This window comes from Mesorhizobium sp. M5C.F.Cr.IN.023.01.1.1, from assembly GCF_003997585.1.
Taxonomy (GTDB): Bacteria; Pseudomonadota; Alphaproteobacteria; order Rhizobiales; family Rhizobiaceae; genus Mesorhizobium; species Mesorhizobium wenxiniae.
In genome coordinates this window covers 1-57671 of the sequence record NZ_RZSU01000032.1, presented here as the reverse complement: position 1 = coordinate 57671, position 57671 = coordinate 1, and the positions used below count along the sequence as shown (strand labels likewise).

Here is a 57671-nt window from a genome sequence, read left to right as displayed (position 1 = left end):
AATAGATGCCAAGGGAGGCGACAAAGCCGATCTGGTTCTTGGAGCTGAATGCGCCGACGAAATTATACGTCCCGTCGAGGCCATCATAGGAATAACCCCCGACCATAAGCGAGTAGAGCAGGACGAGAAAGATCCCGATCAGTGAGCCTATTGTCAACGTCCGAACGCTGACGGTGCGCGCGGCGATGTAGGCGCAGGCGATATGGGAGCAATACTGGATTGCCGTCCTCAACGTGAGGCCGGGAGCATCCGACCAGAACACCGAGAGGCAGACGTAGATGGCAAACCCCAGCGGGAGCCACGCACTGGAGACATGTCGCAACAGCCGCCGGTAATCTACCATGATCAGGGGAAGCCAGACCGCATAATAGGCCAGGATCAGGATCTGGCCGAAAACGGCGGAATAGGAGAACGCCCAGATGGAGATGGCAACTGCAAAGCTACCGTAGACCGTGTTCTTCTCCGGGTCGATCAACAGAGATTTTGGAATCTTCATCGGTAGCGGATTCCGTCCATACAGCTCAAGGCCGATTTGCCGCCGCGCCAAGCGCTGGCGCTGCCGTTGTGCAGTGCAATATAACCCATCCCCTGCAGCCTGTCACCCAAATGAGGCAAAAACACCCACAAGGACGCCCCGGGAAGGCGGTAAAAGGCCGCGACAGGCCGTGTGGCAAGAACCGAGCATCCAGGCCGGCTTCCGGCTCCAGACATTGTGAGCGCCTCGGCATCACGGTCAAGAGCCATGCCGGATTCATGAGAAGCTCGGCATCACCACCGCGCGGAATTGTTTTCGCAGTTCTTTCAGCACCGGACCGAAAAATAGCAGCCGGCATTCCTTGCTTCCGTTGCAACGAATGAGCCCCTCCGCGTACGCTATGGCGGGGACACCAGACGATGGCCGCAAGGATAATTGGCAGACGCTGGTGGTCCCGATCTGCTGGGCTGGAGCAAACGGATGGACAAACCTCGAATCTTCCTGGGCTCGTCGGGGAAGCAGAAAAAATTGCTGCAGGCGCTGACACGCGGTCTTGAAGACATCGCGTATGTGGAACCCTGGACGACATCCTTCAATCCCGGGACAACCACACTGGAGCGCCTCCTTGAGCTTACGCGTGAAGTCGACTTCGCTGCTTTTGTGTTCGCCCAGGACGACTGGACGAGTGCAAGCCTGCCGGCATCACCTGCTCCTGTATCCGCTCAAGCTTCTCCGCGAGACAATGTGGTCTTCGAAGCCGGCCTTTTCGGCGGTGTCCTCGGAATGCGCCGAACGTTTATCCTCCATGCCAACGGCTCCAAGCTTCCAAGCGATCTCCTCGGCCTGACGTCCGTGAGGTACGGCGAAGCGACAACCGCCGCCGAGATGAGAGCGGTCAACCAAAAGCTGCGAAAAGCGATCGAAAATGAGGGCCGCGCCGCCCGAATAGAAGGTCTTTGGTGGCAGTTTTCCCTGTCGGAGCGGACCGTCAAGGAGCCTTCCGCCGTGAGCCTCCTGCGGATCTCGCGAGACCGCGATGGTGCGCTGGAGCTAGCCGGCCGCTCATGGCAAGAGAATGGCAGTCTGTCCGCGAGATACTGGAGCGAAGCGGTAAAGGAGAGAAAGGAGCCTGCCGGCATCTTCTACTTTTGGAATGGAGAACGGCCCTTGGACGCGAACGCGTCGCAGTTGTACGGGACAGGAGAGATCCGGCTGGAGTCCGCCGATCGCGCGTCCGGGTACTTCACCACGCGAGCCGACACACAGCCAAAACTGAACGCCCGCACCTCCGGTGTCTATCTGCGCGCCGAGCCGGAGGACTTGAGCATCCTGGACGGGCGCGACAACCAGCGACGAGTGGAGCTGATCGCGGAGCGGCTGAACCATTGGAAATCGATCAAGAACGTCTGAACCCGGTGCGCGCGGCGTAACTCCAGCTAGCCCGACGCTCTAGCCCTGCCGGATCTTTTCCTACCGCCTCGGGCCAAGCATGAACCTGTTCGGAGGCGCCAATCCCGACTTGAACTTCTCTGCGGTTGACTCCACATTCGCCGCCCATTGGAGGAAGACACATGCCGATGAGTTTCGCGGGACGGTTTGCCGGGCGTTCGGCCGTGATCACCGGCGGCGCCTCGGGCATCGGTCTGGCTGTTGCGCAAAGAATAGTCGAGGAAGGCGGGCGCGTTTGCGTCTGGGATCGCGACCTCACCCACATCGAGCAGGCCAAGGCTGTTATTCCCGATTTGCATGGCGTGACTGTCGACGTCGCCGATCCCGTGGCGGTCGAACAGGCCGGCCGGCAGACGATCGATGCCCTTGGCGCGGTCGATATCCTGGTCACCAGTGCGGCCATCACCGGACCGAACATGACGACCTGGGCCTATTCGGTGGAGGATTGGCGCCGGGTTATCGACATCAACATCAACGGCGTCTTCTTCTGCAACAAGGCGCTTGTTCCGCACATGCTCGAGCGCAATTACGGCAGGATCGTCAACATCGCTTCGATCGCCGGCAAGGAGGGAAACCCGAATGCCTCTGCCTACAGCACCTCCAAGGCGGCGGTGATCGGCCTGACCAAGTCTCTGGGCAAGGAACTGGCCAAGACCAAGGTGACGGTGAACTGCGTCACGCCGGCGGCGGTGCGCACCGCGATTTTCCAGCAAATGAGCCAGCAGCACATCGATTTCATGCTGTCGAAGATACCGATGGCGCGGTTTGGCGAGGTCGAGGAGGTTGCGGCGCTGATCTCGTGGATCGCTTCCGAGGAATGCTCCTTCACGACGGCCGCCGTTTTCGACGTTTCCGGCGGCCGGGCCACCTATTGAAGCAAGTCGGGCGATCTACCGCCAAGGCAGCCAGACTGGAGTTCCCGTCGCTTGCTTAGGGTCGAACCGCGACTGTCCGACGAAGACCTGCTCGACCGCTTCCAGTGCGCGGCCTTCGGCTATTTTCTGGAAACCGTGAATCCGGAGAACGGGCTGGTTGCCGACACCTCGCGGCCAAATTGGCCGGCAAGCATAGCGGTCGTCGGCTTCGCCCTGTCCTGCTATCCGGTCGGGGTCGAGCGTGGCTGGATGACTCGAGATGCAGCCGTAAAGCTGACGCTTGCCACACTGCGCTTCTTCTGGAACAGCCGGCAAGGCAATGGCGACGAGGTCACCGGCCACAAGGGTTTCTATTACCATTTCCTCGACATCCGGACCGGCCTGCGCACCTGGCGATGCGAATTGTCGATGGTCGACACTGCGCTTTTGATGGCTGGCGTGCTCGCGGCTGGCGCCTATTTCACGGGCGACAATGACGAAGAAACCGAAATCCGCGAACTGGCGGAAGTCCTCTACCGGCGCGTCGACTGGCGATGGGCGCAAGGCAGCAAGTCGACCTTGCGGCAGGGCTGGAAGCCGAAGAGCGGCTTTTTGCGTTATGGCTGGGAAGGCTACAACGAAGCGACCATGCTCTACGTTCTGGCAATGGCCTCCCCGGACAAGCCAGCCTCGGACGACAGTTATGCCGGCTGGACGGCGACATATCGATGGGAAAACATCTACGGCTACGACGTGCTCTATGGCGGTCCGCTGTTCATGCACCAGTTCTCGCATGCCTGGATCGACTTCGACGGCATCCGGGATGCGTTCATGCGGGAGAAGAACTCGGACTATTTCGAAAACAGCCGCCGCGCGACCTACCTTCATCGGGATTATGCGCGGCACAACCCCTCAGGCTACCACGGCTACGGCGAAGGACTCTGGGGCCTTTCGGCGGGTGACGGACCCGGCAACTTCCGCGCGAAGATCGAGCGGCGACCGCGCAAATTTTCCGGCTACGCGGCGCGCGGCGCACCGTTCGGCCCCGACGACGGAACGATAGCGCCGTGGTCGTATCTCGCATCGCTGCCCTTCGCGCCGGAAATCTGCCTGCCGGCGCTGCGCCACCTCAGAGAACGCCACCCTGAGGTGGTCGACAGTTTCAGGGTGCCGAGCGGTTTCAACCCGACGCTGGCGAACCGGCGGAAGTTCGGGCCGAGCGGCTGGATATCGGATGCGCATTACGGACTGGACCAGGGTATCGTCGTGCTGATGATCGAAAACCACCGCTCGCGCCTGATCTGGGACCTGATGCGGTCGAGCCCGCATATCCGTCGCGGCCTGTGCAAGGCCGGGTTCAGCGGCGGCTGGCTGTCGCAGCCGGCGAGCCCTAAGGACCGTGCTGAATGACGGCTATCGCCAGCTGTCGCTGTCGTGTCGGGCGCGAAGACGTTCGCCCTTCCCAGCAACTCGCGTTTGCTGGGAAGGAAATCATTGGCCTGCTCGCATGTTCGATTTCATTTGGCCCGGCAAGTACCGATATGATTAGCCGGCGAACGTGTAGGCGGTCTTCACCGTAGTGTAGAACTCCGCCGCGTAGCGGCCCTGCTCGCGCGGGCCGTAGCTCGATCCCTTGCGGCCGCCGAAAGGCACATGGAAATCGACGCCCGCCGTCGGCAGATTGACCATCACCATGCCGGCCTCCGAGTTGCGCTTGAAATGCGTGGCGTGCTTGAGGCTCGACGTGCAAATGCCCGACGTCAGCCCGAACGGCGTGTCGTTAGCCACCGCCAGCGCCTCGTCATAGTCCTTGACGCGGATGACGTTGGCCACAGGCCCGAAGATCTCCTCGCGCGAGATGCGCATGGCGTTGGTGGCTTGCGTAAACAGCGCCGGTTGCAGGTAGAAGCCGCGGGTTTCGCGATCGAGCCGCTCGCCACCGAAGGCCAGATCGGCGCCTTCCTGGCGGCCGATGGCGATATAGTCTTCGTCCTGTTTCAACTGGCTCTGGTCGACCACCGGTCCGATCTGGGTTTTGGCATCGAGAGCGTCGCCGACGGCCAGCTTGCCCAGGCGATCTTTCATCGCGTCGACGAAGCGGTCATGGATGCCGTCCGTCACCACCAGGCGGGACGATGCCGTGCAGCGCTGGCCGGTCGAGAAGTATGCGCCATTGATCGCGCAGTCGACGGCGACCGCAAGATCTGCATCGTCGAGCACGACAAGCGGGTTCTTGCCGCCCATTTCGAGCTGGAACTTGCGCATGTGCTCTACGCTGGCGGCAGCTACGCGCTTGCCAGTGCCGACCGAGCCGGTGAAGGTGATGGCATTGAGGTCCGGGCTGTCGAGCATGGCCTGACCGACCACCGAACCCTTGCCCATGACGAGATTGAGCACGCCCTTCGGCAGGCCGGCGCGGTGCAGGATGTCGACAATGGTCCAGGCGCTCTCCGGAACTAACTCGGCCGGTTTGAAGACGATGGTGTTGCCGTAGGCCAGGGCAGGAGCGATTTTCCACGCCGGAATGGCGATCGGGAAATTCCACGGCGTGATGATGCCGACGACGCCGACCGCCTCCCGCGTGATTTCGACACCGACGCCGGGCCGCACGCTTGGAACCAGCTCGCCAGACAGGCGCAGCGTCTCACCAGCAAAGAAATCGAAGATCTGGGCGGCCCGCACGGTCTCGCCAATGCCCTCGACCAGCGTCTTGCCTTCTTCGCGCGCCAACGCCCGGCCGATTTCATCTTTACGCGCGGTGATCTCGTCCGACGCCTTCCTCAGTACCGCATGGCGTGCCAGCAGGCCCGATCGGGACCAAGCCGGAAATGCCGCTTTCGCCGCCGCGATGGCCTGCCGGGCCTGCTCGGCGTCCCCCGACGCATATTCGCCGACCACGTCGTCGAGATTGGACGGGTTGATGTTGCGGGAGCCGGCATCGCCCACCCACTCGCCACCGATGAGGTTCTTTCGAAACGGGATCATGTCGCTGTCTTCCTTGTCGTCCTTCGATTGCCGTCTATCTGGACCACCGGCCGCCACACCGCAAGGCCGCCGGCGGCAAAGTTCTCTTGCTCGACAGGCATGTGCTAGGTGTCGAGGCGGTAAAAGTTGATTCTAGTGTTGTGCGACGCGGATCGCACCGGGAGGAACCGCCATGTCCGACAGCGTGTTGCCGCTGGTGATCAGCGCGCCCGAGCCGCGCACGCTCGACCTGATTTTCACGTCCGAGGCACTGGCGAGATTCAGCGCCAAATATCGTATCGTCGAATCGTCGCCAGAAGGCGTCGCGGCCCTGCCGGCCGACGTGCTCGCCGAGGCGCGCTACATCGTCGGCCAGCCGCCGATCGCGCCGGAGACGCTCGACAAGATGCGAACACTGCGCTGCGTCTTCAATGTCGAGAGCAACCTCATCAACAACATGCCGTATGAGACGCTTTTTTCGCGCGGCATCCATGTTGTTACCACCGGCCTGGTCTTTGCCGAGCCGGTGGCCGAGCTCGGCCTCGCCATGGCGCTCAACCTCGCCCGGGACATCGTCGACGCTGACCTCGCGTTTCGTGAGGGCAAGGAGCTGTGGGGCGGCGACGGCAACCGGAAGGCGCGGCTTCTGTCCGGTGCTGATGTCGGTATCATCGGCTTTGGCGATCTCGGCCGTGCGCTCAACCGGCTGCTGTTAGGCTTTCGCACGCGGACCAGGGTCTTCGATCCGTGGCTGCCGCCGTCGATCCTCATCGAGAACGGCGTCGAGCCGGCTACGCTCGACACGGTTCTGTCGACCAGCGATTTCGTCTTCGTCGTCGCTTCGGTGACCAGCGAAAACCAAGGGTTTCTCGGCGCTGACGCCTTTGCCAGAATGCGCACTGGAGCCGCGTTCATCCTCCTCAGCCGTGCCGGTGTGGTCGATTTTCCGGCGCTGATGGAGGCCGTTCGCAGCGGCCACATCGTCGCCGCCAGCGACGTGTTTCCGGAAGAGCCGCTGGCGCAGGATCATCCCGTGCGCACGCTGCCCGGCTTCCTGCGTTCCGCCCACCGGGCCGGCGCGCTCGACATCGCTTTCAAGCGCATGGGCGACATGGTGCTGGAGGACATGGACCTGATCGACCGCGGCCTGCCGCCGATGCGTTCGAAGCGGGCCGAACGCGAGACCGTTTCGCGGATGCGTTCGAAGCCAGTCGACAAGAACTGAGCCGCAAGCCAGCGCCTGCATCGGTTTCTCAGATGGCGAACGACCAGAACAGGCAGGCCAGTGTCGCAGCGGCGAAGACGACGAAGAACAGGCTTCTCAGCAGGATATTGCGGCGCAACTCGTTCATGAAAAGATGGCATCCGACGACTGCTGCGACAAACAGGAAGCGCCAGTTCAGCAGCGCCGGCAAGATGTTGCCCCGATCGAAAGCCCACCTGGCAGCGAGACAGCCAATGATGGCCGCGAACAACACGATGACTGTCCAGAAGATCGCATCCGCGGCGTTCGTCAGGACGACGCTGGCGGCTCTGATCGGCAGGATCATCATGAGCAGCGCGCTGAAGAAGTAGACTGATGCAAGCGGGATAAACGTTCCGGCATCGGCGACGTCGTCCAGGCGTTTTGCGCCGATCGCACCATAGGGATAGCCATGCCTGGCCACTGCCAGGCTGAGCGCCATCAGCAAAGCCGTCAATATGGCGACCAATGCGAATGAAGTGAGGGCTTTGCTCATAAGGGTCCTGTTCGGAACGAATCGAATAGGGACGTTGGTAGCCCATGGTTTGTAAATTGCTGGTAAGCGTCGAGGCCCGGCGTGACAGAGTTTCTCGACGCCCTCACTCCGCCGCTTGAAGGCGTCGCGCCTCAATGATGGTCCTGATCTCGGCACGGCAGGAGCCGCAGTTGGTGCCGGCATGCAGGGTGGCGCCGATCGCCTCGACGCTGGTGCAGCCGCCGCGTACCGCCTCCGCGATCTGATTGGCGCCGACCCCGAAACAGGAGCAGACGACGGCGCCACGATCGACGGAATTGCCGCCCGGCCGCCCGGCTACGATCGCCAGCCGCCCGCGCCGATCAGCATGGTCCGCACTCAACTGCTCCACCGCCCAGCTGCGCGACACCGCGACCGGCGTGGGCGCAAGATAGAGCGCGCCAGCCAGCCGGCTGCCGGCGAAGCGGGCAAAGCGATAGTGCCCGCCGGCGACATCATGATAGGCGAGCGTCTCGCCTTGCACGTCCGCGCCAAAAAGCGAAGCTGCGAAACCCGGCCAATCCCGGCCAGCTTCCAGTGCAAGCTCGAGGCGCCAGCCGGCGGCGCAACGGGCGAGGCTCCAATAGTCGGCGTCGATCGAGCCCGGCCGTTCGGCAAGCACGGCGAAGCCGAAGGCGGCGGCAGCAAAGCGTTCCACGCGGGCGGCAATATTCTTCGAGGCCGGCTGGCCTGAAATCGCATCGGTGATGGGTGCCACCAGCGCATCGACGCGAGCACGCGCTGAGAACTGGTCCGTCCAGTGCATCGGCACGAAGACTGATCCCGGGCGCTGCCGCGCTGTCACCAGCGCGCGAACCAGCACCTCGCCGTGCACAGTGGAGACGCGCACGATGTTGGCATCACCGATGGCGAAGTGCTGCGCATCCAGCGGATGGATTTCGGCGAAGGGCTCGGCCATGTGCTGCGACAGCCGCTGGCTCTTGCCGGTCCGCGTCATGGTGTGCCAATGGTCGCGAACCCGCCCGGTGTTGAGGATCAGCGGGAATTTTTCGTTCGTGCGGGTTTGCGGAACTGGACGGATCGGGATGAAGCGCGCTTTGCCATCGGGTGTGTAGAAGTTGCCGTTGGCGAAGAAGCGGGTGCTGGGTGAAGCACGTCTTGCCTGAACGGCCAAGTCTTTCTCACTTTCAGCCTGAGCACCCCCCTCTGGCCTGCCGGCCATCTCCCCCGCAAGGGGGGAGATTGGCAGCTTTGGCGCCGGCTCTCCCCTTGCAGCGTTGGAGATTAGCGAAGGCCGTGGTGATAGCCGATCTCCACCCTTGCGGGGGAGATGGCCGGCAGGCCAGAGGGGGGTGTCTGGGCTCGGCGCTGGCCACTGGAAAGGCGCCAAATGCTCATAGTCCTCAGCGTCAATGTCGCCACACGCGCCTATATCAAAATCCCGCGCGCCGTCATTCTCGAAGGCCGACAGCGCTGCATGTTCAGCGAAAATCGCGGCCGGCGACGCATACGAAAACGCCTCGGCAATCCCCATCCGCTTGGCCACTTCGGCGATGATCCACCAATCGGCTCTTGCCTCGCCGGGCACTGGCAAAAAGGCGCGTTGGCGCGAGATGCGGCGCTCCGAATTGGTTACGCTGCCGTCCTTCTCGCCCCATGCGGCGGCGGGCAGCCGGACATGGGCGTGGCGGACCGTGTCGGTCAAGGCCAGCACGTCCGACACCACGACAAAGGGGCAGGCCTTGATCGCCGCCTCGACGGCATCGGCATCCGGCATCGAATCGACCGGGTTGGTCGCCATGATCCACAGCGCCCGGATACGCCCGTCGGCCACCGCCTGGAACATCTCGACCGCCTTCAAGCCGGGTTTTTCGGCGATGGCCGGCGCGCTCCAGAAGCGCTGCACGCGGCCGCGGTGTTCGGGGTTTTCGATCTCCATATGGGCCGCCAGCATGTTGGCCAAGCCGCCGACCTCACGGCCGCCCATGGCATTGGGCTGGCCGGTCACCGAAAACGGCCCGGTGCCGGGCTTGCCGATGCGGCCGGTGGCGAGATGGCAATTGATGATGGCGTTGACCTTGTCGGTGCCCCAGGACGACTGGTTCACGCCCTGGCTATAGACGGTCACCGTTTTCGCCGTCGCGGCAAACAGGCTGTAGAAGCGGACAAGCTCGTCCTCGCCGAGGCCCGTGGCAGCGGCGATGCCGGCAAGGTCGAGCGAGGAAGCGGCAATCGCGCCTTCGAAGCCCGTGGTATGTGCAGCGATATAGGCGCGGTCCAGAGCGTCATTTTTGCCAAGATAGGCGAGCAGGCCGGTGAACAGCGCGACGTCGCCATCGGCCGCGATCGCCAGATGCATGTCGGCGATATCGGCGGTCATCGTGCGGCGCGGATCGATCAGCACCACCTTCATCTCGGGCCGTTTTTCCCGGGCCGCGGCAACGCGCTGGTAGAGCACCGGGTGGCACCAGCCGAGATTGGAGCCGACCAGCACGATCAGATCGGCAAGCTCCAGATCCTCATAACTGCCCGGCACCGTGTCGGAGCCGAAGGCGCGGCGATGGCCGGCAACCGACGAAGCCATGCACAGGCGCGAATTGGTGTCGATATTAGCCGAGCCGATGAAGCCTTTCATCAGCTTGTTGGCGACATAATAGTCCTCGGTCAGCAACTGGCCGGAAACGTAGAAGGCGACCGCGTCGGGGCCGTGCTCGGCAATGGTTTGCGAGAAAGTCGAGGCGACGAGGTCGAGCGCCTCGTCCCAGCCGGTGCGGCGACCGTGGATCTCCGGATAGAGCAGCCGGCCATCGAGATCGATCGTCTCCGCCAGCGCCGAGCCCTTGGAACAGAGCCGGCCGAAATTTGCCGGATGGTCTGGGTCGCCGCGAACGGTTATTTCGCCATCCGCGGCGACCTTCGCCAGCACGCCGCAACCCACCCCGCAATAGGGGCAGGTGGTCCTCACCTCGCGCGCTTCGTCGATCTTCATGCTCAGGCCGCGCGGCTGGCCAGCGCTTCCAGCGCAATGAACAGACGCTCGCCCTCGATCCGCACCGGAACGGTGCGCACCGCACCTTGATCGGCGCCGAGCGCCTTGCCGGTCTCCAGCGAGATCACCCAATTGTGCAGGGGACAGGTCACCGCCGCGCCGTGGACGATGCCCTGCGAGAGCGGCCCGCCCTTGTGCGGACAATGGTCCTCGATGGCGAAGACTTGGTCCTCCGCGGTGCGGAAGACGGCGATCTTGCCTTGCGGCGTGGCGACGCAGCGCGCGCCGCGGCGCGGAATGTCCGATATCGAGCCGATTGATACCCAGTTCATCACGGTCACTCCGCCGCCTGCGCGAAACCGACCGAAGCCATCGGCCGGAATTCGTGCTTGTCCTTGCCGGCAACGCGTTCCGACCACGGGTCGACCTGCGCGAATTTCTGCGAAAACACGAAGCGATCGAAATAGGCCCTGCGCTTCTCGCCATCGTCCAGGATCTGGCGCTTGATCTCGGCGATGCCGATGCGCTTGGCCCATTTGTAGATGCGCTCGAGATAGCGGCCCTGCTCGCGATACATTTGCGTCAGCGCCACGATATGCTCGAGCGCTTCGTCCTCAGTCTTGACCAAGCCGAGCACCTCTGTGCCCTTGATGTCGAGGCCGGCAGCACCGGCGAAATGGATCTCGTAACCAGAATCGACGCAGATCACGCCGACATCCTTGCAGGTTGCTTCCGCACAGTTCCTAGGACAGCCCGAGACCGCCATCTTGACTTTGGCGGGCGTCCACGAACCCCACATGAATTTCTCGATGCGGACGCCGAACCCCGTAGAATCCTGGGTGCCGAAGCGGCACCAGTCCGAACCAACGCAGGTCTTCACCGTGCGCAGTCCCTTGGCATAGGCGTGGCCGGAGACGAAGCCGGCCTGGCCGAGATCGGCCCACACCGCCGGCAGGTCTTCCTTGCGGATGCCGAGCATGTCAATGCGCTGTCCGCCGGTAACCTTGACCATCGGGATCTCGAACTTGTCGACGACGTCGGCGATGGCGCGCAGTTCGGCGGCATTGGTGACGCCACCCCACATGCGCGGCACCACAGAATAGGTGCCGTCCTTCTGGATGTTGGCGTGAACGCGCTCGTTGATGAAGCGCGACTGGTAGTCGTCGGCATACTCGTCCGGCCAGTCGCAGACGAGATAGTAATTGAGCGCCGGCCGGCATTTGGCGCAGCCGCAGGAGGTGGTCCATTCCAGTTCCTGCATGACGGCGGGAATGGTCTTCAGGCTCTTGGCCTTGATCAGCCGGCGGACTTCGTCATGGCCGAGCGTGGTACAGCCGCACATCGGTTGCACAGCCGCCGGATTGTATTTGTCGCCGATGGTCAGCGCCATCAGCTTCTCGACCAGACCGGTGCAGGAGCCGCACGAAGCGGAAGCCTTGGTGTGGGCACGCACGTCGTCTAGCGACGTCAGGCCCTTGGCCGTGATCGCGCCGGTGATTTTTCCTTTGCAAACGCCGTTGCAGCCGCAGATTTCCGCATCATCCGGCAAGGCTGCAACGGCCGCCATAGGGTCCAGGGAGGCACCTCCCTGGTAGGACTGGCCGAAGATAAGCGTGTCGCGCATTTGCGATATGTCGGTCTGCTTCTTCTTGAGGTCGTTGAACCACGCGCCGTCCGCCGTCTCGCCGTAGAGCACGGTGCCGATGATGCGGTCATCCCTAAGCACCAGCCGCTTGTAGATTCCGGCGGCGGCATCGCGCAGCACGATCTCCTGGCGGTCCTCGCCCTCGGCGAAGTCGCCGAGCGAGAACAACTCGATCCCGGTGACCTTGAGCTTGGTCGGCGTGTCCATATGGACGAAAGCCGCCGCCTCGTTGCCGGCAAGCTGGCTGGCGGCGACGCGTGCCATCTCGTAGAGGGGTGCTACCAGTCCATAGACCTGGCCGCTGACCTCGGCGCATTCGCCGAGCGCATAGATGTCTGGATCGTTGCTGCGCATGCCGGCGTCGACGACGATACCGCGATTGACGGCAATGCCTGCTTCTTTCGCCAGCGCCGCGTTCGGCCTGATGCCCACTGCCATGACGACGAGCGTCGCCGGGATGATGGTGCCGTCGGCAAGCTCCACCTGCTCGACCTTGCCCTTGCCTGTGATCGCCTGGGTGTTGGCCTTGGTGACGACCTTGATACCGCGTTGCTCGACGGCGCGCTGCAGCAGATAGCCGGCCGCCGGGTCGAGCTGGCGCTCCATCAGCGTCGGCATGACATGCAGCACGGTGACGTCCATGCCTTGCGAGTTCAAGCCCGCTGCCGCCTCCAGCCCGAGCAGGCCGCCGCCGATGACCACGGCCTTGGCTCGCGACTGGGCGGCAAGCAGCATGGCCTGAACGTCGTCGAGATCGCGATAGGTGAGCACGCCCGGTAAGTCATGGCCGGGCACCGGAATGATGAACGGCACCGAACCGGTGGCGATGACTAGCTTGTCATAGGGCTCGGTGACGCCGTGGTCGGAAGTGACGGTCTTCGCCGTCCGGTCGATGGCGACGATCTTGTGGCCCTTGTAGAGGGTGATGCCGTTGGCGATGTACCAGCCGTCGCCATGGATGATGATTTCCTCAAAGGCCTTCTCGCCGGACAGCACCGGCGACAGCATGATGCGGTCGTAATTGACCCGCGGCTCGGCGTTGAAGATGGTGACCTGGTAGCGACCGGGTGCCTGTTCGAACAGATGCTCCAGCATCCGCCCGGGCGCCATGCCGTTGCCGATGATGACGAGTTTTTCGGTCATTGAGCTACTCCGCGGCTTCAACGAAGCGGTGGCGTTCGTAGAGGAACTTCAGCACCGCCTCGCGGCAGCGCAGGAACGTCCGGTCGGAGGAAAGCTCGACGCGGCGGCGCGGCCGGGCCAGCGGCACGGGAAGCACCTCGCCGATGGTTGCCGCCGGGCCGTTGGTCATCATGACAATGCGGTCGGACAACAGCACCGCCTCGTCGACATCGTGGGTGATCATGATTGTCGTCGAGCCAAGCCTCGAATGGATATCCATCACCGCGTCCTGCAGATGGGCGCGCGTCAGCGCGTCGAGCGCACCGAAGGGTTCGTCGAGCAGCAGGATCTTCGGCTCCATGGCCAACGCGCGGGCGATGCCGACGCGCTGCTTCATGCCGCCCGATATTTCGGCGGGCCGCTTGTCTCTGGCATGCGCCATCTGCACGAGGTCGAGATTGCGCATGATCCAGTCGTGCCGTTCGGCCCGGCTCCTGGTGCGGCCGAAGACCTTAGATACTGCCAGGTTGATGTTTTCGTAGACGGTGAGCCATGGCAGCAGGCTGTGGTTCTGGAACACCACGGCGCGTTCAGGACCGGGGCTGTCGACCTCCTTGTCTTCGAGCAGGACCGCCCCGGCGGACACTTTCGTCAGCCCGGCGATCAGGTTGAGCAAGGTCGACTTGCCGCAGCCGGAATGGCCGATGATCGAGACGAATTCGCCCTTGTCGATGGTCAGCCGGATGTCATTCAGCACCTCGCTGACCTGGCCGCCGCGGGTGAAGGATTTGTCGATATGGTCGAGTTTCAGATAGGCCGTCATTGCCCTCTCCTCACTTTGCCGTTGTGCCGCGGGTGACGAAGGCGCCGACCGCCGCGACAAGGCGATCGAGGCAAAAGCCGGTGATGCCGATATAGGCGAGCGCAACGATGATGTCGGGCAGCCGCGACGAGTTCCAGGCATCCCAGATGAAGAAGCCGATTCCGACGCCGCCTGTGAGCATTTCGGCGGCGACGATGGCAAGCCAGGACAGACCGATGCCGATGCGCAGGCCGGTGAAGATGTAAGGCGCCGCGGCCGGCACCATGATCTTCACGAAGAACTCGAGCTGGTTGAGCCTGAGGATGCGGGAGACGTTGCGATAATCCTCTGGAATGTTGCGGACGCCGACGGCGGTGTTGATGATCACTGGCCAGATCGAGGTGATGAAGATGACGAAGATCGCCGATGGGCTGGAATCGCGGAAGGCGGCCAGCGACAGCGGCAGCCAGGCGAGCGGCGGCACGGTGCGCAGGATCTGGAACACAGGGTCGAGGCCGCGCATCGCCCAGATCGACTGGCCGACCAGCGCGCCGAGCGCAACGCCGACGATTGCAGCCAGGCCGAAGCCGATGGCGACGCGCTGCAGCGAGATCAGCACCCGCCAGGCCAGTCCGATATCCTGCGGACCATAATCGAAGAAGGGATGGGCGATCAGATCGTAGGCCTCGTTCCATACCTGGCTGGGTGGCGGCAAGCTGGCGTTGGGCGACGAGCAGGCGATCTGCCAGATGACGAGCATGACGACGATGACGACTGCCGGCGGCACCAGCGTGCTTGCCACCTTGCCGGCGATCGCAGCGGGATCGAAGCGGCGCCTCACCTTGGCGGTGAAAGCTATGACCTCTGCGGGCTTGGCAGGCGTGGGGAACGCCTTCACCTTGGCGTCCTCGATGGCTTGGATAGACATTTTCGCAAAAAGCTCCTTGAGCATTGGAGTGACAGCGGCGCCACTGGCGCCGCTTGCCAGCGACGTCAGGCCGATGCCTTGATCTTCAGGCTGTCGAGATAGGCGGACGGATTGGCCGGATCGAAGATCTTGCCGTCGAAGAAGGTCTCGACGCCGCGCGATGAAGACGCCGGGATGTCGGCCGCAGCGACGCCGAGGTCCTTGGCCGCCTCGCGCCACAGATCTTCGCGGTTGACTTGATCGACCAGCGCCCTGATGTCGGTGGTCGCCGCGAATTTGCCCCAGCGGATGTTTTCGGCGAGGAACCAGCTGTCGTGGCTCTTGAATGGATAGGACACGCCGCCCTTCCAGAACTTCATGTAGAGGTCGGTGCCGGTGGCGACGCGGTGATTGCCGTAGTTGATGTCGCCCTTGAGGCGACCGATGATGTCGGCGGTCGGCACGTTCATCCATTGCCGCTTGCCGATGATGGCCGCCATCTCGTCCTTGTTTTCCATGGCTTCGCACCATTGCTGAGCTTCCATGACGGCCATCAGGATCGCCTTGGTGGCGTTCGGGTTCTTGTCAATGAAGGCGGCGCGCAGGCCGAGCGCCTTTTCCGGATGGCCTTTCCAGAGTTCACCTGTCGTGGTGGCGGTGAAGCCGACACCCTGATGGACGAGTTGCTCGTTCCACGGCTCGCCGACGCAGAACACGTCCATATTGCCAACCTTCATGTTGGCGACCATTTGCGGCGGCGGCACGACGATGGTCGAGACATCCTTGTCGGGATCGATGCCGCCGGCAGCCAGCCAGTAGCGCAACCAGAGATCATGAGTGCCGCCCGGGAAGGTCATGGCGGCCTTCACCTCTTTGCCCTCGGCCTTCTTGGCCGCGAAGGCGTCCTTCAGCTTGGAGGCATCGAGGCCGACGCCGGTGCCGGCATATTCCTGCGCGACGGAAATCGCCTGGCAGTCGTAGTTGAGCCGCGCCACGATCGCCATCGGCATCGGCTGGTTGTTCTGCGTCACCTTGCCGGTATGCATCAGGTAAGGCATCGGCGTCAGGATATGGGCGCCGTCGATGCCGTTGGCTTCGCCGCCGAGCATCAGGTTGTCGCGTGTCGCGCCCCAGGAGGCCTGCTTGAGCACCTCGACATCGGGCATGCCGAATTTTTCGAACAGGCCCTTCTCCTTGGCGATCATCAGCGGCGCTGCATCGGTCAGCGCGATGAAGCCTAGCTTGGCGCCGGTGACTTCCGGCGCTGCCGTCGCCGCATAGGCGCCGGACGGCAGCAGCGCGCGTGCCGCCCCCAGCGTTGCCGCGGTGGCCGCGCTCATCATCAGGAAATCGCGGCGCGTTACACCCTTGAGGGCGGATTGGGTTTTGATGCGTTTCGTCATCGTCATCTCCGGTTGGGCGCGGCTTGGGATCTGCGCCGTCGATTGCGTGTTCGACCAAAACAAAAAAGCCGCCGGCCAGGCCGCTGCGTCCGTTGATCCGGATCGCGTGTGACCTGAGCGGCAGCTTTGCCTGTGGCGCCCGCCATTGGACGCCGTATTCCGTGGCCGTGAAGGCCTATGGATTATTATGCAGGAACCGTGCCAGCTGGAAGAAGCGGTGGATTAAGCAATAAAAACAATCGAGCGCGCGGGCGTAAAGGCTGGAGCGCCGGATTGTCGATGCTCATACGGCAGTCACGTTCATTGTGCAGTAGCACAAAAATTGTGCAGTGCACGATAGTGCGCAAGGAATGCTCAACTCGTCGGCATCGCCCAGTCGCGGATAGCGAGATAGTCGTCGATCCTGTCGGGATCGAAGATGCGGCCGTCGAAGAAACCATCCGGACCAAGGACGAGGCTGGCGCCGGCCGAGCCGACCGGCGTGGCAGCGGTCAGGGCCCCCTCGACCTTGGCATTGGCTCCAGGCAGGGCGACGCCGAGCGGCTTCAGCGCTGCGCGATAGAGGTCGGGCCGGTAGGTGTCGCGCGCGAGCGCCATGTGGGCAGCGCTGTGCTTGATCTGCCCCCAACGGACCATCTGCGTGTAGAACCACAGCGCATGGCTCTTCCAGGGGAAATTCGCCGCCTTGCCGAAAGTCAGAAAGAAGTCCTCGACGCTCAGTTCCGCGCCGCCTAGCGCGAGATGTCCGGTCAGGATCGGCATCTGCAACGCCGGCGAAACGCCGAGGAAGGAAGGCTGCGCCATCAGCGCGGCCAGTTCGCCGCGGTTTGCCGGATTCTGGCACCAGCGCGCCGCGTGATGGAGCGCGCGCAGCAGGGCTGAAAGGGCTTCGGGGTGTTTTTCGGCCCAGGCCTTGCGCACGCCGACGACTTTTTCGGGGCTGGTCTTCCAGATAGCGGCCTTGACCGTGGCGATATGGCCGGTGCCGGCGACAACCGAGACGCTGTTCCAGGGTTCGCCGGCGCAGTAGCCGTCGATCCTGCCGGCGGCGAGTGCGTCGGCCATGAAGGGCGGCGGCACGATGACGATTTCTATTTCGCGCGACGGATCGATGCCGCAGGCCGCGAGCCAGTAGCGCAGTTCGTAATTGTGTCCGGAGTGCGGATGCACGACCGCAAAGCGCAGCGGGTCGCGACCGGCATTTGCCCGTTCACGGATTAGCGCTCCCAAGGCCTTGCCGGCTCGCGCCGGATCGAGGTCGGGCGAGGCGCCGTGCGCGGCCATGCCCGCCCAGACCACGTTCGAAACCGTTACGCAATTGCCGCCCAGTCCCAGCGAGAACGGCACGATCGTATCGGAGGCGAGTGGCGTGAGCCCCAGATTGCAGGCGATCGGCATCGGCCCCAGCATATGCGCCAGATCGAAATGCCCGATCGCGATGCGGTCGCGGATGTTGGCCCAGGATGTCTCGCGACTGAGCGTCAGGTCGACGCCTTCGCGCGCGGCAAAGCCGATCTCGCGCGCTGCGACAAGAACCGCGCTGTCGAAGAGCGGTATGAAACCGGCATTGATCTGGTGTTCGGCCGCCATGCTCAACTCTCTCCGGGATCCAGAAGGCCTGCCGCCGTCACCAGGCTCTGCGCGATTTCGCTGATCTTGCGGTTCTGGCTCATGGCGGTCTTGCGCAGAAGCGTGTAGGCCGCGTCCTCCGACAGGCCGCGCGACCTCATAAGGATGCCCTTGGCGCGGTCGATGACCTTGCGGTCCTCCAATTCACTGCGGGCTTCTTCCAGTTCGCGCGCCATCCGCGAGAACGCGTTGAAGCGGCTGATCGCCATATCGAGGATCGGCTTGACGCGCGCCTGGCGCAGCCCGTCGACGACATAGGCGGAGACCCCCGCTGCCACCGCAGCTTCGATCGAAGCCTGATCCGACCGATCGACGAACATGGCGATCGGCCGCTTCACGACGCGCGACAGCTGGAACATGTTTTCAAGCATGTCGCGGTTGGGATTTTCGAGGTCGATGACGATTACGTCCGGTTCGATCTCGGCGATGCGCCGCGCTATTCCGGCAACGTCGTGAACGACCGTGACCTGCTCATGCCCGGCCTCCCGCAATCCCGCCTCAATGATGGAGGCGCGGATGTGGTTTTCGTCGATCACCAGGACGGTGAGGGATTTCCGGATCATGCCGCATTTTGCGCACGCCGCGCGATTGTGCAATGCGGCATGTTGAGAATTGACGCAGTTATCGCTTCGGGCACTGCCATATGTTCGCGGAGCTGACCCGTTAAGCTTCTTTAAATACCATTCGTGGGGTCTACTTTGCTTTTCTATCGCCTGCGCTATCTTTCAGTTTGCGAACCTTGTCTCGCTGCCTAGAAGTTTGGAGGTTTCCATGGATCGGCGATCATTTTTGACAGGAATGTTTGGCATTGCTGGGGCAGCAGCCCTTGCGAGCGCAGTTCGGCCCATCAACGCGGTAGCCGGCGTACCTGGCGCCCGAAGTGGCATCCTCGATGAACTCGACGCGCCGGATACGGAAGCCTTCGAGGATGAAGATACTCAAGCGGAGCCGGTCCGCCATCGGCGGTGGCACCGCAGGCGGCGGCGCCGGCGGCGCGTTTGGAGAAGGATCTGTCGTCGTGTCTGGCGAAATGGCTTTCCGCGCAGACGGTGCTTTCGCAGGCGTGTTTGGGTTTGGGCCTGGTATTATTAGCAGTTAGTGTGCTGAAAGCCCTGGTGATTGCCGGGGTCTTCAGCTTCAGGCTAACCGAAATACAGCGAAATTTTTCAGGGGGCCCGCCCGAGTTGTCGGCCTGCGAGTGATAGGCAGGCCTACAACGACTAATTTTCCCAGACTAATTTTCCCAAGAGAAAACTGGTGGAGCCAATCGGAATCGAACCGACGACCTCTTGAATGCCATTCAAGCGCTCTCCCAACTGAGCTATGGCCCCACTCCGGCAGTCTACCGGCGCCGTTGCCGGCGAAGAGATCCGGCGCGGATTGAGACCGCGCCGTTAGTGCAGCGGCTTCTAACCCCGCCTTCCGTCAATATCAAGCCTTCAAGAGCCGCTTTTTATTAAGACGCCGCGAAAGTCGGCAGGCGCTTGCGCCAGAGGCCGGATCAGACTTCGTCGTCGTCGTCGCCGACGCCGATCATGTCGGCGACATCGTCGTCTTCTTCCTCTTCGTCGGCGAGGAAAGTATCGTCGTCCTCGTCACCGAGGTCCACATCGTCCTCGTCATCGCCGAGATCGGGAAGATCGTCGGCTTTCGCATCCTCGTCCGCCTCTTCGAGCGAGACGACCTCGACCCCCTCTTCCTCCTCGGCGTCCACTTCCTTCTCGGCAACTTCCTCTTCCTCCTCGAGGGCGGCGATCTTGCCTTCCTCGAAATAGGAACGCGGATAGCTCTTACCGGTATAGGGCGAGACGATCGGATCCTTATTCAGGTCGTAGAATTTTTGACCCGTCTCGGGGTCGATGCGTTTGGTGCCAAGTTCGGGTTTTGCCACAGCAAGCCTCGTCGATGAAAGTTTGGTCCCCATAACCACAGTTTGCGGCGCTGTCAAAGCCTAAAGCCAGCGTCATAAATCGCCGCGTTGAGCGACCTCTTGCAAGGGGATGACCATTTCCGTCCGCCGTGATACGAGACCGCCCAAACCAAAAGAAAAAGCCGGCCACCGGCATTTTCACGCAGGGAAAAGCCATGTCGCATACTGCCGCCCCGAAACCGGCCACCGCCCGCAAATCGTCAGCGCTTTCAGGCGCGGCGCGGGTGCCCGGCGACAAGTCGATCTCGCACCGCTCGTTCATGTTCGGCGGCCTCGCCTCCGGCGAGACCCGCATCACCGGCCTGCTGGAAGGAGAGGACGTGATGCGCACGGGCGCCGCGATGAAGGCAATGGGCGCGCATATAGAAAAGCTCGGCACTGAGTGGGTGATCCGCGGCACCGGCAACGGCGCGCTGCTGCAGCCGGAAGGTCCGCTCGATTTCGGCAATGCCGGCACCGGCTCACGCCTCACCATGGGCCTGGTCGGCACCTACGACATGGAAACCACCTTCATCGGCGACGCTTCGCTGTCTGGCCGTCCGATGGGCCGCGTGCTCGAGCCGCTGCGCCAGATGGGCGTGCAGGTGCTGAAAGCCACACCCGGCGACCGCATGCCGATCACGCTGCGCGGCCCCAAGCACGCAGCACCCATCACCTACCGTGTGCCGATGGCCTCGGCGCAGGTGAAGTCGGCGGTACTGCTCGCCGGGCTGAACACGCCTGGGATCACCACCGTCATCGAGCCGGTGATGACGCGCGACCACACCGAAAAGATGCTCAGGGGATTTGGCGCCAATCTGTCGGTCGAGACCGATGAGCGCGGCGTGCGCCATATCTTCATCGAGGGCCAGGGCAAGCTTACCGGACAAACCATCGCGGTGCCGGGCGATCCCTCCTCGGCCGGCTTCCCGCTGGTCGCGGCGCTGATCGTGCCGGGCTCCGACATCACGATCGAAAACGTGCTGATGAACCCAACCCGCACCGGTCTTCTTTTGACGTTGCTGGAAATGGGCGCCCGGATCGACATTGTCGACCCGCGCAATGAAGGCGGGGAAGATGTCGCCGATCTGCGGGTGCGCTATTCCGAGCTGAAGGGGGTCGCCGTGCCGCCCGACCGGGCGCCGACAATGATCGACGAATATCCGGTGCTTGCTGTCGCCGCCAGCTTCGCCGAGGGCGAGACGCTGATGCAGGGACTGGAAGAGCTGCGGGTGAAAGAATCCGACCGGCTGTCGGCAGTGGCCGATGGACTGAAGCTCAACGGCGTCGACTGTACCGAGGGCGAGGCCTCGCTTGCCGTGCACGGAAGGCCGGGAGGCAGGGGACTGGGCCAGCATCCCAATGGACAGGGCACCATCGTGCAGACTCATCTCGACCACCGCATCGCCATGAGCTTTCTGGTGATGGGGCTTGCGACGGAAAAGCCTGTGACCATCGATGATCAAACGATGATAGCGACAAGTTTTCCGGAATTCATGGGCCTGATGAAGGGGCTGGGCGCGGAGATTGAGTGACATGGCAGTCGCAAACCTTGGAAATTGGCCCCCAACACCTCTGCTTTCGTCATCCTGGGGCGGAGCAAGGAGCGAAGCGACGCGGCGCAGACCCCAGGATCCATGCCGTGACATCAAAGCGCCGCAGCGATGCTGAATTCTGGTTGGCAGCACTCTTTGGCTGATGTCACGGCATGGATGCCAGGGTCTTCGCTCCGCTACGTGTTCGCTGCGCCCTGGGATGACGAAGGCGCGAGGGCTTGTTGCCGGGCGGACAAAGCGTTGAGCCGTCAATGACACACGTCTTCACCATTGCCATCGACGGACCCGCCGGCGCTGGCAAAGGCACGCTGGCGCGAAGGCTGGCCGACCACTACCGGCTGAACCTGCTCGACACCGGCCTCACCTATCGCGCTGTGGCCCATGCGCTGCTTCGGCTCGGTCTGCCGCTCGACAATGTGTCGGCCGCCGAAACCGCTGCCCGCCAGGTCGACCTGGCCAAGCTCGACCGGTCGGTGCTGTCGGCGCATGCGGTCGGCGAGGCGGCTTCGAAAGTGGCGGTGTTCCCTTCGGTGCGGCGCGTACTGGTCGAAAAGCAGCGCGAATTCGCCAAGGCGCCGCCGGGCGCCGTCCTCGACGGCCGCGACATCGGCACCGTCGTCTGTCCCGACGCCGACATCAAGCTCTATGTGACGGCCAGCGCCGAAGTGCGGGCAGAGCGGCGGCTGGCCGAGATCGAGAGCATCGGCGGCACCGCCAATTTCATCGAAATCCTCGCCGATATCCTGCGCCGCGACGAGCGCGACATGGGTCGCGCCGACTCGCCGCTGAAGCCTGCCGCCGACGCGCACTTGCTCGACACGTCGGAAATGGCTATAGAAGCCGCGTTCCTGGCGGCCAGGGCGATCATCGACGACGTTCTGGCCAAGAGAAACAAAGCCTGAGCTGGGTTTTCCTCCCGCTGCCGATTGTCGGCGGCGAAAAGAAACCTATATCGGGTGCACGAACCAGCCTGCCAGCATTTTTCATGCGCCGGAATTGCCGCTTAGGCGGCCAAGGGCTTTTCTGAAGCCCGGAACGCCGGCAGGCAAACGCAACGCTAACCCACGGCGCCCGTCCCGCTTGAGATGCGGGGCATTCCAGGAGAAACTATGTCAGTTGCAAACCCCACTCGCGATGATTTCGCGAGCCTGCTCGAAGAATCATTTTCCGCCGGCCATTCCGGCGAAGGCCAGGTCGTCAAGGGCACGATCACCGCGATCGAAAAGGACATGGCCATCATCGATGTCGGCCTCAAGGTCGAAGGCCGCGTGCCGCTGAAGGAATTCGGCGTCAAGGGCAAGGACTCGACGCTCAAGGTCGGGGACTCGGTCGAGGTCTATGTCGAGCGCATCGAGAACGCGCTTGGCGAAGCGATGCTTTCCCGTGAAAAGGCCCGCCGCGAAGAGAGCTGGGTCCGTCTCGAAGAGAAGTTCACCAAGGGTGAGCGCGTCGAAGGCGTCATCTTCAACCAGGTCAAGGGCGGCTTCACCGTCGATCTCGACGGCGCCGTGGCCTTCCTGCCGCGCAGCCAGGTCGACATCCGCCCGATCCGCGACGTCTCCCCGCTGATGCACAATCCGCAGCCCTTCGAGATTCTCAAGATGGATCGCCGCCGCGGCAACATCGTGGTGTCGCGCCGTACCGTGCTCGAGGAAAGCCGCGCCGAACAGCGTTCGGAAATCGTGCAGAACCTCGAAGAGGGCCAGGTGGTCGAAGGCGTCGTCAAGAACATCACCGACTATGGTGCGTTCGTCGACCTCGGCGGCATCGACGGCCTGCTGCATGTCACCGACATGGCATGGCGCCGCGTCAACCATCCGACCGAGATCCTCAACATCGGCCAGACGGTCAAGGTGCAGATCATCCGCATCAACCAGGAAACCCACCGCATCTCGCTCGGCATGAAGCAGCTCGAGAGCGATCCGTGGTCCGAGATCGGAACGAAATTCCCGATCGGCAAGAAGATCAAGGGCACCGTCACCAACATCACCGACTACGGCGCATTCGTCGAGCTGGAGCCGGGCATCGAGGGCCTCATCCACGTTTCGGAAATGTCGTGGACGAAGAAGAACGTGCATCCCGGCAAGATCCTGTCGACGACGCAGGAAGTCGATGTGGTGGTGCTTGAGGTCGATCCGGCCAAGCGCCGCATTTCGCTCGGCCTCAAGCAGACGCTCGAGAACCCGTGGCAGGCTTTCGCCAGCAGCCATCCGGTCGGCAGCCAGGTCGAGGGCGAGGTCAAGAACAAGACCGAATTCGGCCTGTTCATCGGCCTCGAAGGCGATGTCGACGGCATGGTCCATCTTTCCGACCTCGACTGGACCCGTCCGGGCGAGCAGGTGATCGAGGAGTACAATCGCGGCGACATGGTCAAGGCGCAGGTGCTCGACGTCGACATCGACAAGGAGCGCATCTCGCTCGGCATCAAGCAGTTGGCCAAGGACACGGCCGGCGAGGCGGCGACTTCAGGCGAACTGCGCAAGAACGCGGTCGTCACCTGCGAGGTCACCGGCGTCAAGGATGGCGGTCTGGAAGTGCGGCTCGTCGAGAGCGGCATCGAGACCTTCATCAAGCGCTCCGACCTCAGCCGCGACCGCGACGAGCAGCGCCCAGAGCGCTTCACGGTCGGCCAGAAGGTCGACGCCCGCGTCATCGCCTTCGACAAGAAGACCCGCAAGCTGCAGGTCTCGATCAAGGCGCTGGAAATCGCCGAAGAGAAGGAAGCGGTCGCCCAGTACGGCTCGACTGACTCCGGCGCTTCGCTGGGCGACATCCTGGGTGCGGCGCTGAAGAAGCAGGGCAGCTAAGTCCACTAACGCCGCGCCTCGCGCGGCCTGTAACAGAACCCCGCCGGAGCGATCCGGCGGGGTTCTTGTTTGGAAATCCGCGCCCATACAAAGAGAGATCAGGCCCTGCCGTAAAGCGGTACCAGCGTGCCGCTCATCGCCAGATTGGCCGGCGAAGCGAGATAGGCAATGGCCTCCGCCGCCGCTTCGAGGCTGACCCATTTACCGAAATCGGCTGCCGGCATGTCAGCCCGGGTGGCCGGCGTGTCGAGCGTCGAGGGCGCGACCGCGTTGACCAGGATTCCCTTGCCCTTGAGTTCTTCCGCCATCGCCACCGTCATTGCCGCGACCGCCGCCTTGCTGGCGGCGTAGGCGACCATGCCGGAACCGCGCCGCAGGTCGAGCCCGGCGCGCGCCGTGACATTGACGATGCGCCCCGACACGGAAGATTCCAGCATCGAGCGGATCGCCGCGCGGCAGCACAGGAAGGTGGTACGGGCGTTGGTATCCATCATTTCGGCAAAGGACGCGGGCTCGATCTTCTCGACCGGCGCAGCGGTGAAGCCGCCGGCGAGATGGATGGATGCCCACAAATCGGTAACGCTGGCATAGAACGCATCGACCTTGGCGGGATCGGCGAGATCGACATTGTGCGCCAGCCTGACGCGCTCATGTGCCGGGAAGGGAAAATGCGCAGGCGCGGCGGCATGGGCATTGGGCACATGGCAGACCGCACCCTGCTCCAGCAGTTTGCCGACAACCGCGCCACCGAGCGCTCCGGTGCCGCCGGTCACCACAACATGCCTGCCGTCCAGTGTATCCGTCATCTTCGACCGCTCCAGTCACTCATATGCCGCGCCGCCGCCGAAGGTCGCGCCTTTCGCGTGTTCACTCAACCGAAATCTCGATGACACAGTGTCGTTTACGCGCCTCAAGCCGGCGGGCCATCCGACGAGGATCGCATCCCAAGCAGACGCTGCCACAGCACTCAATCGACAGGGATCTCGATGACATAGGGCAGTCCGGTCGCCCGCGCGCGCTGGAGTGCGTCCGCCAGATGACCGATCCCGGCGAGCCGCTCGGCGGCAATGCCATAGGCCTCGGCCAGCTTGCAGAAATCAGGCGGCGCCGGCGAGACGCCGACCGGCTCGACGCCGACATCGAGCATCGAGGTTTCGATTTCGCGATAGCCGCGATTGTTCCAGACGACGAAGATCACCGGCGCCGAGGCGTCGAGCGCGGCGCCCAGTTCCGGCAGCGTGAACTGGAAACCACCGTCGCCGGTGAGACAAACGACCGGCGCATCAGGCACGGCAAGGGCCGCACCGATCGCCGCCGGCGGACCATAGCCGAGCGCGCCGAAGCCGGTGGCGGCGTTGAACCAGCTGCCCGGTCGATCGTGATCGTAATAGAGGTTGGCGGCATAGACCGGCTGGGTCGAATCGCCGACGATAATCGAGCCCGGCAACGCATCGCGGATCGCCTCGACGGCTCGTGTTTGCGCCTGGAGGCTCGGGCTGATTTCGGCGAAGGCCGCTTGCCTCGTTGCAGCGGCGCGAGCCGGACCGTCGTCCGATGGCGGCTGGCCCTTGCCGATTTCGGCAAGCAGCGCCTCGAGTGCTACACCGCAATCGGCCTGGATCGAAATCCGGGCCGGCCGGCGGGCAAGCTGGTCGGCGCCGATGTCGATGCGGATCAGATTGGTCGGCAGGACAAAGCCGCCGTCGCTATACCCATCATAGTCGGTCGGGCCGAGTTCGGTGCCGGCGGCAATGACCAGATCGGCCTCGGCCATCAGCGCACGCACCGCCTTCAGACTCGGGCTCGCCGGCACGCCAAGCGGATGGCGATGCAGCAGGCCGCGGGCATTGGCCGTCTGGACAACCGGCGCTCCCATCCTTTCGGCGAGACGCTTCAGCGGCGCTTCGGCTCTCTTGGCGCCGCCGCCGGCGAGGATCAGCGGGCGGCGGGCAGCCGCGCAAAGCCTTGCCGCCTCTGCTATCGCCGCCGCATCCGGTTCGGGCGGCGCGACATTGGTCAGCAAAGCTGCGATGCCGTCCGCCGGCTTGACCATGGTGTCGGTCGGGATCTCGATATGGACCGGACCGGGGCGCGATGACGAAAACAGGGCGAAGGCGCGGGCAAGCACGCCCGGCAGTTCGTCGGCGTCGGTGACACGGTGCGAGAACAGCGCCACCTTCTCCATCATGCCACGCTGGTCGGGCAGTTCGTGCAGATGGCCAAGGCCCTTGCCCAGCGTCGGCGTGGCATTGACGCCTGAGATCACCAGCATAGGCACCGAATCAGCGCGGGCCTGGCCCATGGCGGTGATGGTGTTGGTCAGTCCCGGTCCGGTGATGACGAAGGCGACGCCAGGCTTGCCGCTGGCGCGCGCATAACCGTCGGCCATGAAGCCGGCGCCCTGCTCATGACGCGGGGTGACGTGGCGGATCTTCGAGCGCGCCAGCCCGCGATAGAGTTCGACAGTATGCACACCCGGAATGCCGAAGACCGTGTCGACGTCATGGGCTTCGAGCAAAGTGATGAGCGCTTCGCCGACTGTCGTCATTGTCTGAGTACCGGACGTGTGAGGCAGGTCGGTCCGCCCTCGCAGGCGATGCACAGCGCGTCCGCCTCGAAGGTCGAAACCCTGCAGCCGGCGGCCGTCATGACCGCCGCCGTCTTCGGGAAGCCGGCAACGGCGATCACGTCGCGCGGCGCGGTCGGCAGCACATTGAGGCTGAGACCGTTGGAGGCGAAGAACTCCTCGGCGTCGCCCTCGACCAGGCGAATGCCGCGCGCCCGCAGCATCTGGTAGAACGCAGTCGGCAAAAGCGGTGCATAGATCAGCGCCAGATCGTCGGCGAGCGGACTGATCACCGACATCAGATGGAGGCAGGCCTCCTCGCCATGCCAGAGCGGCAGGTCGTAACCATAGACCTGGATACCCTTGGGTGTGAGCAGGTTGGTGAGTTGCTGGATGCCGTCCTGGTTGGTGCGCACGCCGCGGCCGACGGCCAGCGTCCGTGAATCCACCCAGACGCAGTCGCCGCCCTCGACTTGGCCGGGATGCTCGATGCGGCCGAGGATAGGCACGCCCATGCGCTTGTAGGCCGCCTCGTGCAGGCCGGGCTCAGCCAGGCGCAGCGCCTTGCCCATGGCAAGAATGATGGCGCCGTGGTCGGTCATCAACGAAGGATCGTGTGTGAAGACGGAATCGGCAAGCCCGTCATCGGTGTCGGTCAGCCATTCGATCTCGGCGCCGGATGCCAGAACCAGCGTCGTCAGCGCCTGATGCTGGGCCGCGGCCTTTTGCGGATCGAAGCCCGGGCCATAATGCCATTCCGATGCTTTGGCGCGGGGCATGGCGCTTGCGGCGGACCGCATCAGCACGCGCTGCAGGGGTCCGGCCATGGACTGCGACCCGTATGCTTTACCCACCAACTGCTCCTGAAACATCCCATTCAGCCAATAGCCATTCAGCGAGCCGCGATCAATGGTCCAAAAAAGCATGGTTGACGGAGGCAAGCGGAACGGTCCATCTTGAGAATGAGAAGTCTGTCCAGTGATGGTAATGGGTAAAAAATTCCAGCAGCGACGGGTCCAGCCGCTTCGTGAGGCACCCCAAAGGTGATAGCGCAAGGCACGGCCCCCGCCCTGAAGTACACGGCGCAGAACGACGCCGCCGAAGCCATCCATGTCGAGAACCTGCATAAAAGATTCGGCGAACTGCATGTGCTGAAGGGTGTTTCGCTGTCGGCGCGCGACGGCGAGGTCATCGCCATCATCGGTGGCAGCGGCTCGGGCAAGTCGACCCTGCTGCGCTGCATCAATTGCCTGGAGAACCCGACCAGCGGAATCGTCCGCGTCAATGGCGAGGAGATCCGGATGAAGGCCGACAGTCACGGCCACACCGTTCCGGCTGACCGCAAGCAGATCGAGCGCATCCGCTCCAGGCTCGGCATGGTCTTCCAGAACTTCAATTTGTGGAGCCACATGACGCTGATCGAGAACGTCATCGAGGTTCCGGTGCATGTTCTGGGCGTCAAGCGCGATGTGGCCATCGCCGAGGCCGAAAAGCTGCTCGCCCGCGTCGGCCTGGCCGAAAAGCGCGACGTCTATCCGGCCTATCTATCGGGCGGCCAGCAGCAACGTGCGGCCATCGCCCGGGCGCTGGCCATCAATCCGCGCGTCATGCTGTTCGATGAACCGACCTCGGCGCTCGACCCGGAACTGATCGGCGAGGTGCTGAAGGTGATCGGCGATCTGGCGCGCGAAGGCCGCACCATGGTGCTGGTGACCCACGAGATGAAGTTTGCCCGCGAGGTCGCGACGCATGTCGTCTACCTCTACAACGGGCTGGTCGAGGAAGAAGGGCCGCCGGAGCAGATCTTCGGCGCGCCCAAATCCGAAAGGCTGAAGCAGTTTCTGCGCAATGTTGGATGACTTGCGAGAAAAGCAGACGGGAACGTCAAAACCAAAAAACGGGAGAAATGAAGAAATGAAACCTCTTCTCAAAACGGCGCTCGCGGCCACGCTGATCGCGTTGTCTGGCGCATTTTCGGCAAGCGCCGAACAGATCAAGGTGGGTTTTTCGCCTGAAGCCTATCCGCCGTTTTACTCGCAGGACGCTTCCGGCAACTGGGGTGGCTGGGAAGTAGACATCGTCAATGCCATCTGCAGCGAAGCCAAGCTGGATTGCGTATTGACGCCAGTCCCGTGGGACGGCCTTATCCCGGCGCTTAAAACCAAGAAGATCGACGCGATTATGAATTCGATGTCCATTACCGACGAACGCAAGCAGGAAATCGATTTTTCGGAGAAATACTACAATACGCCGACTGCGGTGATCGGCGCCAAGGATCAGAAATTCGATGCGACGCCAGAGGGGCTGAAAGCCAAGATAGTCGGCGTTCAGGCGTCCACGGTGCACGCTGCTTACGCCAAGAAGCACTTCACCGATGCTGCCGAGATCAAAGAATACCAAACGCAGGACGAGGCAAATCAGGATCTCGCCGCCGGCCGGATCGATGCCACTCAGGCCGATTCGATCGCGCTCGACGCATTTTTGAAGTCGGATCAAGGCAAAGCGTGCTGCGACCTCAAAGGTTATGTCGCACCGGACCTTCAAGTGCTCGGGCCTGGCGTCGGCGCCGGCGTACGCCAAGGCGACACCGAGCTCAAGGACAAGCTCAATGCCGCAATCAAGGCCATCCGCGCCAATGGCAAGTATGCCGAAATCACCAAGAAGTACTTCGACTTCGACATCTACGGCGAAGACTCGCAGTCCAACTGACGGCAGCGGCATCAAGCCGGGCATGCCTAGCCGCCATCGTCGCGATGGCAGGTCCGGCTTGATACATCATTGGCGCCTCAACCCGGAAGTCTAGGGGACATAAGCTGAGCGACGTTCTCGCCACCATCTTCGGAGCCAGTTCGCTGGAATTGCTTTCCTTCCAGCCGCCGAACGGCAGGGGTCTCAGCCTTCTGCATGGGTTGGCAAACTCCGTCGGAATTGCTTTCGGCTCCTTTGGAGTCGGTCTCGTGATCGGCGTCGGCGGCGCTTATGGCAAGCTCTATGGCGGGCCGGTGGTCCGTGACCTGCTGGAAGTCTACACCACCGTGGTCCGCGCCGTGCCCGAACTGGTGCTGATCCTGCTGCTTTATTTCGCTGGTACCGACCTCATCAACCAGTTGCTCACCGCGCTCGGCCATGCCGCAATCGATATCAACGGTGTTGTCGCCGGGATAGGCGTGCTCGGGGTCGTGCAGGGCGCCTACTCTACCGAAGTCTTGCGCGGCGCGATTCTCGGCATTCCGCAGGGCCAGATCGAAGCCGCGCGGGCGTATGGAATGCCCCCCGGCCTGCTTCTCAGGCGTATCACGCTACCTGCGATGCTGCCCTTCGCCATCCCAGGGCTGGCAAATCTGTGGCTGATCGCCACCAAGGACACCGCGCTTCTCGCGATCGTCGGCGTCAATGAACTGACGCAAACCACACGGACGGCAGCCGGCGCGACGAAGGCCTATTTCACCTTCTTCATGGCGGCGGGCGCGCTCTATCTCGTTCTGACCCTCTTCTCCAACGTCGTCATCGGGCGTGTTGAGCGCTGGGCGCGACGCGGCATGCCTTCGATCGCGGGAACTCACTGATGGCGGCTGCCGAAACCCCGGTCATTAACGCCGCCGCCCGAGCTTCGCTCTGGATGCGGCCACATCGGATAGCGCTGATCCTGATCGCGCTGGTTATCATATTGGCGTCGATTTTCCTCATGCGCTGGGATTGGCTGCCCACCTATCTGCCGCTGGCTTTGCAGGGCATATGGCGGACCATATGGCTGCTGGTGGTGACGTCGGCTCTGGGCATCGCGCTCGCTATCCCCCTCGGCCTCGCGCAGGTGATCGGCCCGCCGATTCTGAGCGTTCCGGCCAAGGTGTTCTGCACGGTCATTCGTGGTACGCCGCTGCTGCTCCAGCTCTGGCTGCTCTACTTCGGACTCGGTTCGCTGTTTCCACAATTTCCGTGGATACGCGAGTCGTTCCTCTGGCCCATTCTCAGGCAGGCATGGCCCTACGCGGTTCTTTCGCTGACGATTTCCTATGCTGGCTATGAAGGCGAAGTAATGCGTGGCGCCTTCGCAGGCGTACCGAAAGGTCAACTCGAGGCGGCCCGAGCTTTCGGCATGGGCCGTTGGAAAATGTTCAGGCGAGTATGGCTTCCGCAGGCGATCCACCGGGCGCTGCCGACGCTGGCTGGCGAAACCGTTCTCCAGCTGAAGGCAACACCGCTGGTGGCGACCATAACCATGGTCGACATCTATGCCGTAGCCTCGAGAGTGCGCCAGGATCTGTTCGTCACCTACGAACCCTTGCTGCTTCTGGCGTTGGTCTATATGGCCATCACCGGTATCCTGGTCTTCGGCTTCCGCCGGCTCGAGGCGCGGATTCCGAACCGGCTCGGCTGACATCGAGACAGTTTCACGAATTCAGGACTTACGAAATGCAACTCAGTCTCGACCAGGCGACAGGGCTGTGCCGGATGGCGGCGCTCGGCGCCGGCGCCAATGAAGAAGCGGCGCAGTCGCTTGCAGCCTCCATCGTAGCGGCCGAGGCGGAAGGGCTGTCGACGGTCGGCTTGTCGCATTTCATCGACTATCTCGAAGCGCTGGAGGCCGGCCGCATCGACGGCAAGGCCGAGCCGGTCATCACCAGGCCGGCTTTGGCGGTCTATCTCTCTGACGCGCGCGGCGGTCTGGCGCATACCGGCTTCGACCGCACGATCGATGATCTCGCCAAGGCGGCGCGCCTGTTCGGCGTCGCCATTTTTTCGCAGAAGAACGCCTATACATGCGGCGCGCTCGGTTATTTCACCGGGCGGCTGGCCGCGCTGGGACTGGTGTCCTTCGCCGCGACGAACGGGCCCGCCGTGCTTGCCGGCTCTGGCTCAGTCAAGCCGGTCTACTGCACCAACCCGATGTCCTTCGCCGCGCCCGCCGCCGACGGAGCGCCGCTGGTGATCGATCAGTCGTCGAGCGCCACCGCTTTCGTCAACATCCGCAAGGCGGCCGAGGACGGCAGAAAAATTCCAGAAGGCTGGGCACTGGACGCGAGCGGCAACCCGACCACCGATCCCGCGGCCGCCATGAAAGGCGCGATGCTTGCCTTCGGCGGCCAGCGCGGCGCCAACATCGCGCTGATGGTCGAAGTGCTGGCAGCGGGTCTGTCAGGCGCCAACTGGTCGCTCGATGCGCCATGGTTCAGCGGCGGACCGGACAGCCCGGGAACCGGCCTCTTCGTGCTGGCGGTCGAGCCCAAGCTGCTCGATGCGGATTTCGAGAAACGCATGAAGGATCAGCTCGACCGGTTGCGCCGCCGCTACGGCGTGCATGTGCCCGGCCGCGCCAGGGCCGAAGCGGCAGAGAAGGCGGCCGCACGGGGCATAACGGCTCCGAAAGCCGTGGTGCAGCGCATCTCCGAATTCGCCGCCCGGTATTCTTCCTAAAAAGTGTCTGCGATTTTTTCGCCGCCGTTGAACCTTTTTGCGCGGTGCCGCGACCAATGCCTGTCCGGGGTGGGGTTTGCCCGGGCGGTGACATCCGGTCGAATGTCCAGGGCTGGGGCGGGCGTCTGACGCCGTCCTGATACCGTCTCAGGTCAGGCCGCCTCGTCGGACCCTGACTCCGACCTTGGAAGTCACCCGGAAAACCCCGCTTCGGCGGTTTTCTGCGTTTCCGCAGAAAGCATAAAACATGCTTTCTGCGGTCAACTTTTGTTCATTTGACATGGCCAAACCCATCGGGCGTTTGAAGGAACGGTAAAAAGAGGAGTCCCAATGTCCGCAACCACTGAAAATTCCGGCAGAAGCCTTGTCATCCCGGCCCTTGGCGGCCTGTATTCGGCCTTGCACGAGGCAAGCGAGACGCTGCTGCGCGCCGTGGTCGGCATCTTCCTCACCATTCACGGCTCGCAAAAGATCACCAATCCGTTCGGCGCCGCCGAGATGGTCGAGGGCCTCGGCTTTTATCCCGGCGCCTTCTGGTCGGTGCTTCTGTCCTGCACCGAATTCTTCGGCGGCATTTTCATCGCCATAGGCTTTCTGACCCGACCGGCCGCCTTCGCCGGGCTGTTCGTGCTTCTGGTCACCGTCTGGTTCCATTGGGTCACTATGGGCGAGGGCTTTTCGGGCGCCGAAAAATCGCTGCTGTGGGCGGCTATCCTGTTTTTCTTCGTCATTCGCGGCGGCAACCGCCAATCGGTCGACGCACGCATCGGCAGGGCGTTCTGACGCGGTCGAAAACAGGGCTCCCCGGCGACTCATCGTCGCCCTTTGCCTTTGGTGCGAAACGGACTAAGAAACGGCTTCAGTCAAACACCAGTAAATCTGGAAACTGCGCCGGAGCCCGCAATGACCGAAATCCTGCAGACCCCAAAGCTCGTCGTCGTGTTCGGCGGCTCCGGCTTTGTCGGCCGCCACGTCGTGCGGGCGCTGGCCAGGCGCGGCTACCGCATCAGGGTCGCCTGCCGCCGGCCCGATCTCGCCGGCCATCTGCAGCCGCTCGGCAATGTCGGACAGATCCAGCCGGTGCAGGCCAATGTTCGCGTGCGCTGGTCGGTGGACCGCGCCGTGCAGGGCGCCGACCATGTCGTCAACCTCGTGGCCATCCTGCATGAGAGCGGCCGGCAGAAATTCACGTCCGTCCACGAATTCGGTGCACACGCGGTCGCCGAAGCGGCGCGCGCCGACGGCGCCGGCCTCACCCATATCTCGGCGCTGGGCGCCGATCTGAACGCGCAATCGGACTATGCGCGCACCAAGGCGCTCGGCGAAAAGGCGGTTCTGGAGACGATCGAGGACGCCGTCATTTTCCGGCCGTCGATCAATTTCGGGCCGGAGGATAGTTTCTTCAACCGGTTCGCCAATATGGCGCGCTATTCGCCGGTCCTGCCGCTGATCGGCGGTGGGCAGACCAAATTTCAGCCTGTCTATGTCGGCGATGTCGCCGAAGCGGTGGCGCGCTCGGTCGACGGCAAAGTCCAGGGCGGCCGGATCTATGAGCTTGGCGGGCCGCAGGTACTCACCTTCAAGCAATGCATGCAGGAAATGCTTGCCATGATCGACCGCAAGCGACTTCTGGTGTCGGTGCCGTGGTGGGTGGCGAACATGCAGGCATCGATTCTCGGGCTTTTGCCCAATCCGCTGCTGACCAAGGATCAGGTCCTGCAATTGCGCGAGCACAACATCGTGTCGGAAGCGGCCACCAGGGAAAACAGGACGCTCGCCGGTCTCGATATCCAGCCACAGTCGATCGGCAGCATCCTGCCCAGCTATCTCTGGCGTTACCGGGCCGCGGGCCAGTTCCGGCGCAAGACGGCGGCCTAGCCAATCAGGCGCTCACTAGAGGCGCCGCGTCACCTGCATCGGCAGGCCGCCCTGCGGTTGCGTCGTCAGTTTCTGCACCGGCCACGGCTTAGTCTCGGCGGTGGTGTCGAAGCGGAAACGCGACAGCATGATCGCCAGAGCGATGATCGCCTCCTGCATGGCAAAGCTGGCGCCGATGCAGACGCGAGGACCGGCGCCGAACGGCAAATACTGGAAGCGGTCGATCTTCTCGCGATTTCCCGGATGGAAGCGTTCGGGCATGAAGGCGTCGGGCCGCTCCCACAGCTTGCGATGGCGATGAACAACCCAGGGCATGACCAGCACCGCGGCGCGCCTCGGTATATAGAGGCCGTTCCAGGTTTCGGGCTCGATCGGCTCGCGGTTGATCGACGGCGCCGGCGGATAAAGCCTGAGCGCTTCGTCGAAGGCGGCGCGGGTGAACGGCATGGCGTCGAGCCACTTTGTCGGATCGGGCTCGCGCGCCAGCACCGCGTCGATCTCGCGCTCGATCTTTTCGCGCTCCCAAGGCGCTTCGGCCAAGCAATAGAGCGTCCACCCAAGGGCACGCGCCGTGGTCTCGTGACCGGCACCGATGAAGGTGATGATGTTGTCCTCGACCTCGGCGCGCGTCAGCCCGTCCGGTCCCTCCGCCTTGAGCAAAAGCGTGAGAAAATCCTGCGGCACCTTGTCCGGATCGCGCTTGACCCGCTCTTCGCGCATCTTGACCGTGTCGGTGACGATCTTGCGGAAATAGGCCATGGTCTTGCGGCCGCGGATGCGGGTCAGGCGCGGCAGCCAATCGGGTGCCCGCAACAGATCGAGCGGATTAACGCGGCCCATGGTCTCGAACAGCCGGTCGATCTCCTTGGCGAAGCTGCCCGGCTCACCTGATATCTCACCGGAAAACAGCGTCTCGGCCAGGATGTCAAAGGTAAGCAGCGTCATGTCATGGGCGATGTCCGACGTGCCGCCGCCCTCGTAGCGCGTGACGAACTCCCGTGTGCGCCTCAGCATCCGCTCGGCAAAACCGAAGATGTGGCGCGGCGTAAACACCGGCGCCATCGCCTTGCGCGAGCGCCTCCATACCTCGCCCTCGGCGGTCAGCAGGCCGTCGCGCAGGATCGGCCGCAGGATCATCTGACGCACCGTCGCCATCTTGTAGTTTTTCGCATTGTCGACCAGCACGTGGCGAATGAGGCCGGGGTCGTTGGCGATGACCAGCGGCCCGCCGATGCCGGTCACCGAAATCCAAGGCTGGTTGTAGGTCGGCTCGCCCCACAGTTCGAGCGGATTGCGATAGACGATGCGGATCATCTCCAGCGTCGAAGGCGGCGACGTGCGCGGCTTCGGTGCCGGCGGGACGAAGGGGGCGGGCTGACTGTCCATGGTGTGCTCCGCTGGTCACCTCAATGTAGTGGCTGGCAAGGCAAGCGTCCATGTCGCCGGCCTCTCCGGGATGTGACCGGGGCACTGGAAAGTCCCTGATTGCCGGGATAGGTCGGCCTGCTCTTGTTGCCACCGCTCTGTTCCCAAGACCGGTCCACTTTTTGGGTCCGATGCCATGGCCGGCCGAGCATGCTCTTCTTCCATTCGGAAATGCTTGCAAACCTTGGAAAAACCGCCTTTTGCACCTATATCTAGGACATCAAAGACGCGCGATTCGGAGCCGATTTTTTGCGCTGGATGTGCGGCATCAATCAGACAGGTTTTCATGAGCGATCAGATCGACAACGCCAACGGCGCTGAGGCCGAGTACGGCGCCGATTCCATCAAGGTTTTGAAGGGGTTGGATGCCGTCCGCAAGCGGCCTGGCATGTATATCGGCGATACTGACGACGGGTCGGGCCTGCATCACATGGTCTACGAGGTCGTCGACAACGCCATCGATGAAGCGCTGGCTGGCCATGCCGACCTTGTCACGGTAACGCTCAACCCCGATGGTTCGGTGACGGTCATCGACAATGGCCGCGGCATTCCGACCGATATCCACACCGGCGAAGGCATTTCGGCGGCCGAAGTGATCATGACGCAGCTGCATGCCGGCGGCAAGTTCGACCAGAACTCCTATAAGGTGTCCGGCGGTCTGCACGGCGTCGGCGTCTCGGTAGTCAATGCGCTGTCGGGTTGGCTGAAGCTGAAGATCCGCCGCAACGGCCAGATCTACGAGATGAGCTTTACGCACGGCAATGCCGACGCGCCGCTGAGGGTCACCGGCACCTACGAACAGCGCAAGGTTTCCGGCACCTATGAGGGGCGCAGCGGCAGCGAGATCACCTTTTTCCCGTCAGCCGAGACGTTCACCATGGTCGAGTTCGACTTCGGCACGCTGGAGCACCGGCTGCGCGAACTCGCCTTCCTGAATTCCGGCGTGCGCATCGTTCTGACCGATGCCCGCCATGCCGACGTCGTGCGCCATGAGCTGCACTATGATGGCGGGCTGGAGGAGTTCGTCAAATATCTCGATCGCGTCAAGAAACCGCTGATCGACAAGCCGATTGCGATCAAAGCCGAGCGTGACGGCATCACCGTCGAGGTCGCCATGTGGTGGAACGACAGCTACCACGAGAACGTGCTGGCTTTCACCAACAACATTCCGCAGCGCGACGGCGGCACGCATCTTGCCGGCTTTCGCGGCGCGCTGACGCGCCAGATAACCGGCTACGGCGAATCCTCGGGCCTCACCAAGAAGGAGAAGGTGGCGCTGATCGGCGACGATTGCCGCGAAGGGCTGACGGCCGTGCTGTCGGTCAAGGTTCCCGACCCGAAATTCTCCTCGCAGACCAAGGACAAGCTGGTCTCGTCCGAAGTCCGTCCGGTGGTGGAAGGGCTTGTCAACGAGGCGCTCGGCACCTGGCTCGAAGAGCACCCGACCGAGGGCAAGGTGGTCATCGAGAAGGTCATCCAGGCGGCAGCGGCGCGCGAAGCCGCGCGCAAGGCGCGCGACATCACCCGCAAGAGCTCGCTCGGTGTCACCTCGCTGCCCGGCAAGCTGGCCGACTGCCAGGAACGCGATCCGGCGAAGTCCGAAATCTTCATCGTCGAGGGCGACAGCGCCGGCGGCTCGGCCAAGGGCGGCCGTTCGCGTCAGAACCAGGCCATTCTTCCCCTGCGCGGGAAGATCCTCAATGTCGAGCGGGCTCGCTTCGACCGCATGCTAGGCTCCGACATGATCGGTACGCTGATCACCGCGCTCGGCACTTCGATCGGCAAGGACGAGTTCAACGCCGACAAATTGCGCTATCACAAGATCATCCTGATGACCGACGCCGACGTCGACGGCGCCCACATCCGCACCTTGCTGCTGACCTTCTTCTTTCGGCAGATGCCCGAGCTGATCGAGCGGGGCCATCTCTATATCGCCCAGCCGCCGCTCTACAAGGTGACGCGCGGCAAGAGCTCGCAATACCTCAAGGACGAAAGCGCCTTCGAGGAATTTCTGATCGGCTCGGGGCTGGAGGAGGCGTCGCTTGCGCTCAGCACCGGCGAGGTGCGGGCCGGACAGGACCTGCGCAGCGCCATCGACGATGCGCTGGCGGTGCGCCAGCTCATCAACGGGCTGCACACGCGCTACAACAGAGGCGTGGTCGAGCAGGCGGCGATTGCCGGCGCGCTCAACCCGGACGTTTTCGCCGATCTCGGCCGGGCCAACGCCATGGCCGATCGCGTCGCCCGGCGTCTCGACATCATCGCCGAGTACACTGAACGCGGCTGGACGGGCCGCATGTCGACCTCAAACGAAGGGGTCGGCGGCTATGTGTTCGAGCGCACGGTGCGCAGCGTCAAGGAGTTCGCGCATCTTGATCTCGCGCTGATCAATTCGGCCGACGCCCGCCAGCTCGACCGCTATGCGCCTCGCCTCGCAGAAGTCTATGGCGAGCCGCCGGTGCTGCGCCGCAAGGATTTGTCCGAAACCATCTCGGGACCGCTGGCGCTGCTCAACGCCGTGTTTGCCACCGGACGAAAGGGCCTGACTATGCAGCGCTACAAGGGCCTCGGCGAAATGAACGCCGAGCAGCTCTGGGAGACCACGCTCGATCCGAATGTGCGCTCGCTTTTGCAGGTCAAGGTCAATGACGCGACGGACGCCGACTCCCTGTTTTCGAGGCTGATGGGCGACGAGGTCGAGCCCAGGCGCGAATTCATCCAGGAAAACGCGCTGTCCGTCGCCAATCTGGATATTTAAACCCCAGGCCGGACGCTCAATTTCAAGCGCTTGAGACATCATTGGTAGACCTAGGCCTGCCAATGATGTCTGCTGCATCGCACAAAGGTTCACTGAGGGCCGGCCGGAACGGAAAGCCTTCCAAGGCATTGTGATTGATCACAATCGCCGCAGGAGGCACTCATGGGACGTGGCATTTTGCTCTGGCTTCTCGGAGTCCCGATTCCGATCATTATTCTCATCATGCTTTTCGCACGGTAGGGGGCTGACATGCAGTCAACCCTAACGGCTGTCGACGTTTCCGCACCGACGGAATCCTCTTCCACCGCTGTCAGCTGGGGGCCGATCGTGGCCGGCGCCCTTGCTGCCTCGGGGCTAACACTGATCCTGATGTTGCTCGGCTCCGGGCTCGGGCTGACCATGGTTTCGCCGTGGTCCGGCTTGAGCACATCGGTCACAACTTTCGCGGCCTCCACCGCCGCGTGGCTGATCATCGTGCAGTGGCTGTCGTCGGCTGCCGGCGGTTATCTTGCCGGGCGCCTGCGCACCAAATGGGTCGGCGTCCACACCGATGAAGTCTTTTTCCGCGATACCGCCCACGGCTTCCTCGCCTGGGCGCTTGCAACGTTGCGCGTCGCCGGCGTGCTCGGCTCGGCGCTTTCCGCAGCTGTCGGAACCGGCGTCCAGGCCGCTTCGACAGTCGCGTCGGGCGCGGCAATGGGCGCTTCGGCAGGTGCCACTGCAAACACCGGAGGCGCCGCGACCGACAACGCAACGTCGTACTTCGTCGATGCATTGTTCCGCCCAGCCGATGCGGCCAGGCTTGCTGCCGCCAACCCGGAGAGCGATGCGGCGGCGATGGCGCAGGCTTCGCGCATTTTGATCGCGAGCGCAGCAGCAGGAGAAGTGTCTGCCGACGACAAGACCTATCTGTCGCAGCTGGTGGCTGCCCGAGCCGGGCTGTCGGAACCGGACGCCAGGGCTCGTGTCGATGCCGTGCTTGCTAGGGTCGAAGAGGCGAAGGTTCAGGCTCAGCAGGCTGCCGATACCGCCAGGAAAGCCGGTGCCACCTTCGCGCTGCTTGGCGCACTGTCGCTGGTTGTCGGCGCTTTCATCGCAAGCGCCGCGGCAGCCCTTGGCGGCAGGCAGCGCGACGACGAGGAGGCGGTCTTTCTGACCAACCGTTGATCTGTGCTTGACGGTTTCTTCTATGCAGGGACACTGCCCCTGCATAGACATGCTGTTTCGATGGGGTGATTGCCAGCGCCGGTTCACCGGAACGAGCGCCGGCTCTTACTTTCAGGCAAAAACCGTGGACACCGCTTGGCTTGGCTCCAGTTTGCGGCCGAGATCGACCGCGTCGCGCAGCACGTCGATGTGTGAGCGCGGCGGCGTGCCGGCGGCTGCCGCGACCTCGAGGCCGGTCGCCTTCAGCGACCAGTAGAGCCTGTGGGTGAAGATGCGGCCAAGCGGACTGCGCAGCTCGACCTGAATGTTCTCCACGCCGGGACCGAAATTTTCCGCCATCGGTCCGGAGATCGGGTCGCCGGTCAGCCAGCCATTGCCCCTGTCGAAAATGTTGGTCCAGCGCGTCGCGGCAAACACAGCGCCATGATGCACCGCCCGCTGCGGCTTGCCCGAACGGCTGCGCCCTTCCTGATAGAGGACGGTTCCACCGGCCGCCGTATCGGCGATTGGCGGACACGCCGAGAACAGCCGCTCAGCGACGCCGCGCCTGAATTCGGCGAGATTGTAGGTCACCAGAAATTCGCTGTGGGTCAGCGGGCTGCCGAGCGTGACGAAATCGCTGATCTTCCACGGCAATGGATGATCGTCGTCCCTGGCGCGGAGCTGGCGATAGAGTTCCCATTGATCTCGCCGGAATCCGGAGAGGTCATCCAAGCTGTCGGGCCACGCAGAGCCATCGGCGTTGAGCGTAGCCTTGTCGACGGCGCGGATCGCTTTCAGCCTCGCCTTGTCGCGGACCGCTTCCAGCTTTCGCGGCCTGAAATCGGCCCACAATATTTGCAGCAGATCATAGGCGATGATTGATCCCAGGCTGTGTGAGACCAGCACGATTCGGTCGTAGCCATCGTCCATCATGAGACGCCTCAGCAGCGTCAGGCCGCGGTCGCGGACAAGCGCGCGCTTCTCGACCGTGGCCGCTTCAGCACGGACATAGGCGGCCACATCACCGAAATAAGGAAGACCGAACCGGTCCACCGACCAGACGACGAACGAGGCCAGGATCGTGACGAGCATCCCCGTGGTCCAGGAAATATACCCTTGCAAGGCCGAGGTCGCGAGCACGAGGGCCGCGCCCAAGACTGTTATGACGGCCAGAAGCGTAACGACATAGAGCCCGCGGGCGTCGCGCGGAATGTCGGCGGGCTTGCGCCAGAGCAAATTTGTCACCCAGGCCGCAAGCCGGCCCCGCGTCGTGCCTTGCGTGATGTCGGCCCAGTAAAGCTCGTAGAAATCAGTACGGCGGCCATCGACATCGTAAGGGGTGGTGATCCGGCGAAGCTCGTGCGAGTTCGTGCGGCTGTCAGGCGTGATCCAGCTCTGGTTGATCTTCGAGCCGGCGGGACCGCCCGAATCGGCGACACGGGCGTAAAACGGCACGCGAGCAGGGTCGTGACTCCAAACAGCCTGAACAAATTCCCTCAGCGTGCCCATGGGTCGCTGTTCGCCCATGCCATGCACGATCACCACGGCCTGGCTGAGCTTGCGCGGCGCCTTTCCGGAGGCCGGCGGACTGGTCCTGGCCGACGACGCAACTGGATGAGGGTCGGACACCATTGCCTCCGTTGGTGACAAAGCCCGGAACAGAATTGCCCATCGTAGCGCTGAAACCGGCATGGGAGCAAAGACGCTGCAGGCCGGATGTTCAAGTCAAGAAAAACCCGGCGCGGAGCCGGGCTTTCTTCCGAGCAATTTAGCGGTGCACTGGACCGCGAATCTGGATCAGTGATCCATGGCCTTGACGATTTCCTCGGTCATCTTCTTGGCGTCGCCGAGCAGCATCATGGTACCGTCCTTGTAGAACAGCGTGTTGTCGATGCCGGCATAGCCGGAGCCGAGCGAGCGCTTGACGAACAGGCAGGTGCGAGCCTTGTCGACGTCGAGGATCGGCATGCCGAATATGGGGGAGCTCTTGTCGTCCCGGGCGGACGGGTTGGTGACGTCGTTGGCGCCGATGACATAGGCGACGTCGGCCTGCGCGAATTCGGAGTTGATATCCTCGAGCTCGAAGACTTCGTCATAGGGCACATTGGCTTCGGCCAGAAGCACGTTCATGTGGCCGGGCATGCGGCCGGCGACCGGATGAATGGCGTACTTCACATCGACACCATTGGCCTTGAGCTTGTCGGCCATCTCGCGCAACGCATGCTGCGCCTGGGCGACCGCCATGCCGTAGCCCGGCACGATGATGACCTTCTGGGCGTTCATCATCAGATAGGCGGCGTCGTCAGCGGAACCCTGCTTGACCGTACGCTCGATGCCGTCGTCGGCAGCGGCGGAAGTCTCGCCGCCGAAGCCGCCGAGGATGACCGAGATGAATGACCGGTTCATGCCCTTGCACATGATGTAGGAGAGGATCGCGCCGGACGAGCCGACCAGCGCGCCGGTGATGATCAGCGCCAGATTGCCGAGCGTGAAGCCGAGGGCTGCAGCCGCCCAGCCCGAATAGGAATTCAGCATCGAGACGACGACCGGCATGTCGGCGCCGCCGATCGGGATGATGAGAAGGACGCCAAGAACGAGTGATGCCGCCACGATCAGCCAGAACACCAGCTTGGACTCGGTGGTGACCAGCAGCACGATCAGCACGATCAGCCCGATACCGAGGGCGGCGTTGATGAAATGGCGGCCGCCGATCATGATCGGCTTGCCCGACATGCGGCCGTCGAGCTTGAGGAAGGCGATGACCGAGCCGGTGAAGGTGATGGCGCCGATGGCGACGCCGAGGCTCATCTCGATCAGCGCCTGGGCGTGGATGTCGGCGACGGTGCCGATGCCGAAGCTTTCCGGCGCATAGACGGCGGCAGCCGCCACCATGACGGCGGCAAGGCCAACCAGCGAGTGGAAGGCGGCGACCAGCTGCGGCATCGAGGTCATGGCGATGCGCCGTGCGGTGATCGCGCCGACCGAGCCGCCGATCAAAAGGCCGAGCACGATAAGGCCGAAGCCCCCCGCCGAAGGGGTCGCCAGCGCCAGCGTGGTGGCAATGGCGATGCCCATGCCGATCATGCCGTACATGTTGCCCTGACGGCTCGTGGTCGGGTGCGACAGGCCGCGCAATGCCAGGATGAACAGGATGCCGGAGACCAGATAGAGGAAGGAGGCGAAGTTGGCGTTCATGGCGCTCTACTTGTCCTTCTTCTTGTACATGGCCAGCATGCGCTGGGTGACGAGGAAACCGCCGAAGATGTTGACCGAGACCAGCATCAGCGCGACGAAACCGAAGCCGGTGGCGATGCCGGACGCCGAGATGCCGACGGCAAGCAGCGCGCCGACGACGATGACCGAGGAAATGGCGTTGGTGACCGCCATCAGCGGGGTATGCAGCGCCGGGGTCACCGACCAGACGACGTAATAGCCGACGAAGATCGCCAGCACGAAAATGGCGAAGCGGAAGACGAACGGATCGATCGCCCCGCCGGACAGCGCGTGCGCGGCGTCGCCCGCCGCATCGGTGCCGCCTGGAGCTGTAGCCAGATCCTGCACAGCGAGACGGACGGCGGCGGTCGCCTGATCGAGCTGGTCAAGGGCTTTCTGCAAGGTCTGGTCCATCACGCGATCCCTTTCGGCTTGTTAGCGAGCGACTTGGGTGCGGCAAGCTTCCTGGATGCGGCAGCTTTCTTTGGCGCGGCTGGTTTTTCTGCAGCAGCGGCCTTCCCAGGCTCGGCCGAGGCGATCATCACCGCCGGCTTGCCGATGAAAGCCGGATGCACGACCTTGCCGCCATCGGTCAGCATCGTCGCCTTGACCAGATCGTCGTCGCGGTTGATGGCGAGCGTCTTGGTAGTCTTGTCGACCAGGGTTTCAACGAAGGCGAACAGATTGCGGGCATAGAGCAGCGAGGCGGAGGCCGCGACGCGGCCCGCTACGTTGAGATGGCCGACGATTTTCACCCCGTTGGCCGTGGTCACCACCTGCCCGGGCACGGCGCCTTCCACATTGCCGCCACGTTCGACCGCGAGATCGACGATCACCGAACCCGGCTTCATCGAGGCGACCATCGCCGCTGAAACGAGCTTCGGCGCCGGACGGCCGGGGATCAGCGCGGTGGTGATGACGATGTCCTGCTTGGCGATGTGCTCGGCGGTCAGCGCCGCTTGCTTGGCCTGATATTCCTTAGACATTTCCTTGGCGTAGCCGCCAGCCGTCTCGGCCGCCCTGAATTCCTCGTCCTCGACCGCGAGGAATTTTGCGCCCAGCGAGGCGACCTGTTCCTTGGCTGCGGGGCGCACGTCAGTGGCGGTGACGACGGCGCCAAGCCGCCTTGCAGTTGCAATGGCCTGCAGGCCGGCGACGCCGACGCCCATGATGAAGGCTTTCGCCGCCGGCACCGTGCCGGCCGCCGTCATCATCATCGGCAGCGCCCGGTCATATTCGGCAGCCGCGTCGATCACCGCCTGATAGCCGGCGAGGTTCGCCTGGCTGGATAGGACGTCCATCGATTGGGCGCGCGTGATGCGCGGCATGAACTCCATCGAGAAGGCGGTGGCGCCGGCCCTTGCCAGAGCATCGACGGCAGCATCGTTGCCATGGGGATCCATGATGGCGATGACGGCAGTGCCCGGGCGATAGGCCTTCAGCTCCGCCTCATCAGGCCGGCGCACCTTCAGCACCACATCGGCCTTGGCGACATCGGCGGCCTTACCGATCACAGCGCCGGCCTTACCGAACTCGTCGTCAGGAATGCGCGATGCCGTGCCGGCGCCGCTTTCGACGATCACGTCGAACCCTAGCCCCGCCAGCCGCTTCACCGTATCGGGCGAGGCAGCAACGCGCGGCTCGTTCGCATCGAGCTCACGAGGGATGAAAACCGTCTGTCCCACCGCATGATCCTTTCGGCTGGAACCTGTCTGCGCAGGACGCCGGCCGGACTTCCGGCGATGTCACGGGCAAGGGTTTTGAAGAATTTACCGGAGAATGAAAGCGCCGACGGCGAGGATCAGAACGAACAGGACAAATGCCGAGAAGAAGCCGCCCGCAAAGAAGCCGAAAGCCATTGCCAGAAGCACGGCGGCGCAAAACAGCGACCCGTATTTGGCGAGCATGACAAAGCCGGCATAGGTGCGGTCGTGCTCGGCATAGTCCATCTTCGCGCCTAGTTCGACAGGACCGGTCGGCGAGTGATCAGCCATAGGAATACCCCTTCGAAGACATCTTTCAGGCACATAGCGAAAAGCCAGGCCGAGGGCAATGGCGCTATTGCCGCATCGCTGGAGACACAGCCTCAAAGGAAAGTTGAAGCTGCCCGATGCAGAGAGGATGTTCCAGAGGTGACCGTGGCTGCCGCCTTGCGCTTCCTTGCGGCTGAGGCTTGTCACATCAACCGGCAAGCTGCGGAAACAGGCCGAGCAGGCCGACGACGATCAGATAGAGGGCGACGATGTAGTTGAGGAGTCGCGGCATCACCAGGATCAGCACGCCGGCAATCAGCGAGATCAGCGGAGTGAGTGCGAGCGTGGATATGGTCATCTCGTTTCCTTTCGATAGGATTGCCGCCAACGCTATGCGGGTCGACGTCGTTCATGCGCCACCGGCGCGCTTGCCGGAACGCCGAAGCGGCCGGAAAGCTCCATCGCCTGGCCGCAAAGTTGCCGAATGTCTTGCCTTGTTTAGGCGCATGTTGTTGTCGCAAAACCGCTGCGCGCTTTTGGGCGACATACATCATGCGGCTTCGCGAAAATATTTGGCTGTGGGCAGTATGGTCAGCGGCGCGAGTTCACCAACATTGGGCGTGTCGAACAGCATGCGCTGCTCCATCGGAGTCGAACGGAAGAACGGGAACCGGGAGAGGGACCGCTCGCGGATCGCATCGACGTCGGCACGGTAGAGCACGACCTTGTTGTAGACGCCGGGATAGGCGCGGGCCTCACTGATCTTCTCGGAATAGTAGATCCGCTTGTAGAAGCCGGCGTGGTCCTCGCGAATGGTCGACAGGCAGTAAGGCGCGTTGAAATGGAAACACGCCATGCCGGCGAGCCGCAATGTTAGGTAGGGAATTTGCGGATAGACGCGTGACCAGTCGGGGTCGGAGGCGAACCGGCTGGGACAGATGAAGCTCAGTCCCTCGGCCAGCATCGGCATGACGATATCGCCGAAAGCCTTGGTGGAAGGCGACATCGGCGTCGCAAGCGTGACGCGATGGATGCGCAGCGTGCTGACGAGTTCCTGGTCGATGTAGACGCCGAAACGAAAGACATTCGGCGCGTCGTCGAGCTCGTCGTGAATGGTATGGTTCTCGTTGTCGGGCACCATATCGTTGGAGCGATACGACTTGTAGCGCAGGCGGTAAATGTCCTCGAGGTCTTCGCCCTTGTCGCAGCGACGGTATTCCGTCCGCTCGAGCATCGCCGAAACATTCCTGGCAAAGCTGGACATAGTGTCGGACGCATCACTCCCGTCCGCACCCGCCGCCTGGCGAGGCGAAATCAACTCAACAACCATAAAACTCAATCCCCGGAACTGCCGCCGCGATCAACACTACGGCAGGGTCGTAAGATGTAAAGATGAAAACAAGATAGAGATCGTTTACCGGCTATTAAGGTTAATGAGTGTAAAAATTATACTAAAGTACGAGATTCTTCCATGAAAATCAGGGATGCGTCGCCTTCCTGGCCGTCTTGATGTCCTTGGCGAAGGGCCAGACCGTGCTTGACATGGTCTCGATACCGGACGCGCTTAGCGCCGAGCCGAACAGGAATCCCTGAACCAGGTCCGGCTTGACCTGCAAGGCAAGGATCTTGAGCTGCTCGAAAGTCTCGACGCCCTCGACTGTCACCGAAAGCCCCAGTGGCCGTGACAGATTGACGATGCCCTTGAGCAGTTCGAGCGAACGGCTGTTCTGGGTAACGTCCATCAGGAACGAACGGTCGATCTTGATCTTGTCGAGCGGAAGTTTGTGGAGATAGCTCAGGCTCGAATAGCCGGTGCCGAAATCATCGAGCGCGATGCGCACGCCAAGCCGCTTCAATTCCTCGATATACTGACGCGTCAGCGACTTGTCGTCGAGCAGTGCCGTCTCGGTGACCTCGATCTCCAGTCGGCCGGCGGCGAGACCGGAACTGGCAAGCGCATGGCGAACCTTCTCGATAACGTCGCGGTTGCGGAAGTCCTTGGCCGAGAGATTGACCGAGACACTGGTTTGTGCGGGCCATTTGGCGCATTCGGTGCACGCCGCATGCAGAACGAAGGTGCTGATCTCGGAAATGATGCCCATTTCTTCCGCCAGCGGAATGAAGATGCTGGGCGAAATTGGTCCGAGATCGGGGTGGTCCCAACGGCACAGCGCCTCGCAGCTGGCTATGCGCATCGTGCTCATCGCCACGATCGGCTGGTAGACCACCCGCAACCCCTTGCTTTCTACCGCGGTGCGCAGATCCGCCTTCATCAGCTGACGGTTGCGGAAAGCGGCCTCCATCGACGCCTCGAACAACCGCCAAGTATTCTTGCCGAGTTCCTTGGCCTTGTGGAGCGCGAGGTCCGCCTTGACGATCATGGCGTCGACATCGGTATCCCTGACCCTCGACAGCACCGCGCCACCGCTGGCCTGAATGCGCAGCCCATGGCCGGCGACGTCGACCTCGCCCTGCAGCTCAATGAAAATCCCGTCGATTTGGCTGGACAGATGGCTCTCGTCCTCGACGCGGTCGAAGAAGATCATGAACTCGTCGCCGCCGAAACGGCTGACGGTGACGCCTGGTCCGGCGACCGCCGCCAGCCGTTCAGCGACGGCGTAGATCAATCCGTCGCCGACCGGGTGGCCAAGCGTGTCGTTGACGCTCTTGAAGTCGTCGAGGTCGAGCACAGCGAGCCCGCAGAGACGCTCGAGGTCACCGGATGCCATGGCCTCTCCGATCAGCTCGTGGAAATATGCGCGGTTGGGCAGGCCGGTGAGGTTGTCATAGCGCGCCATGAAGCGGATCTTGTCTTCCGCCTCAACGCGGGCCGTCACATCCTCGAAGGTGATGACCCCCAGTTCCTGGCTGCCTTCACGCGCCGAGAACTCATAGTGCTGACCGTTCCCGAGCGAGACGAGAACCTTGCGGTCGCGGCCCTCGCGCAGGGCGCGCGTAAGCTGGGCTTCGATGTAGCGGCAGTCCTTCGGCGCCAGCATGCCGCCGGCAACGCCGCGCATCAGCAGACCGTGAATCGATCGCCCGAGCAGTGCGTCGGGCGATTTGAGCGACATCAGATGCGCGGCTTCGGCATTGGCCACCGCCACCCGGCCGTCGGGGCCGAGCATGACAAGGCCATGAGACATGGTGTTCAGCGCCCGATTGAAGCGCTGGGCAAGGCTGTTCGCCTTCTTCTCCTCCGACACCGCCGCAAAAAGCACATCGCGCACCGTATTGGCGAATTTGCGGATCGCGAACAGGAACGGCGCTGACAGCAGGCCAAGGAGGACATGATAGATATCGCCGCGCAGCAGGAAGCCCAGCGAGATGGGCCAGGTCAATGCAAGGGTCAGGATGGTCACCATGCGCGGCGAGCCGTAGTTGCGGCCGGCAATCGAGGTCGCGGTCGCCAGCGTCAGGCAAACGGAGGCGATCTCGGCGAAATCGTCGCGCGCAAAGTAGATGCCGAGCAGGCAAAAAGCCCCGAGCGTAAGCCCATGCAGGGAGCCGTAGAGTATATAATCGTTTTCGCGCTTGTGCGCTTCCTCCCAGGTCGTCGGTGGTGGCAAATTGTTGTATTTTCGGAAGTTCCTCATGCGGAATATGCCGACGAGGATCATCGCGATTGCAACAAGCAGGTAGCGCGGATCGCCGTTCTTCCACCAGACAAGTCCGATCAGGAAGGTTTGCGCGAGAATGCCGATCGAAAGCGTCACCCCGTCGCGAAACAGAGTTTCCACGAACGGGATATAGACGTCGACCGGAATCTCGTTTTTTCTTTTCAGATTCACGCCTGAATCCCAACCCTGGGGAGCCAAGCTGTGTCACATTCGCCTTAAGAAAGATTTAGAGAGGCCGTTTCGGGCCACACCGTCAGGTCGGTTGACGCCCGGGGAAGCTATTCTTCGGGTAAACAAGACGTATCAATCACTCGGCGGCCTGGAGTTCTGGCCGATCCGGCGTCTTTGCCAGGCGATCGAGCAGCCTTAGACGCTCGCCAGCGGCCTTTTCGGCACTGGCCTGCCTGACGTGACCATAGCCGCGAATGAGCGCCGGCACCGCGGCAAGCGCGGCCGCGGCCTCGAGCTTGCCCGGCGCCAGGGCGCCGGCGATAAGCTCCAGATCGGCTTCGTACTGCGCAAGAAGCTGCCGCTCCATATGCCTTTCAGTACTGTAGCCGAACACGTCGAAGACCGTGCCGCGCAAGCCTTTCATCCCTGCCAGCAGGCGGAACCCCTTCATCATCCAGGGACCGAAACTCGACTTCCTCGGCTTGCCGTCCTTGCCGCGCCTGCCCATCATCGGCGGCGCGAGATGGAATTCGAGCTTGTCGTAGCTCTGGAACTGCTTGCCCAGCTCGGCGGCGAAGGAGCCGTCGGTGTAGAGCCTCGCCACCTCGTATTCGTCCTTGATCGCCATCAGCTTGAACAGGTTCCTCGCAGCGGCCTCGGTCACATCAGTCGAACCGGGCATCGCCCTGGCTTCGGCCTTGCGCAACGCGGCCAGTCTGTCGACGTAGCGCGTGGCATAGGCAGCGTTCTGATAAGCGGTGAGGAAGGCGACGCGGCGGGCGATGATGTCGTCCAGCGTTTCGGCGGCAGCGGCAGTCTGTGCGGTCTTGCCCGGCTGGGCAACGAGGCCGCGCACGAAATCCGGCTGGTGGGCCGCGCGGCGGCCCCAGCGGAAGGCTGAGACGTTCATCGCCACGGCTTGGCCGTTGAGCTCGATCGCGTTTTCGACTGCCTCGGCCGACAGCGGCAAGCCGCCATGCTGGAAGGCGAAGCCGAGCATGAACATGTTGGCGCCGAGAGAACTGCCGAACAGCGCGGTGGCGGTGCGGGTGGCGTCGAAGAAATGCGCCTTATCGTCGCCGGCGGCAGTGCGGATCGCCTTTTTCAGCCGCTCGACAGGCAGTGAGAAATCTGCCGACCGGGTAAACTCGCCGGGCATGATCTCGGCGGTGTTGGCGAGGAAGATCGTGTGGCCCTCACGCACCGCGGCGAGCACCTTTTGAGCGCCCGACACGACGAGGTCGCAGCCAAGCACAAGGTCGGCCTTGCCGGCCGAAACGCGGATGGCATGGATATCGCCCGGGCTGCGCGCGATGCGGACATGGGTGAACACCGAGCCGCCCTTCTGGGCAAGGCCGGCCATGTCGATCATGGCGCAGCCCTTGCCTTCGAGATGAGCCGCCATGCCGAGCACCGCACCGATGGTGACGACGCCGGTGCCGCCGATGCCGTCGATGATCGCCGCCCAGCCCTGTTGGCCGAGCGGAAATTCAGCGGGCGCGGGCACGCCGTCGAGCGGATCGGTCGTGCCGGCCATACCCTCGGCCTTCCTGATCTTGGCACCATGCACGGTGACGAAGGACGGACAGAAGCCGGTGATGCAGGAGAAATCCTTGTTGCAGCTCGACTGGTCAATCCTGCGCTTGCGGCCGAATTCGGTCTCGACCGGCTGGATCGACACGCAATTCGACTGCACCCCACAGTCGCCGCAGCCTTCGCAGACCAGTTCGTTAATGAAGACGCGCTTGTCGGGATCTGGGAAGGTGCCACGCTTGCGGCGACGGCGTTTCTCGGCGGCGCAGGTCTGGTCGTAAATCAGCACGGAAACACCCCTGACCACGCGCAATTCGCGCTGGATGATGTCGAGGTCGTCGCGGTGATGGATGGTGGCGCCGGCGGGGAATTCGATCTTGCCGGTATATTTGTCCGGCTCGTCGGTGACGATGGCGATCCGCTCGACGCCCTCGGCCCGCACCTGTCTGGCGATCATGTCCACGGTCAGGCCACCCTCGTGCGGCTGGCCGCCGGTCATGGCGACGGCGTCGTTGTAGAGGATCTTGTAGGTGATGTTGGCGTCGGTCGACAGCGCGAAGCGGATCGCCAGCGCACCAGAGTGGTTGTAGGTGCCGTCGCCGAGATTCTGGAAGATGTGGTCGCGCTTCGAGAACGGCGCCTGGCCGACCCATTGCGCGCCCTCGCCGCCCATGGCGGTGAAACCAACGGTGTTGCGGTCCATCCACAGCGCCATAAAATGGCAACCGATGCCGGCGGCGGCGAGCGAGCCGTCGGGCACCTTGGTCGATGAATTATGTGGGCAGCCGGAGCAGAAGAAGGGCGTGCGAGAGGCGATGTCAGTGGTGTCGGCGAGCATTGCCTGGAATTGGCGAAGTTTCGCCACCCGCGCGGCGATCTCGTCCGAGGGACCAATCGTTCGCAAGATTCTCTCGCCGAGCGCGATGGCGATGTCGTTTGGATCGAGCGCGCCCTTGGCCGGGAACAGCCCGTTGCCGCGCTCGTCCTTCTTGCCGACGATGACCGGCTGCATGGCGGTGCCGTAAAGGTTCTCGCGCAGCTGCACCTCGATCAGCGATCGTTTCTCCTCGACGACGACGATGGTGTCGAGGCCGCGAGCGAAGTCGGCGATGTGCTGCAGGTCGAGCGGCCACGGGCAGCCGACCTTGAACAGCCTGATACCGATGCGGTTGGCGGCGGTCTCGTCGACGCCGATGTCTTCCAGCGCCTGGCGGACGTCGAGATAGCTCTTGCCGATGGTGACAATGCCAAGCTTCGGGTTGCTGCCACCGGAATAGACGATCCGGTTCAGCCCGTTGGCGTGGATGAAGGCCGAAGCGGCGGCGCGCTTATATTCATGCAGCCGCTCCTCCTGGCCGAGCATGTCGATCTCGTTGCGAATGTTGAGGCCGCCAGGCGGCATGTCGAAGTCCGGGATGACAATATCAAGCCGTTCGAGCGCTGCATCGACCGAAGCCGTCGATTCGATGTTGTCCTTGACGCATTTGATCGCCGCCCATGTGCCGGCAAAACGCGACATGGCAATGCCGTAGAGCCCATAGTCGATAATCTCCTGGACACCCGCCGGATTGAGGATCGGCACCATGGTGTCGACGAACAGGAATTCGGTGGCGTGCGCGTTGGTCGAGGATTCGGCCATGTGGTCGTCGCCCATCAGGGCAAGCACGCCGCCATATCTAGCCGAGCCGGCGAGGTTGGCATGGCGGAACACGTCGCCGGAGCGATCGACGCCCGGTCCCTTGCCGTACCAGACAGAAAAGACGCCGTCATGCGTGCCCTCACCCAGCAATTCGGCCTGCTGCGAACCCCAGCAGGCGGTGGCCGCGAGTTCCTCGTTGAGGCCGGGCTGGAAGACGATGTCCGACTGGGCGAGCTGTTTCCGGGCCTTCCAAAGCTGCATGTCGAGGCCGCCGAGCGGCGAGCCGCGATAGCCGGAGACGAAGCCGGCGGTGTTCAGGCCAGCCCGGCGGTCGCGCGCGCGCTGCATCAGCAGCATGCGGATGACCGCCTGCGCGCCGGAAAGGAAGATGCGCTCCTTCCCCAGGTCGAACTTGTCGTCGAGCGCGACATCATACAGCGTCATCAGGCATTTCCTGTGCGGCCACGGCTAGAGGTGCGCAGCCAACGTCGGAGTCGAGTGCCTACAGTCTTTCTTCCCTTGCCGGGGAGGTCAAACAAAATCGAAGATGCCAGACGAGGCGCAACAAATGATCCCTGCGCGGCCGTGTGGCGCCACGAAACGCCTGTCGGGGAGGATGGCCGAGCACGAAAATTCCGGCGGCGGTCAGTGCCACTGGTGACGCATCATGCAGCCTTTGGGCAACTGGGCTTCGGTTCGCCGGGCAGCTTGCCGTCGACATGGCCGGCCAGGTCCTTGTTGAGCTCGTAGACTGGCCCGACCACGAGAGGCCGGTCGGGCAGGATCGACTGGTCGAGCGAGGACGTCAGTGTCGTCTCGAAACTCTGCAGCAATTTGCCGCTGGAATCCTCGATGCGGATCGACACCGCATAGGGCTTGTCCTTGACGACGCAGGTGAGCGGCGGGCTGGTCAGCGTCACATGCGGCAGCTTCGGCCATATTTTCTGGGTGACGATGATCGGATCACCACCGGCCGGGTTCTGGAAGGAGACCACGGCGACCTGTCCCTCACCCACCGGCCGCAGCGGATTGAGGGTGATGACATAGGTGGCGATGCCCAGCCGGTAGTTGAACTCGAACAGCTTCCCGGAAATGGCGAACAGCTGGTCCTTGCCGGAGTCACGGCAGGCGCCGAGCGCGGCCACCGCGAACAACGCCGCGAAGACAATCATCGCGCGCGAGTATCTTTTACACATTGGTGATCTCCCTCGCCGCGGTCCGGCGGCGATAGTATCGGTTTGCCTTCTGTCGGTTGCCGCACACCGCCATGTCGCACCAGAGGCGGCTGGAATTGCGGCTTTTGTCGACAAACAGCCAGCTGCAGTTCGGACATATCCTCAGCCTGGCAATTGTGTCGCCGTGCAGCAGCGACAGCGCCGAGACCGCAAGCGCCGCCTCGAAGGCAATCGGCGTCGCCGGATTGCCGAACGGTTTTCCGGGCCTCCCGATTTCGGTGCGGCTTTGGGCGAGTCCGTCGGCGCAGGCTGCAAGGAATTCAGGCATGTCTCCGGTGGCGATCGCACCTTTCGAAACCGCGCGGCGAAACAGCCGATCGGTCGTCTCCCTGATCGACAGCACCACCGGCGCGATCTTTTCAGGCGCCGGCGCTACGAGCGGCCTGCCGCCGAGCTCGGCGGCGCGAAACCCGCTCGCCGCTTCGGCAAAGCGGGCGATCTCGGCCGGATCTTTGAGCCGGTCGAAGGTTTTCTCCGGATCGTTCCGCAAGACGACGGTGTTCGCCGTGTCGAGCGCAAGCATGCCACCGGTGAAGCGGTGCGGAATCCAGGATACTGCCATATGGCGAATCTAACCGATAAATCGCGTTTGACAAGTTAGATTCCGGGTGCAACGCTCGTCACGGAGGCAATCGCCATTGCCTTGTCTTGAGAATGTCGTTCGTCCCAAACCGCTGCGCCCCGATTGCGGGGCATGCATCGAGGACATTGCATGCTCTATTTCTTCCAGCAGGTTCTGAACGGGCTGCATTCGGGCGCGCTCTACGCGTTGCTTGCCTTCGGCTACGTGCTGACCAACGGCATCCTGCACCGCACCAATCTTGCCTATGGGGCGCTGTTCGCCTTTTGCGGGCATACGATGATCCTCACCGCGGCGTTCGGCTATCAGGCGCTGTGGCTGACGCTGTTTGCATCCGTCGCGCTCGGCGTAGCTGCGGCGTTCCTTTATGCGGCGCTGCTCAGCCGTGTCTTGTCGCGAAGCATCTTCGAACCGTTGGCCGATCGCTCGCCCAACGCCATCGTGGTGACGACGCTCGGCATATTGCTGGCGCTGTCGGAAGCCAGCCGTATCGCCGCCGACACCCATGATCTGTGGCTGCCGCCAATGCTGGCCCAGCCCATCATTTTTGCACGGGGGGCCAATTTCAATGCCACGCTGACGCTCATCCAGTTGCTCGACTGCGCTGTCGTCGCGGCAACTATCGGGCTCGCCGCCTGGGCGTTTGCCCGATCAAGCTTCGGCCGGCGCTGGCGCGCCGTGTCCGACGATCCCAGGGCGGCAGCGATGTGCGGCGTCGATGTTCGCGCGGTACTTCGGCGTGCGGTGCTTTTCGGCGGCCTTTGCGCGGCACTGGCCGGCGTGCTCGCCGCCTTCTACTACGGCAACATCAGTTTCGGCACAGGGTTGGTCTACGGGCTGAAAATCCTGTTTGTGACGGCGGTGGGCGGCTATCTCTCGCCGTTGCGGGCAGCACTTGGCGCTGCCGCTTTCGGCATGGCCGAATCGCTGTGGGCCGGCTATTTTCCGCTCGAATGGCGCGATGGCTGGATATATCTGTTCCTCGTCGCCATGCTGGTACTGATCGGCGCCGGTCGCGACCAGAGCAAGATCGTCTGACTGCATCAGACCTGAGTAGACTTTGGCTGCATGACGTCTACAGTGCCGCGCGTCTCTGGGACGCGCAAAGGGCGCTGTAGCACTTTGGTTTTGCGCATGATCCCCAGCGAAAATCGATTCCAATTTTCGGGTCATGCGCTGGTCAGGCAGCTGTTTCGCCGCTTCCTCATCTCACAAGCCCCTTCCTCACTTAACAAGATTGTTTTACTCGGTCTGCGCTGTGTTGACCCGCCGGGCCACGCACGGCATACCGTTGGGCCACAGCGACGCGACGGAAAACAAGCAGGATTGGCGCGCCGCTGACATAAGGGAGGAATGCATGGCAGGGCTTCTCGCTCTATCCAGAACCATTGATCGCGTGAACGAATTCATCGGCAGATGGGTGTCGTGGCTGATCCTGCTGGCAATCCTGGTCAGCGCCGCCAATGCGGTCATCCGCAAGACGTTCGACATGTCATCGAACGCCTGGCTGGAACTACAGTGGTATTTGTTCGGCGCCGCCTTCATGCTGGCCGCTGCCTACACGCTGAAGCAGAACGACCATATCCGCATCGACGTCGTCTACGGCATGTTCTCGCGCCGCGTACAGCACTGGATCGACCTTCTCGGTCACCTCTTTTTCCTGATGCCATTCGTGACGCTGATGGTGATCTATTTCGTCCCCTATGTTTCGCTGTCGTTTCGCAGCGGCGAAATGTCGAACAATTCCGGCGGGCTGATCATCTGGCCGGCAAAGGCGATCCTGCTGGTAGGCTTTTTCCTGCTCGCGCTCCAAGGGATCTCCGAAATCATCAAGAAGATCGCCATCATGCGCGGCGACATGGACGATCCCACCCCGTTTATATCGGTACATGAGCAGGCCGAACTCGAAGCGAAAGCGCTCGCCGAAGAGGTGCGCTCGTGATCGAGTTCATCGCCCAGAACATGGCGCCGATCATGTTCGCCTCGCTGATCATCTTCCTGCTGATCGGCTATCCAGTCGCATTTTCGCTCGCCGCCAACGGCCTGCTGTTCTTCTTTATCGGCGTCCTCCTGTCGCCCTATTCGGGCGGCTCGATCAATCTCGCTTGGCCGCTGCTGCACGCACTGCCGGACAATTTCTACGGCAGCCGGGTGATGTCGAACGACACGCTGCTGGCCATCCCGTTCTTCACGTGCATGGGCATCGTGCTCGAACGATCGGGCATGGCCGAGGACCTTCTCGATACGATCGGCCAGCTGTTCGGACCGATCCGCGGCGGGCTCGCCTATGCCGTGATCTTCGTCGGCGCGCTGCTTGCCGCAACCACGGGTGTGGTGGCTGCTTCCGTCATCGCGATGGGCCTGATCTCGCTGCCGATCATGCTGCGCTACGGCTATGACCGCCGTGTGGCGTCCGGCGTGATTGCCGCATCGGGCACGCTCGCCCAGATCATTCCGCCCTCGCTGGTGCTGATCGTTCTGGCCGACCAGCTCGGCCGCTCGGTTGGCGACATGTATGCGGGCGCGCTGATCCCGGGGCTGATTCTGACCAGCCTTTACACGATGTACATTGTGATCATGTCGATTGCCCGGCCGAAGTCGATGCCGGCCCTGCCGCTGGAGGCCCGCACGCTCGGCCACGGCGTCCTGTCGCTGCTGATCGCGGTGCTGGCGGCAGTCGTGGTTTCCTACGCGGCCTATCGCTATCTTGCGCCGTCGCAGGGCCAAAACGCCGACATTCTCGGCGCCACCATCGGCGTGGTCTTCATCTACGTCGTGGCGATCGCCGACCAGCGCCTGAAGATCAACATGATGTCGCGGCTGGCGCAGCAGGTGATCATCGTGCTGGTTCCGCCGCTGGCGCTGATCTTCCTGGTGTTAGGCACCATCTTTCTCGGCATCGCCACCCCAACCGAGGGCGGCGCCATGGGCGCCGTCGGCGCGCTGATCATGGCGGCGATGAAAGGGCGGCTGTCGCTGGACGTGATCAAGCAGGCGCTGGCGTCGACGACGCGGCTGTCGTCCTTCGTGCTGTTCATCCTGATCGGCGCGCGGGTGTTCTCGCTCACCTTCTACGGCGTCAACGGCCATATCTGGGTCGAACACCTTCTGACATCGCTGCCGGGCGGTGAAGTCGGCTTCCTGATCGGCGTCAACATCCTCGTCTTCTTGCTCGCCTTCTTCCTCGATTTCTTCGAGCTCGCCTTTATCATCGTCCCGCTTTTGGCGCCGGCCGCGGACAAGCTCGGCATCGACCTGATCTGGTTCGGCGTGCTGCTCGGCGTCAACATGCAGACCAGCTTCATGCACCCGCCCTTCGGCTTCGCGCTGTTCTACCTGCGCTCGGTCGCCGCCCGGGTGCCCTATCTGGATCGCCTCACCGGCAAGCAGACCGCACCGGTGACCACCGGCCAGATCTATTGGGGGGCGGTTCCCTTCGTTTGCATCCAGGTCATCATGATCGGGTTGACCATCGCCTTTCCGCAGATGGTGATGCATTACAAGGGCACGCCAGTCGATCCGGGCACGATCGATTACAAGGTACCGGAAATGCCTGGATTCGGCCTGTCGCCCCTCGCGACACCGCCGGCGGATGGCACGGCACCGGCCGCGCCTGCGGCGCCAGGCACGCAGGACCTGTCGCAGCCGCCGAATTTCGGTGAACCGCCGCCTGCCAAGCCAGCAGCGCCAGCACCCGATCTGTCCCAACCACCGAGTTTCAATTGATGCCGGAGGCGCAACAGAGATGAAAGCGGTGCGGCTGGAGGGCGTAGGCAATATCGCCCTGCGGGAGGTCGGCAAACCGGCCGCCGGGCCGGACGATCTCCTGGTGCGGATCGAGGCATGCGGCGTCTGCGGCACCGACCGGCATCTGTTCCATGGCGAATTTCCCTGCATGCCGCCGGTGACGCTCGGACATGAATTCTCCGGGATCGTCGAGGCGATTGGAACGGCTGTGTCCGACTTTTCCGTAGGTGATCGCGTCACCGGCGATCCCAACATCGCCTGCGGGAGCTGTCCGCACTGCCGTGCCGGTCGCATCAATCTCTGCCATAATCTGATTGCCATCGGCATCCGCCGCGACGGCGGCTTCGCCGAATATGTCGTGCTGCCTCGGAAGCAGGCCTTCTCCCTTCCGAAAGACCTGAAGCCGACGCATGGCGCGTTCTGCGAGCCGCTTGGCTGCTGCCTGCATGGCTTGGACCTGGCGCAGATCAGACCCGGCTCCTCGGTCGCCGTGCTTGGCGGCGGCGTGATCGGCCTACTCACCGTGCAACTGGCGAGGCT

Annotated in this window: 48 protein-coding genes and 1 tRNA gene (1 of these 49 running past the window's edge); 21 read left to right on the top strand and 28 right to left on the bottom strand. The window is 63.0% G+C overall.

Annotation, left to right across the window (positions count from 1 at the left end; translation table 11 throughout):
- A protein-coding gene (locus EOA78_RS15280) for an O-antigen ligase (protein ID WP_127315856.1) crosses the window boundary here: on the bottom strand, positions 1 to 496 show its start. It extends 767 nt beyond the left edge of the window; 496 of the gene's 1263 nt are visible here — the first part of the coding sequence; its start codon is at positions 494 to 496; its stop codon lies beyond the left edge, outside the window.
- Between the two features lie 459 nt (positions 497 to 955).
- On the opposite strand from EOA78_RS15280, the gene EOA78_RS15275 reads away from it, so the two are divergent.
- The 3 genes from EOA78_RS15275 to EOA78_RS15265 all read left to right on the top strand — a co-directional run bounded on the left by EOA78_RS15275 (position 956) and on the right by EOA78_RS15265 (position 4188).
- Positions 956 to 1885, top strand: a complete 930-nt coding sequence (locus EOA78_RS15275) for a TIR domain-containing protein (protein WP_127315855.1) — start codon at positions 956 to 958, stop codon at positions 1883 to 1885.
- Positions 1886 to 2046: 161 nt separating this feature from the next.
- Entirely contained in the window at positions 2047 to 2799 is a 753-nt protein-coding gene (locus EOA78_RS15270; RefSeq protein WP_127315854.1) for an SDR family NAD(P)-dependent oxidoreductase, read from the top strand.
- 51 nt (positions 2800 to 2850) lie between these two features.
- A complete protein-coding gene (locus EOA78_RS15265) occupies positions 2851 to 4188 on the top strand; it encodes a glucoamylase family protein (protein WP_127315853.1) in 1338 nt (445 codons plus the stop codon).
- 135 nt (positions 4189 to 4323) lie between these two features.
- Here EOA78_RS15265 and EOA78_RS15260 read toward each other — a convergent pair whose 3' ends face one another.
- A complete protein-coding gene (locus tag EOA78_RS15260; RefSeq protein ID WP_206533452.1) occupies positions 4324 to 5760 on the bottom strand; it encodes an aldehyde dehydrogenase family protein in 1437 nt (478 codons plus the stop codon).
- Positions 5761 to 5935: 175 nt separating this feature from the next.
- On the opposite strand from EOA78_RS15260, the gene EOA78_RS15255 reads away from it, so the two are divergent.
- Entirely contained in the window at positions 5936 to 6967 is a 1032-nt protein-coding gene (locus EOA78_RS15255; RefSeq protein WP_127315851.1) for a hydroxyacid dehydrogenase, read from the top strand.
- A gap of 28 nt (positions 6968 to 6995) precedes the next feature.
- On the opposite strand, the gene EOA78_RS15250 is transcribed toward EOA78_RS15255, so the two are convergent.
- From EOA78_RS15250 to EOA78_RS15220, 7 genes are all read right to left on the bottom strand, one after another.
- Positions 6996 to 7481: a hypothetical protein gene (locus EOA78_RS15250; protein WP_065006049.1), complete on the bottom strand. Its 486-nt coding sequence runs from the start codon at positions 7479 to 7481 to the stop codon at positions 6996 to 6998.
- Between the two features lie 103 nt (positions 7482 to 7584).
- Entirely contained in the window at positions 7585 to 10449 is a 2865-nt protein-coding gene (locus EOA78_RS15245; protein ID WP_127315850.1) for a nitrate reductase, read from the bottom strand.
- Between the two features lie 2 nt (positions 10450 to 10451).
- Positions 10452 to 10781 (bottom strand): nitrite reductase small subunit NirD, encoded by a 330-nt coding sequence (gene nirD, locus EOA78_RS15240; protein ID WP_127315849.1) that lies wholly within the window; start codon positions 10779 to 10781, stop codon positions 10452 to 10454.
- Between the two features lie 5 nt (positions 10782 to 10786).
- Entirely contained in the window at positions 10787 to 13237 is a 2451-nt protein-coding gene (nirB, locus tag EOA78_RS15235; protein WP_127315848.1) for a nitrite reductase large subunit NirB, read from the bottom strand.
- A gap of 4 nt (positions 13238 to 13241) precedes the next feature.
- On the bottom strand, positions 13242 to 14039 hold the full coding sequence (locus EOA78_RS15230; protein WP_127315847.1) for an ABC transporter ATP-binding protein: 798 nt from the start codon (positions 14037 to 14039) through the stop codon (positions 13242 to 13244).
- A gap of 10 nt (positions 14040 to 14049) precedes the next feature.
- Complete coding sequence (gene ntrB / locus EOA78_RS15225) at positions 14050 to 14946, bottom strand: nitrate ABC transporter permease (RefSeq protein WP_127315846.1); 897 nt, start codon at positions 14944 to 14946, stop codon at positions 14050 to 14052.
- Positions 14947 to 15011: 65 nt separating this feature from the next.
- A complete protein-coding gene (locus EOA78_RS15220) occupies positions 15012 to 16328 on the bottom strand; it encodes a CmpA/NrtA family ABC transporter substrate-binding protein (RefSeq protein WP_127315845.1) in 1317 nt (438 codons plus the stop codon).
- On the opposite strand from EOA78_RS15220, the gene EOA78_RS37725 reads away from it, so the two are divergent.
- On the top strand, positions 16315 to 16440 hold the full coding sequence (locus tag EOA78_RS37725) for a hypothetical protein (RefSeq protein ID WP_281034048.1): 126 nt from the start codon (positions 16315 to 16317) through the stop codon (positions 16438 to 16440). The genes EOA78_RS15220 and EOA78_RS37725 overlap by 14 nt on opposite strands.
- 242 nt (positions 16441 to 16682) lie before the next feature.
- Here the strand turns inward: EOA78_RS37725 and EOA78_RS15215 are convergent, their stop codons facing one another.
- From EOA78_RS15215 to EOA78_RS15195, 4 genes are all read right to left on the bottom strand, one after another.
- On the bottom strand, positions 16683 to 17918 hold the full coding sequence (locus tag EOA78_RS15215; RefSeq protein ID WP_164783774.1) for a CmpA/NrtA family ABC transporter substrate-binding protein: 1236 nt from the start codon (positions 17916 to 17918) through the stop codon (positions 16683 to 16685).
- 2 nt (positions 17919 to 17920) lie between these two features.
- Positions 17921 to 18520 (bottom strand): ANTAR domain-containing response regulator, encoded by a 600-nt coding sequence (locus tag EOA78_RS15210; RefSeq protein WP_127315843.1) that lies wholly within the window; start codon positions 18518 to 18520, stop codon positions 17921 to 17923.
- Positions 18521 to 19212: 692 nt separating this feature from the next.
- Positions 19213 to 19288 (bottom strand) — tRNA-Ala (locus tag EOA78_RS15200).
- Between the two features lie 170 nt (positions 19289 to 19458).
- The gene (locus EOA78_RS15195; RefSeq protein ID WP_127212523.1) at positions 19459 to 19848 is read right to left on the bottom strand and encodes a TIGR02300 family protein; all 390 of its coding nucleotides are present in this window, start codon (positions 19846 to 19848) and stop codon (positions 19459 to 19461) included.
- 194 nt (positions 19849 to 20042) lie between these two features.
- Here EOA78_RS15195 and aroA point away from each other — a divergent pair, with 194 nt between their 5' ends.
- The 3 genes from aroA to rpsA all read left to right on the top strand — a co-directional run bounded on the left by aroA (position 20043) and on the right by rpsA (position 24229).
- Positions 20043 to 21401 carry a 3-phosphoshikimate 1-carboxyvinyltransferase gene (gene aroA, locus EOA78_RS15190; RefSeq protein WP_127315841.1) on the top strand — a complete coding sequence of 453 codons (1359 nt, stop codon included), beginning with the start codon at positions 20043 to 20045 and terminating at the stop codon, positions 21399 to 21401.
- A gap of 272 nt (positions 21402 to 21673) precedes the next feature.
- A complete protein-coding gene (gene cmk, locus EOA78_RS15185; RefSeq protein WP_127315840.1) occupies positions 21674 to 22324 on the top strand; it encodes a (d)CMP kinase in 651 nt (216 codons plus the stop codon).
- Positions 22325 to 22531: 207 nt separating this feature from the next.
- A complete protein-coding gene (rpsA, locus tag EOA78_RS15180) occupies positions 22532 to 24229 on the top strand; it encodes a 30S ribosomal protein S1 (protein ID WP_065006057.1) in 1698 nt (565 codons plus the stop codon).
- Positions 24230 to 24327: 98 nt separating this feature from the next.
- On the opposite strand, the gene EOA78_RS15175 is transcribed toward rpsA, so the two are convergent.
- The 3 genes from EOA78_RS15175 to EOA78_RS15165 all read right to left on the bottom strand — a co-directional run bounded on the left by EOA78_RS15175 (position 24328) and on the right by EOA78_RS15165 (position 27622).
- Positions 24328 to 25035, bottom strand: a complete 708-nt coding sequence (locus EOA78_RS15175) for an SDR family NAD(P)-dependent oxidoreductase (protein ID WP_127315839.1) — start codon at positions 25033 to 25035, stop codon at positions 24328 to 24330.
- A gap of 161 nt (positions 25036 to 25196) precedes the next feature.
- Positions 25197 to 26777, bottom strand: a complete 1581-nt coding sequence (locus tag EOA78_RS15170) for a 5-guanidino-2-oxopentanoate decarboxylase (RefSeq protein WP_127315838.1) — start codon at positions 26775 to 26777, stop codon at positions 25197 to 25199.
- Positions 26774 to 27622 carry an arginine deiminase family protein gene (locus tag EOA78_RS15165; RefSeq protein WP_127315863.1) on the bottom strand — a complete coding sequence of 283 codons (849 nt, stop codon included), beginning with the start codon at positions 27620 to 27622 and terminating at the stop codon, positions 26774 to 26776. The genes EOA78_RS15170 and EOA78_RS15165 overlap by 4 nt, the downstream gene beginning before the upstream one ends.
- A gap of 219 nt (positions 27623 to 27841) precedes the next feature.
- Here EOA78_RS15165 and EOA78_RS15160 point away from each other — a divergent pair, with 219 nt between their 5' ends.
- From EOA78_RS15160 to EOA78_RS15130, 7 genes are all read left to right on the top strand, one after another.
- Complete coding sequence (locus EOA78_RS15160) at positions 27842 to 28654, top strand: ABC transporter ATP-binding protein (RefSeq protein WP_127315862.1); 813 nt, start codon at positions 27842 to 27844, stop codon at positions 28652 to 28654.
- 55 nt (positions 28655 to 28709) lie between these two features.
- Complete coding sequence (locus tag EOA78_RS15155) at positions 28710 to 29504, top strand: transporter substrate-binding domain-containing protein (protein WP_127315861.1); 795 nt, start codon at positions 28710 to 28712, stop codon at positions 29502 to 29504.
- A gap of 143 nt (positions 29505 to 29647) precedes the next feature.
- On the top strand, positions 29648 to 30361 hold the full coding sequence (locus tag EOA78_RS15150; protein ID WP_348628484.1) for an ABC transporter permease: 714 nt from the start codon (positions 29648 to 29650) through the stop codon (positions 30359 to 30361).
- The gene (locus tag EOA78_RS15145) at positions 30361 to 31173 is read left to right on the top strand and encodes an ABC transporter permease (RefSeq protein WP_127315836.1); all 813 of its coding nucleotides are present in this window, start codon (positions 30361 to 30363) and stop codon (positions 31171 to 31173) included. The genes EOA78_RS15150 and EOA78_RS15145 overlap by 1 nt, the downstream gene beginning before the upstream one ends.
- 35 nt (positions 31174 to 31208) lie before the next feature.
- A complete protein-coding gene (locus EOA78_RS15140; protein ID WP_127315835.1) occupies positions 31209 to 32210 on the top strand; it encodes an Ldh family oxidoreductase in 1002 nt (333 codons plus the stop codon).
- Between the two features lie 330 nt (positions 32211 to 32540).
- A complete protein-coding gene (locus EOA78_RS15135; protein WP_127315834.1) occupies positions 32541 to 32993 on the top strand; it encodes a DoxX family protein in 453 nt (150 codons plus the stop codon).
- A 120-nt stretch (positions 32994 to 33113) separates the two neighbouring features.
- On the top strand, positions 33114 to 34088 hold the full coding sequence (locus EOA78_RS15130) for a complex I NDUFA9 subunit family protein (protein ID WP_127315833.1): 975 nt from the start codon (positions 33114 to 33116) through the stop codon (positions 34086 to 34088).
- A 15-nt stretch (positions 34089 to 34103) separates the two neighbouring features.
- Here the strand turns inward: EOA78_RS15130 and EOA78_RS15125 are convergent, their stop codons facing one another.
- Positions 34104 to 35474 carry a cytochrome P450 gene (locus tag EOA78_RS15125; RefSeq protein WP_127315832.1) on the bottom strand — a complete coding sequence of 457 codons (1371 nt, stop codon included), beginning with the start codon at positions 35472 to 35474 and terminating at the stop codon, positions 34104 to 34106.
- A gap of 325 nt (positions 35475 to 35799) precedes the next feature.
- Between EOA78_RS15125 and gyrB the strand changes: the two genes are divergently transcribed.
- Positions 35800 to 38271 (top strand): DNA topoisomerase (ATP-hydrolyzing) subunit B, encoded by a 2472-nt coding sequence (gene gyrB / locus EOA78_RS15120; RefSeq protein ID WP_127315831.1) that lies wholly within the window; start codon positions 35800 to 35802, stop codon positions 38269 to 38271.
- 249 nt (positions 38272 to 38520) lie between these two features.
- Positions 38521 to 39438: a hypothetical protein gene (locus EOA78_RS15115; protein ID WP_127315830.1), complete on the top strand. Its 918-nt coding sequence runs from the start codon at positions 38521 to 38523 to the stop codon at positions 39436 to 39438.
- A gap of 111 nt (positions 39439 to 39549) precedes the next feature.
- On the opposite strand, the gene EOA78_RS15110 is transcribed toward EOA78_RS15115, so the two are convergent.
- The 11 genes from EOA78_RS15110 to EOA78_RS15060 all read right to left on the bottom strand — a co-directional run bounded on the left by EOA78_RS15110 (position 39550) and on the right by EOA78_RS15060 (position 53366).
- A complete protein-coding gene (locus EOA78_RS15110) occupies positions 39550 to 41052 on the bottom strand; it encodes a hypothetical protein (protein WP_127315829.1) in 1503 nt (500 codons plus the stop codon).
- 165 nt (positions 41053 to 41217) lie between these two features.
- Positions 41218 to 42615: an NAD(P)(+) transhydrogenase (Re/Si-specific) subunit beta gene (locus EOA78_RS15105; protein ID WP_127315828.1), complete on the bottom strand. Its 1398-nt coding sequence runs from the start codon at positions 42613 to 42615 to the stop codon at positions 41218 to 41220.
- Positions 42616 to 42621: 6 nt separating this feature from the next.
- Positions 42622 to 43050, bottom strand: coding sequence for an NAD(P) transhydrogenase subunit alpha (locus tag EOA78_RS15100; RefSeq protein WP_023796796.1), 429 nt, complete (start codon positions 43048 to 43050; stop codon positions 42622 to 42624).
- Positions 43047 to 44318 (bottom strand): Re/Si-specific NAD(P)(+) transhydrogenase subunit alpha, encoded by a 1272-nt coding sequence (locus EOA78_RS15095; RefSeq protein ID WP_127315827.1) that lies wholly within the window; start codon positions 44316 to 44318, stop codon positions 43047 to 43049. Before EOA78_RS15095 ends, EOA78_RS15100 begins: the two co-directional genes overlap by 4 nt.
- 84 nt (positions 44319 to 44402) lie before the next feature.
- Positions 44403 to 44627: an aa3-type cytochrome c oxidase subunit IV gene (locus EOA78_RS15090; RefSeq protein ID WP_127315826.1), complete on the bottom strand. Its 225-nt coding sequence runs from the start codon at positions 44625 to 44627 to the stop codon at positions 44403 to 44405.
- A gap of 187 nt (positions 44628 to 44814) precedes the next feature.
- The gene (locus EOA78_RS15085) at positions 44815 to 44964 is read right to left on the bottom strand and encodes a DUF3096 domain-containing protein (RefSeq protein WP_065006071.1); all 150 of its coding nucleotides are present in this window, start codon (positions 44962 to 44964) and stop codon (positions 44815 to 44817) included.
- Between the two features lie 192 nt (positions 44965 to 45156).
- Positions 45157 to 45840: a hypothetical protein gene (locus tag EOA78_RS15080; RefSeq protein ID WP_245477514.1), complete on the bottom strand. Its 684-nt coding sequence runs from the start codon at positions 45838 to 45840 to the stop codon at positions 45157 to 45159.
- 244 nt (positions 45841 to 46084) lie between these two features.
- The gene (locus EOA78_RS15075; protein ID WP_127315824.1) at positions 46085 to 48397 is read right to left on the bottom strand and encodes an EAL domain-containing protein; all 2313 of its coding nucleotides are present in this window, start codon (positions 48395 to 48397) and stop codon (positions 46085 to 46087) included.
- A gap of 136 nt (positions 48398 to 48533) precedes the next feature.
- A complete protein-coding gene (locus tag EOA78_RS15070) occupies positions 48534 to 52013 on the bottom strand; it encodes an indolepyruvate ferredoxin oxidoreductase family protein (RefSeq protein WP_127315823.1) in 3480 nt (1159 codons plus the stop codon).
- 221 nt (positions 52014 to 52234) lie between these two features.
- On the bottom strand, positions 52235 to 52765 hold the full coding sequence (locus EOA78_RS15065) for a hypothetical protein (protein ID WP_164783773.1): 531 nt from the start codon (positions 52763 to 52765) through the stop codon (positions 52235 to 52237).
- Positions 52758 to 53366 carry a CGNR zinc finger domain-containing protein gene (locus tag EOA78_RS15060; RefSeq protein WP_127315822.1) on the bottom strand — a complete coding sequence of 203 codons (609 nt, stop codon included), beginning with the start codon at positions 53364 to 53366 and terminating at the stop codon, positions 52758 to 52760. Before EOA78_RS15060 ends, EOA78_RS15065 begins: the two co-directional genes overlap by 8 nt.
- 150 nt (positions 53367 to 53516) lie before the next feature.
- Here EOA78_RS15060 and EOA78_RS15055 point away from each other — a divergent pair, with 150 nt between their 5' ends.
- The 4 genes from EOA78_RS15055 to EOA78_RS15040 all read left to right on the top strand — a co-directional run.
- Positions 53517 to 54422 (top strand): branched-chain amino acid ABC transporter permease, encoded by a 906-nt coding sequence (locus tag EOA78_RS15055; protein WP_127315821.1) that lies wholly within the window; start codon positions 53517 to 53519, stop codon positions 54420 to 54422.
- Between the two features lie 319 nt (positions 54423 to 54741).
- Positions 54742 to 55326, top strand: a complete 585-nt coding sequence (locus tag EOA78_RS15050; RefSeq protein ID WP_127315820.1) for a TRAP transporter small permease subunit — start codon at positions 54742 to 54744, stop codon at positions 55324 to 55326.
- Positions 55323 to 57110 carry a TRAP transporter large permease subunit gene (locus tag EOA78_RS15045; protein WP_206533450.1) on the top strand — a complete coding sequence of 596 codons (1788 nt, stop codon included), beginning with the start codon at positions 55323 to 55325 and terminating at the stop codon, positions 57108 to 57110. The genes EOA78_RS15050 and EOA78_RS15045 overlap by 4 nt, the downstream gene beginning before the upstream one ends.
- 19 nt (positions 57111 to 57129) lie before the next feature.
- Positions 57130 to 57671: alcohol dehydrogenase catalytic domain-containing protein (locus tag EOA78_RS15040; RefSeq protein ID WP_164783772.1), on the top strand; the 542-nt coding region annotated here is incomplete at its 3' end.

What these genes read in the sequence shown, in the direction of transcription:
- EOA78_RS15065 (WP_164783773.1), bottom strand. Translation starts at nt 52,765, where the DNA reads ATGTGTAAAAGATACTCGCGCGCGATGATTGTCTTCGCGGCGTTGTTC.
- EOA78_RS15165 (WP_127315863.1), bottom strand. Translation starts at nt 27,622, where the DNA reads ATGGCCGGACCCCTGCAGCGCGTGCTGATGCGGTCCGCCGCAAGCGCC.
- EOA78_RS15250 (WP_065006049.1), bottom strand. Translation starts at nt 7,481, where the DNA reads ATGAGCAAAGCCCTCACTTCATTCGCATTGGTCGCCATATTGACGGCT.
- gyrB (WP_127315831.1), top strand. Translation starts at nt 35,800, where the DNA reads ATGAGCGATCAGATCGACAACGCCAACGGCGCTGAGGCCGAGTACGGC.
- EOA78_RS15215 (WP_164783774.1), bottom strand. Translation starts at nt 17,918, where the DNA reads ATGGCGGCCGAACACCAGATCAATGCCGGTTTCATACCGCTCTTCGAC.
- EOA78_RS15255 (WP_127315851.1), top strand. Translation starts at nt 5,936, where the DNA reads ATGTCCGACAGCGTGTTGCCGCTGGTGATCAGCGCGCCCGAGCCGCGC.
- EOA78_RS15115 (WP_127315830.1), top strand. Translation starts at nt 38,521, where the DNA reads ATGCAGTCAACCCTAACGGCTGTCGACGTTTCCGCACCGACGGAATCC.
- EOA78_RS15060 (WP_127315822.1), bottom strand. Translation starts at nt 53,366, where the DNA reads ATGGCAGTATCCTGGATTCCGCACCGCTTCACCGGTGGCATGCTTGCG.
- EOA78_RS15170 (WP_127315838.1), bottom strand. Translation starts at nt 26,777, where the DNA reads ATGACGACAGTCGGCGAAGCGCTCATCACTTTGCTCGAAGCCCATGAC.
- EOA78_RS15270 (WP_127315854.1), top strand. Translation starts at nt 2,047, where the DNA reads ATGCCGATGAGTTTCGCGGGACGGTTTGCCGGGCGTTCGGCCGTGATC.
- EOA78_RS15220 (WP_127315845.1), bottom strand. Translation starts at nt 16,328, where the DNA reads ATGACGAAACGCATCAAAACCCAATCCGCCCTCAAGGGTGTAACGCGC.
- EOA78_RS15130 (WP_127315833.1), top strand. Translation starts at nt 33,114, where the DNA reads ATGACCGAAATCCTGCAGACCCCAAAGCTCGTCGTCGTGTTCGGCGGC.
- EOA78_RS15175 (WP_127315839.1), bottom strand. Translation starts at nt 25,035, where the DNA reads ATGACGGATACACTGGACGGCAGGCATGTTGTGGTGACCGGCGGCACC.
- EOA78_RS37725 (WP_281034048.1), top strand. Translation starts at nt 16,315, where the DNA reads ATGCGTTTCGTCATCGTCATCTCCGGTTGGGCGCGGCTTGGGATCTGC.
- nirB (WP_127315848.1), bottom strand. Translation starts at nt 13,237, where the DNA reads ATGACCGAAAAACTCGTCATCATCGGCAACGGCATGGCGCCCGGGCGG.
- EOA78_RS15055 (WP_127315821.1), top strand. Translation starts at nt 53,517, where the DNA reads ATGCTCTATTTCTTCCAGCAGGTTCTGAACGGGCTGCATTCGGGCGCG.
- EOA78_RS15070 (WP_127315823.1), bottom strand. Translation starts at nt 52,013, where the DNA reads ATGACGCTGTATGATGTCGCGCTCGACGACAAGTTCGACCTGGGGAAG.
- EOA78_RS15080 (WP_245477514.1), bottom strand. Translation starts at nt 45,840, where the DNA reads ATGCTCGAGCGGACGGAATACCGTCGCTGCGACAAGGGCGAAGACCTC.
- EOA78_RS15155 (WP_127315861.1), top strand. Translation starts at nt 28,710, where the DNA reads ATGAAACCTCTTCTCAAAACGGCGCTCGCGGCCACGCTGATCGCGTTG.
- nirD (WP_127315849.1), bottom strand. Translation starts at nt 10,781, where the DNA reads ATGAACTGGGTATCAATCGGCTCGATATCGGACATTCCGCGCCGCGGC.
- EOA78_RS15125 (WP_127315832.1), bottom strand. Translation starts at nt 35,474, where the DNA reads ATGGACAGTCAGCCCGCCCCCTTCGTCCCGCCGGCACCGAAGCCGCGC.
- EOA78_RS15110 (WP_127315829.1), bottom strand. Translation starts at nt 41,052, where the DNA reads ATGGTGTCCGACCCTCATCCAGTTGCGTCGTCGGCCAGGACCAGTCCG.
- EOA78_RS15050 (WP_127315820.1), top strand. Translation starts at nt 54,742, where the DNA reads ATGGCAGGGCTTCTCGCTCTATCCAGAACCATTGATCGCGTGAACGAA.
- EOA78_RS15230 (WP_127315847.1), bottom strand. Translation starts at nt 14,039, where the DNA reads ATGACGGCCTATCTGAAACTCGACCATATCGACAAATCCTTCACCCGC.
- EOA78_RS15105 (WP_127315828.1), bottom strand. Translation starts at nt 42,615, where the DNA reads ATGAACGCCAACTTCGCCTCCTTCCTCTATCTGGTCTCCGGCATCCTG.
- EOA78_RS15090 (WP_127315826.1), bottom strand. Translation starts at nt 44,627, where the DNA reads ATGGCTGATCACTCGCCGACCGGTCCTGTCGAACTAGGCGCGAAGATG.
- EOA78_RS15145 (WP_127315836.1), top strand. Translation starts at nt 30,361, where the DNA reads ATGGCGGCTGCCGAAACCCCGGTCATTAACGCCGCCGCCCGAGCTTCG.
- EOA78_RS15210 (WP_127315843.1), bottom strand. Translation starts at nt 18,520, where the DNA reads ATGATCCGGAAATCCCTCACCGTCCTGGTGATCGACGAAAACCACATC.
- aroA (WP_127315841.1), top strand. Translation starts at nt 20,043, where the DNA reads ATGTCGCATACTGCCGCCCCGAAACCGGCCACCGCCCGCAAATCGTCA.
- rpsA (WP_065006057.1), top strand. Translation starts at nt 22,532, where the DNA reads ATGTCAGTTGCAAACCCCACTCGCGATGATTTCGCGAGCCTGCTCGAA.
- EOA78_RS15140 (WP_127315835.1), top strand. Translation starts at nt 31,209, where the DNA reads ATGCAACTCAGTCTCGACCAGGCGACAGGGCTGTGCCGGATGGCGGCG.
- ntrB (WP_127315846.1), bottom strand. Translation starts at nt 14,946, where the DNA reads ATGTCTATCCAAGCCATCGAGGACGCCAAGGTGAAGGCGTTCCCCACG.
- EOA78_RS15275 (WP_127315855.1), top strand. Translation starts at nt 956, where the DNA reads ATGGACAAACCTCGAATCTTCCTGGGCTCGTCGGGGAAGCAGAAAAAA.
- EOA78_RS15135 (WP_127315834.1), top strand. Translation starts at nt 32,541, where the DNA reads ATGTCCGCAACCACTGAAAATTCCGGCAGAAGCCTTGTCATCCCGGCC.
- EOA78_RS15245 (WP_127315850.1), bottom strand. Translation starts at nt 10,449, where the DNA reads ATGAAGATCGACGAAGCGCGCGAGGTGAGGACCACCTGCCCCTATTGC.
- EOA78_RS15085 (WP_065006071.1), bottom strand. Translation starts at nt 44,964, where the DNA reads ATGACCATATCCACGCTCGCACTCACTCCGCTGATCTCGCTGATTGCC.
- cmk (WP_127315840.1), top strand. Translation starts at nt 21,674, where the DNA reads ATGACACACGTCTTCACCATTGCCATCGACGGACCCGCCGGCGCTGGC.